The sequence below is a fragment of the Paenibacillus tritici genome (assembly GCF_018207515.1).
GTDB lineage: Bacteria > Bacillota > Bacilli > Paenibacillales > Paenibacillaceae > Paenibacillus_AQ > Paenibacillus_AQ tritici.
In genome coordinates, this window is record NZ_CP073365.1 from 3,916,935 (window position 1) to 3,974,605 (window position 57,671).

Annotated in this window: 51 protein-coding genes (2 of these 51 cut by a window edge); 42 read left to right on the forward strand and 9 right to left on the reverse strand. The window is 49.9% G+C overall.

Features of this window, described 5'->3' with window-relative positions; genetic code table 11:
* The 3 genes in view from KDC22_RS16760 to KDC22_RS16770 are tightly spaced (at most 32 nt apart) and all read left to right on the forward strand, a layout consistent with a single transcriptional unit that may run on beyond the window.
* Nucleotides 1–1,347, forward strand: partial view of a heavy metal translocating P-type ATPase gene (locus KDC22_RS16760; RefSeq protein WP_211724081.1) — the 3' portion only. The gene continues 1,083 nt to the left of window position 1, outside the view; 1,347 of the gene's 2,430 nt are visible here — the last part of the coding sequence; its start codon lies beyond the left edge, outside the window; it ends in the stop codon at nt 1,345–1,347.
* Between the two features lie 28 nt (nt 1,348–1,375).
* The gene (locus KDC22_RS16765; protein WP_211719713.1) at nt 1,376–2,182 is read left to right on the forward strand and encodes a hypothetical protein; all 807 of its coding nucleotides are present in this window, start codon (nt 1,376–1,378) and stop codon (nt 2,180–2,182) included.
* Nucleotides 2,183–2,214: 32 nt separating this feature from the next.
* A complete protein-coding gene (locus KDC22_RS16770; RefSeq protein WP_173137349.1) occupies nt 2,215–2,832 on the forward strand; it encodes an NAD(P)/FAD-dependent oxidoreductase in 618 nt (205 codons plus the stop codon).
* A 100-nt stretch (nt 2,833–2,932) separates the two neighbouring features.
* On the opposite strand, the gene KDC22_RS16775 is transcribed toward KDC22_RS16770, so the two are convergent.
* Complete coding sequence (locus tag KDC22_RS16775) at nt 2,933–5,224, reverse strand: helix-turn-helix domain-containing protein (RefSeq protein ID WP_211719714.1); 2,292 nt, start codon at nt 5,222–5,224, stop codon at nt 2,933–2,935.
* Nucleotides 5,225–5,481: 257 nt separating this feature from the next.
* Here KDC22_RS16775 and KDC22_RS16780 point away from each other — a divergent pair, with 257 nt between their 5' ends.
* From KDC22_RS16780 to pgsA, 9 genes are all read left to right on the forward strand, one after another.
* Nucleotides 5,482–6,450 carry an ABC transporter permease gene (locus tag KDC22_RS16780; protein ID WP_425516944.1) on the forward strand — a complete coding sequence of 323 codons (969 nt, stop codon included), beginning with the start codon at nt 5,482–5,484 and terminating at the stop codon, nt 6,448–6,450.
* 15 nt (nt 6,451–6,465) lie between these two features.
* The gene (locus tag KDC22_RS16785; RefSeq protein WP_173137343.1) at nt 6,466–7,335 is read left to right on the forward strand and encodes a carbohydrate ABC transporter permease; all 870 of its coding nucleotides are present in this window, start codon (nt 6,466–6,468) and stop codon (nt 7,333–7,335) included.
* Nucleotides 7,336–7,375: 40 nt separating this feature from the next.
* Complete coding sequence (locus KDC22_RS16790; protein ID WP_211719716.1) at nt 7,376–8,941, forward strand: extracellular solute-binding protein; 1,566 nt, start codon at nt 7,376–7,378, stop codon at nt 8,939–8,941.
* Between the two features lie 74 nt (nt 8,942–9,015).
* Nucleotides 9,016–11,259, forward strand: a complete 2,244-nt coding sequence (locus KDC22_RS16795) for an Ig-like domain-containing protein (protein ID WP_211719717.1) — start codon at nt 9,016–9,018, stop codon at nt 11,257–11,259.
* 98 nt (nt 11,260–11,357) lie between these two features.
* Nucleotides 11,358–12,134: a glucosamine-6-phosphate deaminase gene (locus KDC22_RS16800; protein WP_211719718.1), complete on the forward strand. Its 777-nt coding sequence runs from the start codon at nt 11,358–11,360 to the stop codon at nt 12,132–12,134.
* Nucleotides 12,131–13,294 (forward strand): N-acetylglucosamine-6-phosphate deacetylase, encoded by a 1,164-nt coding sequence (locus tag KDC22_RS16805; protein WP_211719719.1) that lies wholly within the window; start codon nt 12,131–12,133, stop codon nt 13,292–13,294. The genes KDC22_RS16800 and KDC22_RS16805 overlap by 4 nt, the downstream gene beginning before the upstream one ends.
* A gap of 12 nt (nt 13,295–13,306) precedes the next feature.
* Entirely contained in the window at nt 13,307–15,148 is a 1,842-nt protein-coding gene (locus tag KDC22_RS16810) for a family 20 glycosylhydrolase (RefSeq protein ID WP_211719720.1), read from the forward strand.
* Between the two features lie 27 nt (nt 15,149–15,175).
* Entirely contained in the window at nt 15,176–16,753 is a 1,578-nt protein-coding gene (locus KDC22_RS16815) for a glycoside hydrolase family 3 protein (protein ID WP_211719721.1), read from the forward strand.
* Between the two features lie 599 nt (nt 16,754–17,352).
* Nucleotides 17,353–17,940: a CDP-diacylglycerol--glycerol-3-phosphate 3-phosphatidyltransferase gene (gene pgsA, locus KDC22_RS16820; RefSeq protein WP_211719722.1), complete on the forward strand. Its 588-nt coding sequence runs from the start codon at nt 17,353–17,355 to the stop codon at nt 17,938–17,940.
* Between the two features lie 233 nt (nt 17,941–18,173).
* On the opposite strand, the gene KDC22_RS16825 is transcribed toward pgsA, so the two are convergent.
* Nucleotides 18,174–18,725, reverse strand: a complete 552-nt coding sequence (locus tag KDC22_RS16825) for a glutathione peroxidase (RefSeq protein ID WP_211719723.1) — start codon at nt 18,723–18,725, stop codon at nt 18,174–18,176.
* 399 nt (nt 18,726–19,124) lie between these two features.
* Between KDC22_RS16825 and KDC22_RS16830 the strand changes: the two genes are divergently transcribed.
* From KDC22_RS16830 to KDC22_RS16840, 3 genes are all read left to right on the forward strand, one after another.
* A complete protein-coding gene (locus KDC22_RS16830; protein ID WP_211719724.1) occupies nt 19,125–20,987 on the forward strand; it encodes a beta-L-arabinofuranosidase domain-containing protein in 1,863 nt (620 codons plus the stop codon).
* Between the two features lie 139 nt (nt 20,988–21,126).
* Nucleotides 21,127–21,756: a TetR/AcrR family transcriptional regulator gene (locus tag KDC22_RS33775; RefSeq protein ID WP_281424853.1), complete on the forward strand. Its 630-nt coding sequence runs from the start codon at nt 21,127–21,129 to the stop codon at nt 21,754–21,756.
* 19 nt (nt 21,757–21,775) lie between these two features.
* A complete protein-coding gene (locus tag KDC22_RS16840) occupies nt 21,776–22,528 on the forward strand; it encodes a (S)-benzoin forming benzil reductase (RefSeq protein WP_211719725.1) in 753 nt (250 codons plus the stop codon).
* A 105-nt stretch (nt 22,529–22,633) separates the two neighbouring features.
* Here KDC22_RS16840 and KDC22_RS16845 read toward each other — a convergent pair whose 3' ends face one another.
* Entirely contained in the window at nt 22,634–22,870 is a 237-nt protein-coding gene (locus KDC22_RS16845; RefSeq protein WP_173137324.1) for a helix-turn-helix transcriptional regulator, read from the reverse strand.
* A 278-nt stretch (nt 22,871–23,148) separates the two neighbouring features.
* On the opposite strand from KDC22_RS16845, the gene KDC22_RS16850 reads away from it, so the two are divergent.
* The 12 genes from KDC22_RS16850 (at nt 23,149) to KDC22_RS16905 (ending at nt 38,240) form a co-directional block, all read left to right on the forward strand.
* Entirely contained in the window at nt 23,149–24,516 is a 1,368-nt protein-coding gene (locus KDC22_RS16850; RefSeq protein WP_211719726.1) for a helix-turn-helix domain-containing protein, read from the forward strand.
* Nucleotides 24,517–24,704: 188 nt separating this feature from the next.
* Nucleotides 24,705–24,896: an aspartyl-phosphate phosphatase Spo0E family protein gene (locus tag KDC22_RS16855; RefSeq protein ID WP_173137320.1), complete on the forward strand. Its 192-nt coding sequence runs from the start codon at nt 24,705–24,707 to the stop codon at nt 24,894–24,896.
* Entirely contained in the window at nt 24,893–25,570 is a 678-nt protein-coding gene (locus KDC22_RS16860) for a response regulator transcription factor (RefSeq protein ID WP_211719727.1), read from the forward strand. Before KDC22_RS16855 ends, KDC22_RS16860 begins: the two co-directional genes overlap by 4 nt.
* A gap of 173 nt (nt 25,571–25,743) precedes the next feature.
* Complete coding sequence (locus KDC22_RS16865; protein WP_246552685.1) at nt 25,744–26,574, forward strand: sensor histidine kinase; 831 nt, start codon at nt 25,744–25,746, stop codon at nt 26,572–26,574.
* A 92-nt stretch (nt 26,575–26,666) separates the two neighbouring features.
* Entirely contained in the window at nt 26,667–27,380 is a 714-nt protein-coding gene (locus KDC22_RS16870) for an ABC transporter ATP-binding protein (RefSeq protein ID WP_211719729.1), read from the forward strand.
* A complete protein-coding gene (locus KDC22_RS16875; protein WP_211719730.1) occupies nt 27,377–28,162 on the forward strand; it encodes an ABC transporter permease in 786 nt (261 codons plus the stop codon). The genes KDC22_RS16870 and KDC22_RS16875 overlap by 4 nt, the downstream gene beginning before the upstream one ends.
* 332 nt (nt 28,163–28,494) lie before the next feature.
* Entirely contained in the window at nt 28,495–28,908 is a 414-nt protein-coding gene (locus KDC22_RS33450) for a hypothetical protein (RefSeq protein ID WP_246552686.1), read from the forward strand.
* Between the two features lie 162 nt (nt 28,909–29,070).
* Nucleotides 29,071–31,317 carry a hypothetical protein gene (locus KDC22_RS16885; protein ID WP_211719732.1) on the forward strand — a complete coding sequence of 749 codons (2,247 nt, stop codon included), beginning with the start codon at nt 29,071–29,073 and terminating at the stop codon, nt 31,315–31,317.
* A gap of 278 nt (nt 31,318–31,595) precedes the next feature.
* Entirely contained in the window at nt 31,596–33,320 is a 1,725-nt protein-coding gene (locus tag KDC22_RS16890) for an ABC transporter permease (protein WP_211719733.1), read from the forward strand.
* Between the two features lie 8 nt (nt 33,321–33,328).
* Nucleotides 33,329–34,630, forward strand: a complete 1,302-nt coding sequence (locus KDC22_RS16895; RefSeq protein ID WP_246552688.1) for an ABC transporter ATP-binding protein — start codon at nt 33,329–33,331, stop codon at nt 34,628–34,630.
* 94 nt (nt 34,631–34,724) lie between these two features.
* A complete protein-coding gene (locus KDC22_RS16900; protein ID WP_211719734.1) occupies nt 34,725–36,311 on the forward strand; it encodes a peptide ABC transporter substrate-binding protein in 1,587 nt (528 codons plus the stop codon).
* A gap of 189 nt (nt 36,312–36,500) precedes the next feature.
* Nucleotides 36,501–38,240: an ABC transporter ATP-binding protein gene (locus tag KDC22_RS16905; protein WP_211719735.1), complete on the forward strand. Its 1,740-nt coding sequence runs from the start codon at nt 36,501–36,503 to the stop codon at nt 38,238–38,240.
* 102 nt (nt 38,241–38,342) lie between these two features.
* On the opposite strand, the gene KDC22_RS16910 is transcribed toward KDC22_RS16905, so the two are convergent.
* Complete coding sequence (locus tag KDC22_RS16910; protein WP_211719736.1) at nt 38,343–38,651, reverse strand: spore coat protein; 309 nt, start codon at nt 38,649–38,651, stop codon at nt 38,343–38,345.
* Between the two features lie 12 nt (nt 38,652–38,663).
* A complete protein-coding gene (locus KDC22_RS16915; protein ID WP_211719737.1) occupies nt 38,664–38,852 on the reverse strand; it encodes a spore coat protein in 189 nt (62 codons plus the stop codon).
* Nucleotides 38,853–39,012: 160 nt separating this feature from the next.
* Here KDC22_RS16915 and ku point away from each other — a divergent pair, with 160 nt between their 5' ends.
* On the forward strand, nt 39,013–39,858 hold the full coding sequence (ku, locus tag KDC22_RS16920; protein ID WP_211719738.1) for a non-homologous end joining protein Ku: 846 nt from the start codon (nt 39,013–39,015) through the stop codon (nt 39,856–39,858).
* Nucleotides 39,859–39,971: 113 nt separating this feature from the next.
* On the opposite strand, the gene KDC22_RS16925 is transcribed toward ku, so the two are convergent.
* Nucleotides 39,972–40,826 (reverse strand): manganese catalase family protein, encoded by an 855-nt coding sequence (locus tag KDC22_RS16925; protein WP_211719739.1) that lies wholly within the window; start codon nt 40,824–40,826, stop codon nt 39,972–39,974.
* Between the two features lie 201 nt (nt 40,827–41,027).
* Nucleotides 41,028–41,528 (reverse strand): spore coat protein, encoded by a 501-nt coding sequence (locus KDC22_RS16930; protein WP_246552690.1) that lies wholly within the window; start codon nt 41,526–41,528, stop codon nt 41,028–41,030.
* Between the two features lie 166 nt (nt 41,529–41,694).
* Between KDC22_RS16930 and KDC22_RS16935 the strand changes: the two genes are divergently transcribed.
* From KDC22_RS16935 to KDC22_RS16950, 4 genes are all read left to right on the forward strand, one after another.
* The gene (locus tag KDC22_RS16935; RefSeq protein ID WP_211719740.1) at nt 41,695–41,883 is read left to right on the forward strand and encodes a hypothetical protein; all 189 of its coding nucleotides are present in this window, start codon (nt 41,695–41,697) and stop codon (nt 41,881–41,883) included.
* Between the two features lie 176 nt (nt 41,884–42,059).
* Nucleotides 42,060–43,499 carry an MDR family MFS transporter gene (locus KDC22_RS16940; RefSeq protein ID WP_211719741.1) on the forward strand — a complete coding sequence of 480 codons (1,440 nt, stop codon included), beginning with the start codon at nt 42,060–42,062 and terminating at the stop codon, nt 43,497–43,499.
* A complete protein-coding gene (locus KDC22_RS16945; protein ID WP_211719742.1) occupies nt 43,486–44,658 on the forward strand; it encodes an FAD-dependent oxidoreductase in 1,173 nt (390 codons plus the stop codon). The genes KDC22_RS16940 and KDC22_RS16945 overlap by 14 nt, the downstream gene beginning before the upstream one ends.
* Nucleotides 44,659–44,713: 55 nt before the next feature.
* Nucleotides 44,714–45,406, forward strand: coding sequence for a TetR/AcrR family transcriptional regulator (locus KDC22_RS16950; RefSeq protein ID WP_211719743.1), 693 nt, complete (start codon nt 44,714–44,716; stop codon nt 45,404–45,406).
* 73 nt (nt 45,407–45,479) lie between these two features.
* On the opposite strand, the gene KDC22_RS16955 is transcribed toward KDC22_RS16950, so the two are convergent.
* Together KDC22_RS16955 and KDC22_RS16960 are read right to left on the reverse strand one after the other, a co-directional pair.
* Complete coding sequence (locus KDC22_RS16955) at nt 45,480–47,249, reverse strand: sensor histidine kinase (RefSeq protein WP_211719744.1); 1,770 nt, start codon at nt 47,247–47,249, stop codon at nt 45,480–45,482.
* A complete protein-coding gene (locus KDC22_RS16960) occupies nt 47,246–47,971 on the reverse strand; it encodes a response regulator transcription factor (RefSeq protein WP_211719745.1) in 726 nt (241 codons plus the stop codon). Before KDC22_RS16960 ends, KDC22_RS16955 begins: the two co-directional genes overlap by 4 nt.
* Nucleotides 47,972–48,179: 208 nt before the next feature.
* On the opposite strand from KDC22_RS16960, the gene KDC22_RS16965 reads away from it, so the two are divergent.
* The 10 genes from KDC22_RS16965 to KDC22_RS17010 form a co-directional block, all read left to right on the forward strand.
* Nucleotides 48,180–49,184, forward strand: a complete 1,005-nt coding sequence (locus tag KDC22_RS16965) for a M23 family metallopeptidase (RefSeq protein ID WP_211719746.1) — start codon at nt 48,180–48,182, stop codon at nt 49,182–49,184.
* A gap of 196 nt (nt 49,185–49,380) precedes the next feature.
* On the forward strand, nt 49,381–50,388 hold the full coding sequence (locus KDC22_RS16970; protein ID WP_211719747.1) for a LacI family DNA-binding transcriptional regulator: 1,008 nt from the start codon (nt 49,381–49,383) through the stop codon (nt 50,386–50,388).
* Nucleotides 50,389–50,797: 409 nt separating this feature from the next.
* Complete coding sequence (locus tag KDC22_RS33455) at nt 50,798–51,061, forward strand: hypothetical protein (protein ID WP_246552692.1); 264 nt, start codon at nt 50,798–50,800, stop codon at nt 51,059–51,061.
* Nucleotides 51,058–52,071, forward strand: coding sequence for a CehA/McbA family metallohydrolase (locus KDC22_RS16980; protein ID WP_211719749.1), 1,014 nt, complete (start codon nt 51,058–51,060; stop codon nt 52,069–52,071). The genes KDC22_RS33455 and KDC22_RS16980 overlap by 4 nt, the downstream gene beginning before the upstream one ends.
* 19 nt (nt 52,072–52,090) lie before the next feature.
* Nucleotides 52,091–52,792 (forward strand): glycerophosphodiester phosphodiesterase, encoded by a 702-nt coding sequence (locus tag KDC22_RS16985; RefSeq protein ID WP_211719750.1) that lies wholly within the window; start codon nt 52,091–52,093, stop codon nt 52,790–52,792.
* The gene (locus KDC22_RS16990; RefSeq protein WP_211719751.1) at nt 52,789–53,706 is read left to right on the forward strand and encodes a carbohydrate ABC transporter permease; all 918 of its coding nucleotides are present in this window, start codon (nt 52,789–52,791) and stop codon (nt 53,704–53,706) included. Before KDC22_RS16985 ends, KDC22_RS16990 begins: the two co-directional genes overlap by 4 nt.
* Before the next feature lie 16 nt (nt 53,707–53,722).
* Nucleotides 53,723–54,568 (forward strand): carbohydrate ABC transporter permease, encoded by an 846-nt coding sequence (locus tag KDC22_RS16995; RefSeq protein WP_211719752.1) that lies wholly within the window; start codon nt 53,723–53,725, stop codon nt 54,566–54,568.
* A 68-nt stretch (nt 54,569–54,636) separates the two neighbouring features.
* Nucleotides 54,637–56,043 (forward strand): extracellular solute-binding protein, encoded by a 1,407-nt coding sequence (locus tag KDC22_RS17000; RefSeq protein ID WP_211719753.1) that lies wholly within the window; start codon nt 54,637–54,639, stop codon nt 56,041–56,043.
* Nucleotides 56,044–56,238: 195 nt separating this feature from the next.
* Nucleotides 56,239–56,859, forward strand: a complete 621-nt coding sequence (locus KDC22_RS17005; RefSeq protein ID WP_246553735.1) for an MBL fold metallo-hydrolase — start codon at nt 56,239–56,241, stop codon at nt 56,857–56,859.
* A gap of 470 nt (nt 56,860–57,329) precedes the next feature.
* Nucleotides 57,330–57,671, forward strand: partial view of a helix-turn-helix transcriptional regulator gene (locus tag KDC22_RS17010; protein WP_211719754.1) — the 5' end (the start) only. The gene runs 522 nt beyond the window's last position; only the first 342 of its 864 coding nucleotides appear in the window; its start codon is at nt 57,330–57,332; its stop codon lies off the right edge, out of view.

Consider the following 57,671-nt stretch of genomic DNA (forward strand, 5'->3'; position numbering starts at 1 on the left):
CCTGTGGAGAAGAAAGCCGGAGATAACGTCATAGGTGCAACCATCAACAAAAACGGCAGATTAAAAGTGAAAGCAACCAAGGTTGGCAAAGAAACTGCACTTGCTCAAATCATAAAGGTTGTGGAAGAAGCACAAGGCTCGAAAGCACCGATTCAACGAGTAGCGGATGTCATTTCCGGCATCTTCGTACCGATCGTCGTCGGCATTGCGATTGCTGCCTTCCTGGTCTGGTACTTCTGGGTTACGCCTGGCGATTTCGCGGGTGCACTGGAGAAGGCGATTGCGATTCTGGTTATTGCATGCCCATGTGCGCTTGGACTTGCAACACCAACATCAATTATGGCGGGATCAGGACGCGCCGCGGAGCTCGGTGTGCTGTTTAAAGGCGGCGAGCATCTGGAATCTACTCATAAAATTGATGCTATTATTCTTGACAAAACCGGTACCGTAACGAAAGGCAAGCCGGAACTCACGGATGTTGCCGTCCAGCATATGAATGAACAAGATTTCCTTCGCTTGGTTGGTGCTGCTGAGAAGGACTCTGAGCATCCGCTTGCAGAAGCGATCGTATCCGGTATCACAGCCAAAGGCATTGAGCTTCCGGGTACAGAACAATTCGAGGCGATTCCGGGATATGGTATCCGTGCGATGGTCGAAGGCAAGGAAATTCTGGCCGGCACGCGCAAATTGATGGCCAAATATAAGATCTCTGTCGAACATGCCTTTGATCATATGACACAGCTCGAGGAGGAAGGCAAGACAGCCATGCTGATCGCGATCGATGGTAAGTACACAGGTCTGGTCGCGGTGGCAGATACCATTAAAGAAACCTCAAAAGCAGCTGTAGCCCGGCTGAAGGACATGGGTATTGAGGTTATCATGATTACTGGTGATAACGAACGTACAGCTCAGGCGATCGCCAAGCAAGTCGGTATTGATCAAGTCCGTGCGGAAGTCCTGCCGGAAGGCAAGGCGGAAGAAGTGAAGAAACTGCAGGCGCAGGGCAAGAAAGTAGCGATGGTCGGCGATGGCATCAATGACGCTCCTGCACTGGCGATGGCGGATATCGGCATGGCGATCGGAACAGGAACAGATGTCGCAATGGAAGCGGCTGATGTAACCTTGATGCGCGGCGATTTGAACAGCATTCCGGATGCTATCTACATGAGCCGCAAAACGATGAGCAACATTCGTCAAAACCTGTTCTGGGCGCTTGGCTATAATACGCTCGGTATCCCGATTGCGGCACTCGGATTGTTAGCACCTTGGGTGGCAGGAGCAGCCATGGCACTCAGCTCCGTCTCTGTAGTACTGAATGCATTGAGGCTTCAACGGATGAAAGTTTAACGAGCGAATCAAAGAAAGGGGATCAACCATGATGGATAAAAATCACGGAGGACATCAAACAGATCACAAAGCGAAGGAGCCGGCAGGTCACGAACATAGAGGTCATGGAGGTCATGGTAAGGAAGGCGGGGATATCATTAAAGCCGATAAGGTGAAGGCGGTATGGACGCTTGCAGGCGGTCAAAAGGCGCAGGCTAAGCAGGATACGATCATTCATCTGGAAGTTCGAAATGATGGAAAACCGCTTGATAAATTCGATATCAGCCATGAACAGAAGCTGCACATGATGATAGTCAGCAAAGATTTATCGTATTTTAATCACATACACCCGGCATTTAAAGGAAACGGACTATTTGAAATTAAGACTCAGTTTCCAGCTGGCGGGGATTACAAGCTGATTGCCGATTTTATTCCAACTGGCGGCAGCGCGATGAGTAAAATGGAGTGGGTGCATGTCGAAGGAGACACTGCAACAGCACAACCGGTCCAGCCCGAGAAGGAGCTTACCAAAGCCGTAGACGGGAAACTGGTAACCCTGCAATTTGATTCATTAGCGGCAAACAAAGAATTGATGCTTACCTATACCTTTAAACAAGAAAAAACGAAGACGCCCATTACAAACCTTCAACCCTATCTGGGAGCTGTTGGGCATGTTGTGATCTTGACGGAGAGTACAGAAGAGTATCTGCATGTGCATCCGATGGAAGAGACAGCTTCAGGACCGGATGCCCAGTTTATGACGACATTTCCGAAGAGCGGCCTCTATAAAATATGGGGACAATTCAAGCATAACGACCAGGTGTTTACGGTGCCTTTTGTCATAAATGTTCCTTAATACAGCCTAATCATAGGGAGAGTGAGCTAAGAGTGGCCGTAAAGAAGTTTGCCGTCACACCCGGCTTTGAAGTTGGCGGTACGGTATTTAAACCGGAACAGTTGGCAATTCTGGGCCGCATTGTTGGTGACAATGCTAAAATTGAATTGACCACATTTAAGCAGTTGTATGTTGCGATGGAGGAGGACCGGCTGGAAGAGGTACAGGATGAACTCCAAAAATCCGGTTTGCAGATCCATCCTTCCGGTTATTTCACCAAAAGCTTGATCGCCTGCAATTTCTGCAAAGGTGCCGAGGATGCCGGATTGGATGTAGCCAAGGCGCTGGATGAGATGATTGCCGGTCATGAGGTCCCAAGTCCCTTAAAGATCGGATACGCCGGATGCGCGTTAGGGACCAGTGAACCTTTGCTAAAAGATATTGCTGTTGTGAAGATGAGAGATACATTTGATATCTATATCGGAGGAGAAGCTAAAGGCTTGAAAGCGAAACTTGCCCGGCTCTTTATATCCGGGGTCAAAGAGGAACGGCTAATTCCAATCGTTACCGGATTGATTTCAATCTTTCAGGAGCATGGGAAAAAGAAAGAGAAATACAGCAAATTCATTGAACGCATAACGGTGGAAGCACTCCGGGAAACCGTATCCTAATGGTTTCAACCAGGGCTAACAGGAACATAGAGGACAGGCGTTTGCCGTCCTCTTTTTTCGCATATGTGCCTTTATTTAGCGAATGGTTGCTGTCGTACTTCTATTCGTGGTCGTACGTGCCCGTATTTGTTGAATGCTTTTGATCGTACCGCTTGCGGTATTCACCCGGCGTTAAGCCGGAGCTGCGCTTGAACGTGCGGATGAACGAATTCACATTCTGGTAGCCGACCTGAAGCGCAATATCCTGAATCCGCAGGTCGATATTCAGCAGCAGCTCCTTGGCCCGCTCGATCCGCAGCGTGTTCAGATATTCGCTGAAGTTGATCCCGGTTTTCTCTTTGAATATGCTCGACAAATACCCCGAGGTCAGATTCAGCTTGTCGGCTACAACGCTCAGATTAATATCCTCCCCGTAATGCTTGTCCAGATACTCTAGTACGAAGCTGATGACCGGATCACGAATCTCCGAGCCATTGCGGATGGCCGCAAGCACAGGAGTGAGCAGCCCGCTCAGCCATTCGCGGTATTGAACGGTGGAATAGAGGGCGGCGAACGGCTCACCGGACAGCGCAGAGAGAAGCCCCGCTTCAAGCTCCGGCAGGTTCTGCTTCATGACCGTTTTGCCTGTCTGCTCTACAACCCCGCGGGCAAATGTCCGGAAATCCTCAGCGGTGGCATCCTTATTCCGGAGCTGCTCCAGCTGACGCTCCACCCAGCCGAAGACTGCTTCTTCGCTGCCGGATTGCAGCAGGTTATGCAGCTCATCCCCGTTCGTTACCTTCCTATGGAACGCTTTGGCTGACGAGGCCCGCGGCTCCACAATAATCTGGGTCTCCCGATTTAATCTGCGTTCCTTCAGCAGTACCGTCAGGTTATGGTAAGCATCGGTAAACGGGGTTTCCCCGGAGTATACCGGACTGACTGCAATGGTGAGGTAGAGGGAAGGCTCCTCGGCCAGCAGCTCCTGCAAGGTGCCCAGCACCTGAAGAATTCCGCTCTGCGGACCCGGATTGAAGAGCAGCAAGAGCAGCAGGTCCTGCTCCGGCTGCAGGACGACACTCTCGCCCTCCCCTCCGGTGAATAGACGCTGAACCAGCTGCCATAGAGCCAGTGTGTGCTTCTCAGGCTCCTCCGGTATGCCAGTGAAGCTAAGCTTGAACAGGATAGACGCGTAAGGCTGTTCCGAATGCAGCGCCTCCTCCAGATCACCGAGCTTAGCGTTCAGCGGAATATTCTTCACTTTATGGGTATATGCATACTGGCGGACCAGCGAATTCTTGTGATCCAGATCGTTCTGGATGAATTGATTGTTCTCCAGGATGGAGCTCAGCCGGTCGCCGATAATGGCGAATTCCTTCACGCTGCTCCGCTTGCCGGGGCCGCTGCCTGCTGTGCGGTCAAGCGCGGCGACCAGGCGCTGAAGCGGCTGGTTGAGCCGGAAGCTGAACAAGAAGGAGAATAGCAGGCTGACCAGCACCGACGCAGTGAGCAGTACAGCCAGCAGCAGCCTCATGCCGCGCAGCCCGGTTGCGATGGCGGCAACCTCGGTCACCCTGACGTAGGTGAAGCCGGTTTGCGCCCCTTTTTCATAGAAATAATACTGATCCCCGATCCGCTCATGGGCACTTGTATTACCCGCATACTTCAGAGCCGGCAGTTTCGTCTCCGCTGTGGTGAAGAGCAGACGGTCCTGCGCATCCATTATATAGAAGGGATTCTTGCCGGCATCCCCATAAGCCTTCTCCAGCCGCTGCGGATTCAGCATCACCAGGCCGTATACCTCTTCGTAAGGAATCGCTTTGATCAGCACCGGCATCAGCCGTCCGAGCGGGCGCGTGGAGCTCATCGTTGTCTCTGTGAAGGAGGCGGCAGGCATGACCTTCAGATACTGGTTGTCCATGGTCTGGTTGCGCCAGAAGTCCGCCGTATATTCCTGACTGGAATAATATTTGCCGAACATGTCGCTGGTGCTGCTAAGCCCTTCTTTTTCGAGCACATAATCCTCCGTCTTGAAATACAGAATGAAATTCTCAATATGCAAAAAAGGATTGCCGTACAGCGTCATTAAATCCGACTTCACCTCGTTCACAACATCGTAACGCCGGTTCTCGTTCAGATGGCTGAGAATGCCCAGATTGGCGGTCCACGTATCCGACTGGGTGAGCGCCAGAATCATATTCTGGGTCAGCCGGAAGTGATTCTCATACCCCTCCACCGTCTGCTTGAGCGCCTGCTCATTCTGCCGGACGACCTCCTGATACACCTTGCCGCTAAGATATAGATGTGAGAACAGATTGAAGGAAGCCAGCAGCAGGATGATGCTCAGGAAGCTGAGCATGAGCTTGACAAACAAGCCGCTAAGGGCAAATTGGCTGGTCAGCAGTCTCTTCATAGGTAGTCCCCCTTCTGGTGCAGCCGCTTTATACATAGTTTTATCCTATCATAGCGGCATAAAGCTGACACGCACAATATGCACTTTTAACGATTTATACGCAGGTATCGGGAAATATGCAGATAAGGCGAAAAGTTATATAACATGCTGATAGCGCTTACCAAACCATTGCGGCTATACTTCGGAGACAAACCCGGGAATCAGCGGGGAAGTAAGCTGACATCCAAGCCATCATTAAGAACGTGAGGGGAATGCCTATGGCTCAACCGAGTGCAGTACAAGACAACTTGCGAAAGGAACTGAAGAATCCCTACCGGCGGCAGGGGCGGCTGCTGCGGACCTGGCACCATAACAAAGCGCTATGGCTGCTGTTCCTGCCGTGCCTGCTGTATTATCTGATTTTCCGGTATGCGCCGATGTTTGGCCTCGTCATTACGTTTAAGGATTATAATCTGTTCAAAGGGATCTGGGCCAGCGACTGGGTGGGGCTGAAATACTACCGGATGTTTGTGGAGAATCCCGAATTTTGGCCGCTGATGAAGAACACCTTACTGCTGGGCCTGTACAAGCTTGTATTCGGGTTCCCGGCTCCCATCATCCTGGCTATTCTGCTGAACGAGGTGCGCAAGGCAACATTCAAAAAGTTCGTACAGACCGTCAGCTATCTGCCGCATTTCATCTCCAATGTCATTGTGGCGAGCATGGTCATTATGTTCCTGTCACCCACCGGAGGCCTGATTAACAATCTGCTGGGCACGTTCGGAATTGGACCGATTAACTTCATGAACGAGCCCGGGTTATTCCGGGGGATCTATGTCCTGTCGGAGATCTGGCAGCATATCGGCTGGGAGACCATCATCTATCTGGCTGCTCTGACGGCGATTGACCCGCAGCTCTATGAAGCGGCAGATATGGACGGGGCCAGCCGGATGCGCAAAATATGGCATGTCACGCTGCCCGGCATCTCACCGGCGATTGTCATCACCCTGATTCTGAATATCGGCAAGGTGCTGGAGATCGGCTTCGAGAAGGTCTTCCTCATGCAGAACCCGGCGATCTACGATACGGCAGATATCATCAGTACCTATGTCTACCGGGTCGGAATGGAGCAGGGTAATTTCAGCTACGGCGCTTCCATTGACCTGTTCATGGGCATCATCAGCCTGATCTTCATCTATAGTGCCAATTACATCAGCCGCCGTGTCAGCGAGACAAGTCTATGGTAGAAAAGAGGTGTGGTGATGAGATCACCGAAGTTTTCCTGGTTTAACGTGGTCAGCACGGTCTTCCTGCTGGGGGTTGTAGTGATTACGCTCTATCCGTTTCTGCACATGCTTGCGGTATCCCTGAGCAGTGATGTCAATGTCATCAAGAACAACATCTCGTTCTGGCCCAAGGGCTTCAATGTGAATATGTATGAGCTGGTGCTTGGAGACCCGAAGATCTGGACGGCCTATAAAAACACGCTGATCTACACCGTGCTAGGCACCCTGATCTCGCTGGTAGTTACTTCGACAGGAGCCTATGCGCTCTCCCGCCGGGATATGGCGCTGCGGGGTACCTTCACCCTGCTGATCGTCATCACGATGTTCTTCAGCGGTGGAATGATCCCGACCTTCCTCGTCGTCCGCTCCCTGGATATGGTGGACACCGTATGGGGCATGGTGCTGCCGGGCGCGGTCAGTACCTGGAATCTGATTCTGATGCGGACCTTCTTCTCCGGTATTCCCAAGGAGCTGGAGGAATCAGGCCGCATCGACGGATTGAATGATATCGGGATCTTCATGCGGATCATTGTTCCGCTGTCGAAGGCTTCCTTCGCCACGATTGCTTTGTTTTACGCCGTGGGCATGTGGAACAACTTCATCTACCCGCTGCTGTATCTGCGCACCCCGGATCTGTTCCCGCTCCAGGTGCTGCTCCGCAATCTGGTGCTGGCGGGAAGTGCCAGCTCGGGGGATGTGACCGGGATCGGGGGAGATAATCAGGTCGTTGAAGAATCGCTCAAATATGCGACGATTATGGTCTCTACGCTGCCGATACTCACGGTATATCCGTTTGTTCAGAAGTATTTTGTCAAAGGCGCCATGATTGGTGCGGTGAAAGGCTGATCACCCTGCGCCATAATTACAATTAAGGGAGAGATGATGAATGAACAAATGGAAGTCTGTAATGCTGCCCCTCGTAACTGCCGCCATGCTGGTGACGGGCTGTAGCGGAGGCAACAACACTAGCACCCCGCCTGCTGCTACTGGTACATCCGGCGGAGATGCCGCTGCCACTGCCGGGGCGAAGCAGGAGCACACCTTCACCGCACTGCTGGACAACAACGCCACTTTCCCCTATTCCAAGGATTGGCCGGTCTGGGGCTGGATCAAGGACAAGACCGGCGTAACGCTGGAGGTGCAGACGCCTTCCGGGAAGCTGGCCGAAGCGCTGAACCTGGCGGTGGCCTCCAATGTCCTGCCGGACCTGATGTATATGCCCAACCGCAAGGAATCGAACAAGTTCGGGCAGCAGGGTGCACTCGTCGATCTGATGGAATACATGGATAAGCTGCCGAATTTGACCGCATGGATGAAGCAATATCCGGATGAGGCGAAGGCGGCGCTCTCGGCCGACGGCAAAATGTATATGTTCCCGAACCAGGGCTTCGGGGAGACGAACCGCATGATCTGGATGTACCGCCAGGATGTTTTTGAGAAGGAAGGCATCAAGGCTCCGGCCACCTATGAAGAGCTGCATACAGCCCTCAAGACGCTCAAGGCGAAATACCCGGACAGTTATCCGCTATCGGTCCGTTACGGCCAGATCCCCGATGAGATGAATATGAGCATGACCGTTAACTATGAGACAGGGGAAGGGGCGTACTATGATTTTGACAAAAAGGAATGGCGTTATGGTCCGACAGAGGAGAGCTACAAGGAGATGGTCGGCAGATGGAAGCAGTTCTATGATGAAGGGCTGATTCCGCCGGACTTCCTCTCCTTACAAACCAAGCAGTGGCAGGATATGGTCTCCACCGGCAAGTCATTCGTGACAGTTGATTACATCAGCCGGGTGGACTTCTTCAATAATGCGATGCGCAAGGAGAATCCTGAGTTCAATATGCAGTTCATGGCTCCTCCTGCCGGGCTTCCCGGCGGTAAACAGCTGAATCCTTACTTCCATTATATGGAAGGCGGACTGACGGTCGCTTCCACCTCTAAGAATATCGAAGACATCATGAGTTATATGGACTTTTTCTATTCGGAAGACGGACGGACGCTCAGCAGCTGGGGAGTGGAAGGCGAGACGTATGTGAAGGAAGGCGACGCGATCAAGTTCAAGCCGGAATTCACCGATGTCATTGAGATGCGGAAGCAGACGGGACTGCAGACCAGCGGAACGTATACCTGGATTGACTTCGACGCCCATCTGTCCCTGTTCTCGGAGGACCTGAAGCACGCCTATGAAGAAGCCGTCAACTACGATCCGGCCAATATGCAGCCGCGTCCGGCCTTCACGGAGAAGGAGAATGAAGTCATCTCGATCACCGGGCAGGCGATCAAGAAGCACCGCGATGAGAGCTTCGCGAAGTTCGTCACCGGCTCCCGCAAGCTGGCGGACTGGGATAAATATGTGGAGGAAATGAACAATCTGGGCGTAGACAAGCTGCTGGAGACGTATAAGGAAGCGTATGACCGCGTGCAGAATATTCAATTAGGCAGTAAATAATTGCAGGGCAGAACCGCAGAAGCACAGGCAAGGCATTCAGGGTAATCGCTTGACCATTAAAGGAGGCGCCGCTTATGAAGCAATGGCTGCAAGGCTTTGGCAAACGGTATGGATGGATATGGTCTGTGATGTTGCTGGTTGTAATCTTGGGAACGGCGGTTCCGGGCACTGCCCGGGCCGCAGGCACCATTACGCTGGACGAACCGCCCGGAGGATATGTATCCTCCGGCGGGCTGGTGGAAGTCAACGGAACCTATACTGGACTGTACGATGTCCGGTTGTATGTAGACGGAACAGCCCAATTCGAGGTGCTGCTGGACGACCCGGACGGAGATGACAGCGGCACCTGGTCTTACACGCTGGACACTGCCCGTTACAACGGTTCAGTGGAGCTGGTGGCACGAGGGCTGGATACCACCACCCGCTACGGGGTGTGGAGTCCGTCTGTCACCCTTGAGGTGAACAATCCCGCAGGCGTTGCGCCCGTGGTGACGATTACGGGGCCGGACGAAGGGATCGCTGTGACCGGACAAGTGGCGGTCACCGTCCAGGCAGAATCGGCTACGCCGGTCTCGGCCGTACAGGTCCGGGTGAACCGGGGACCCTGGCAGCAGGCAGCCTATAATGGCACGGACTATGTATATGCCTGGAACACGGCCGGAACCGGCGACCGGACCGTCAGCCTTGAAGCACGGGCAACCAATGCGCCCGGACGTTACGGCTATAGTCCGACCGTCTACGCTCAGGTCGGTGCGGGCACCCATGAGCCGGCACTTCCGTTGCCGGAGCAGGACCGGGCGATGTGGATCTGGGAGCCGGAGAGCTACAAGCTGCTGCTGAATCCGGGCTCGCGGGAGGTGCTGGAAGCCTTCGTTACGGACACCGCAACCTTCGGATCAGAGCCGGTCACGACGCTGTATCTGGCTGTAGGCAGTTATGCCGGGTACCGGGCGCTGGAGGAGCAGGAAGATGAGCTGCGCTCCTTCATGCGCTGGGCGCATGAGCGGAACTTAAGTGTCCATGCCCTGGTGGCGGGCGGAACCTCCCCGGCTTATATGGGAGCCTATGAGCGCTACCACGATCATGCGGTGCGGGAGATCGAGCAGATTATCAACTACAATCTCACCGTTGCCGGGAATGAGCAGTTCGACGGGATCAATGTGGACATCGAGCCGTATATTTCCCCGGATTTCAAAAACCCAACCAAGTTCCTGCAGAAGGAGTACCTGGACGGCCTGCAGAAGATGATTGACCGCCGCGATACAGCGGGCATCCGGCTGCCCTTCGGCCCGGCTGTGCCCAAGTGGTACGATTCCTCGGAGCAGGGAGCTAATATCTTGTGGAACGGCACGACGAAATGGCTGTCTGAGCATATCCAGGATATCTCCGACTACATCTCGATCATGGATTACCGGGATTCTGCCGACGGGACTGCAGGTATCATTGCCGGTGCAGCCGGGGAGCTGGCCTACGCCGAAGCAATCGGCAAGCCGAATTCTGTAGTCATCGGGGTGGAGACTCTGGACATTGCGAACAGCGGCGACCCGGAGACCATCTCCTTTCAGGAGGAGGGCCGCAGCCACATGGAAGCTGAGCTGGACAAGGTGTATGCCGCTTCCGGGCAGAGCAGCGCCTTCGGCGGCATAGCTGTACATCATTATGATTCGTACCGGGCGCTGCCTTCCTATTGGGGGCCGGGAGGGGTATTCTGGACGGCGCCGGAAGACGATGAAGCACCGTCTGCACCTGCGGGCACACCGTCCGCTGTTGCCAGTGACTATCAGAGTATAAGGCTGACTTACGGCATGGCCAGCGACAATTCGGAGGTAGACCGCTATATCGTCTACCGCAGCACGGTGCCCGGCTTCACGCCTACCGCTGCGGACATTGCCGGTCTGGCCCGGGGCCTGAATTACCAGGACAAGGGACTGCTGCCGGAGACCACCTACTACTACCGTGTAGCGGCCCGCGATCTGGCGGGCAATATCGGTCCGTTCTCCAGTATTGTATCTGCGGTCACCGGCAGCACGGCGCTTAAGCCAATGATCGCGACAGATATGCTGTTATCGTATAACGGTACAGCGGCGGCAGCTTCCATGAAGGTGCGTGATTACGCTACCGGCCAAGTGCTTGCCGGTGCCGCCGTGGAAGGGCGGTTCACGTATTCCGCAGGCCGTTACTCGGCGGCTGTTACGGGAGCGGACGGGCGTGTAGCTTTTACTTCAGAAGCCATTCCCCCGGGCCGACAGGCCGGGTTCGAGCCCAGAAGAATTCAGGCAGCCGGTTATTACTATGCCAGCGCCCATAACCAGCCGTAAGCCATGACGCTACTCCGTATGGTGTAGACTTGGCGCATCAACGTTAGTGCAATAGACAGGGGCGAGAGCTTCGCCCCAATAAGGAGGGAAGCATAACCATGACAGACATTATTAACCCGGCAGCGGAGCATCAGGTGGAACGTATGCTTGTGCTGGTCTATAACCACCGCAGTCACATGGGTACGGCGGCAGCCGGACAGGTCGGGCAGAGGATCAGAGACTTGCAGGAGCATTCCTCAGCTCCGGTCCGCATGATATTTGCAGCAGCCCCGTCACAGCAGGAGCTGTATGAGGGACTGGTGCAGGAGCAGGGGATCGACTGGTCCCGGGTCTGTGCTTTTCATATGGATGAATATATCGGCCTGCCGGCTGACGCTCCCCAGCGCTTCGGGAACTACTTGCAGGAGCGGCTGTTCCGCAGAGTGAATCCGGGTCGGATGGAGCTGCTCGGGAGAACAGGCAATATCGAAGAGGAGTGCCGGAGATACGCAGCTCTGCTGAATGAAGCGCCTATTGATATCGTCTGCCTCGGCATCGGGGAGAACGGGCATATTGCGTTCAATGACCCGCCTGTGGCGGACTTTGCAGATCCCTATCCCGTGAAAAGCGTTCTGCTGGACGAAGCCTGCCGTCAGCAGCAGGTGAACGACGGCTGCTTCGCCAGCCTGGACGAGGTACCCGCCCATGCGCTGACCCTGACGGTGCCTGCCCTGATGGCAGGGCGCCATCTGTTCGCCATGGTTCCCGGCAAGGCCAAGCATGACGCTCTTCAGGCGGCTCTCTATGATCCGGTCAGCACCGCGTGTCCGGCCAGCATTCTCCGTACACATCCAGGTATTACGCTATTCACCGACCGGGATGCCTACGGCTCATGAGCGGCGTCATCGCCGGACGACATTACAGAAGCGGCCTTCCGGTTGAGGTGAGTATAACCGACGGCGTCATTGCCAAGATCGTTACCCTGGAGGAGAATCCTCTCACATTAGACTGGCCCTGGCTGGCGCCGGGTCTGGTCGATTTACAGGTGAACGGTGGCTGGGGCTTGGATCTTAACACGCTGCCGCTGCGGCCGGAGACGGTATCTGAACTCTCACGCCGCCTGCTGGCGCGGGGAGTCACGGCTTATTGCCCGACCCTGATTACGAACAGGGCAGAGGCACTTGCCCAGGCGTTGTCCGTCATTGCGGAAGCCATGCGGACACAGCCGAATGCCGCTGGTCTGATTGCAGGGATTCATCTGGAGGGGCCCTTTCTGTCACCGGAGGACGGACCGCGCGGGGCCCATCCAAGGGAGCATATCTGCCCGCCGGACTGGGAATCCTTCTGCCGCTGGCAGGAGGCGGCGGAAGGGCAGATCCGGATCATTACGGTGTCCCCTGAATGGCCGGACGCCGCAGCCTTCATCTCCAGATGCAGCGCCTCCGGTGTCCGGGTCTCGATCGGACACACGGCGGCTTCGCCGGAGCAGATCCGGGAAGCGGTTGCCGCAGGCGCGGTGATGTCTACTCATCTGGGCAACGGCACACATCTTACGCTTCCGCGGCATCCCCACTATCTGTGGGAGCAATTGGCCGCCGATGAGCTGTACGGCTGTATGATTGCGGACGGCTGCCATCTGCCGGATTCACTGCTGAAGGTCATTCTGCGGATGAAGCGCAGCCGGGCGATCCTGGTCAGCGATGCCGTATCGCTGAGCGGCATGGCGCCGGGCGCCTACCGGCTGCATATCGGCGGCGACGTTGTTCTGACGGCAGAAGGGCGGCTGCATCTGGCGGGCAATCCGCAGCTGCTGGCAGGCTCGGCCATGATGCTGGCCGATCAGGTGGCCTATCTGGCGGAAGCCGGACTGGCACCGCTGGAGGAGGCCCTTGATTGCGCCTCGGTTCACCCCGCCCGGCTGCTGGGACTTTCGCAGGCAGGAGGGCTTACCGCCGGTGCGCCTGCGGATCTGATCAGCTTCCGCAGGAACGGCGGGGCCATGGATATTCAGACGGTATGGAAGAATGGCCGGATTCACGCGGCCGATAAGGATTAGGAGGAGAGAGCGATGCTGAGCTTGATACCCGAGCCGAAGCAGGTGAGGATTAGAGAAGAGAAGCCTTTACAGATCCGCGAAGGGGTACATCTTCATCTAACAATGGAACAGGAAGATCCCCGGCTGGAGCTGCATTGCCGGCGGGCATTCCCGGATCAGGAAGTTACCAGCGCTGTATCAGGGCAGGGCTATTCGCTGCATATTCAGCAGACCCTGCCGCAACAGACAGGATCTGAAGAGAATGGGCGGGATACAGCACCAGTCAAGGCTGTTGAAGTGGCAGACCTGTCTGTGCTGAACGGCAAGGCGGAAGGGTACCTGCTGGAGGCGGGCGCAAGGGGGGCTATGATCCGCGCGCTGGATGCGCCCGGACTCTACTACGGCTTGCAGACGCTGCTGCAATTGCAGAGCCTGTATGGCGGCGATATTCCTGCCGTGTCCATAACAGACTGGCCCGATACCGCCCTGCGGGTGATGAATTTCGATCTGCGCCAGACGTTCTCGAAGCCGGAGCGGCTAATGGACTATTTGGCGGAATTCTCCCGCTTCAAGACGAACGCCGTACTCATTGAATACGAGGACAAATTCCTGTTCAAGGCGCACCGGGAATTCGCTCATCCACAGCACGCGCTTAGCCGGGAGCAGCTGGAGGCACTCCAGACTGCGGCTCATGAGCATTATATCGAGATTATTCCATTGCAGCAGAGCTTCGGTCATCTGGAGTATGTGCTGCGGCATGACGCCTGGAAGCATCTGCGGGAGACCGAGGAATCTACCGGGGAGATCTGCCCTTCACATCCAGAGACCTATGACTTGATCACCGGTCTGCTTGAAGAGATGATGGATGCTCATCCAGAGTCGCACTATATCCATCTCGGCGGTGACGAGGTGTACAGCCTGTGTGAATGTGAAGCGTGCCGGAAGCAATTCGGCGGCGTGCGGGAGCGGGCGTTCATCTCCTTCCTGAACCGCTTGATTGAATTCACGGCAAGCCGGGGCAGACAGCCCGTCTTCTGGCATGACATGCTGGATAAGTGCCCGCCGGAGGAGCTGGCGAAGCTTGATCCGCGCAGTGCAGCGATGATCTGGATCTATAACGGGCGCAACATAGAAGCAGAGGTTACTGCCTTAACGAATAAGTTCAGGGCACTCGGGATCGAGGTGATGGGTGCACCGGCAGTCCGCAGCTTCGACTGGGCGGAGCATCAGAATTATCCGGTTCTGGACAACCGGACCGACAACCTCTTGCAGTGGGCAGAGACCGCAGAGCGGCTGAACATTAGTTGCATGGTGGCAACGAACTGGACCGGTCCGTTCAGCCTTGGCGTTCCTTATGGCATCTTCGAAACGACCTGGTACCCGATGCTGCTGCATGCCGATCTGGCCTGGAACCGGAGGGCCGATGCTTCCACCTTCATTGACCGTTTCCTGGAGCTGTTCCACGGGATTACTCCCCAGGCTGGTCATGCGCGGCTCGGCAATTACCGGCTGGAGGATTACTACAATATCATCTGGAAGCTGCTGGATGAGGTGCAGAAGAATAAGGATTACGCCGAGCTAATTTCGATCATGCATGAGTTCGAGGTGGCGACAGACCGCTCCAGGGCGATCCACAAGTATGTCTACCGCTGGGAGCTGTACCCGGGCGACAGCGCGGAATGGCGCTCGCTGCGGAATAATTACACGCGCAACCACAACGGGCGGGAAGCAGTCCGGCCCCGGATGCTGAAGGCTCTAATGGAGTATCAGCCCCGCGATATGGCCGAGCATTTCGTGAGTTCCCGGTTCTATCTGCACGATTATCTGGAGCGGACGCTCTATCAGGAGCTGGGGCTTGTCCACAGCGAGAGTTAAACAAACCGACAGGAGGATGGAGCAGTTATGCAGCAGAACGAAGTGAATTCGCTACAAGATCCGGCACCGGCAGCCATGAGCCTGGAGGACAAAATATCCCTGATGTGTGTGGTCGGAACCCCCTCCACGGCAGCAGAGCCGGAATTCCGCGGGCGGATGTCCCGGAACCGGTTCGGAGGGATCGGGCTTTTCCCCCATAACGTGAAGAATGAGAAGCAGACGCTGGAGCTCATGGAGGAAGTGCAGTCGATTACTGGTGATTATGGCCTTCCGCAGCCTTACTATGTCTCGATTGATGAGGAGGGAGGTACGCTCTCCAAGTTCAAATCCTTCTATCCCTACATCCCCGGCAACCGGGCGGCAGGACTAAGCCAAGATCCAGACACCGCCTATCTCCAGGGAAAAATCATCGGCAGCCAGCTACACTCGCTGGGCATCCCGATGAACTGGGCTCCGGTGCTGGATGTGAATACGAACCTTGACAATCCGGTCGTCGGAGTACGTTCCTTCGGCGAAGACCCTGAATCGGTGGCTGCCTTCGGCAAGGCATATATTCAGGGGATGCATGAGGCAGGTGTGGCTGTGACGGCCAAACATTTCCCGGGCCACGGACAGGTCAGCGGCGATTCCCATGTCGTCCTTCCTGAATGCGGACTGACCATGGAGGAATTATTGAACGGGCCGCTGCTACCCTTCATAGCCGCCATAGAAGCCGGGGCGGATTCGATCATGATGGGACATCTCGTATTTCCTAACATTCCCGAGTCGGCAGGACTGCCTGCTTCACTAAGCCCCTTCTTTGCCGGAGACTTACTGCGCAGCAGACTGGGCTTCGAGGGTATCATCTGCACGGATGATATTGAGATGGGAGCGATCCGCAAGCATTTCAGTCCGGATGAGGTGGGCGTACTGGCCGTGCTGGCCGGTAACGATATGATTCTGATGTGCCATACCCCGGAATACCAGGAGCGGGTGATCGCCGGAATCCGCAAAGCCGTTCTGGATGGCGTAATTGACGAATCCAGAATCGACGAATCAGTCATTCGTATCCAACACCTGTATACGAAATTCCGGCAATACCAGGCCGGGGCCCGGCCCATTCCACGGGAGGGCTGGAACGAGGCGGCTCTCCAGCTTGCACGCAGAACGGTCAAGGTCAGCCGCGATCCGCTGCAACTGCTGCCGCTGTCTGCCTCACACCAATATATGCTGATCTTGCCGCAGCAGGAGCAGCTTACCATTGCCGACAACTCCGGCGGCAATGACATCGGTTTGGCCGCGCTGCTGGAAGCCGTGGGCTTGTCCGTGCAGGTGCAATACTGCAGCATGAAGCCCGAAGCCGCTGAAATCGCGGCCTTGTGTGCACAGGCTGCCGGCCGCGTAGTGATTCAGGGAACGCTGAACGCCCATCTGTTCAGCGGGCAGCTCCAGCTTGCCCGTCAGCTCGCAGCCGCCGGACCGCTGCTGAACCTTGTGCTTCGCAACCCGTATGACGATGCGTACCTGCCGCAGAATGCCGGAAGCATTCTGTTATGCTCCACCTCTGATTATTCACTTAAGGCGCTAGTAGAGGTGCTTATGCAGGGAACGGAAGCAGGCGTTTAAGACTATTACGCATCAGATTTAAATCTGTTTATAGAGTCAGACCCTCAGAGGTTCCGTGAAACGAAAATAGATCAACCGGCAAAGGGAATCAACGATAGCTGTAGAATGTACAATTAAAAACAGCGATAGGGCATACGAGCATCGTATACCTGTAGTCTGTACAACTAAATCAGCCCAAAGGGGTGAGAACCAGAAGAAAATGGAGTTTTAAATGTACGAAATACATCTAAACGAATAATTGGTTTGAAATCAGACGTTTTGCTGTACGAAGTGCAATTAAGTCTGCCGCAAGTGCTAAGGGAGCGGTCAGTAGAACTACACATCTGGCACAACCATCACAATAAATAGTCATGCTGTTCAGTGAAAATAAAGAATTAGACTAATCCATTTAAAAAAGCAGCGACAGAACAAGACTTGAAAAATAAAGTCTTAGACTGCCGCTGTTGTCGTTCAACTAACGTTTCCCATGCAACAATCACTATAACTATCGACTCGATGAAAAAGCTTCTTTAAGATAACTCGCAATAAAGCGCATGTATCCTTAACTCATCGTTCCAATATATGGTACAATAAGTGAAGTGCTGTTAAGGAGGAAATCCATGAATTTAGCGAATAAAATTACTATTGCAAGAATATTGTTAATCCCTATTTTCATTTTACTTTTCCCCATATATCCAGATTGGCTGATTTACAAATCTGATGTCATACAGCACATAGATTCCTATGGGATTTATTATGCTACAGCAGTATTTATACTTGCCTCAGTCACTGATAAATTAGATGGACATATCGCAAGAAAATACAATCAGATAACGAACTTGGGAAAACTCTTGGATCCATTAGCGGATAAATTGCTCATTTCAGCGGCGTTGATTTTAATGGTAAATCAACAGTTAATATACTCCTGGATCGCTTTTGCTATTATAGCAAGGGAGATTATTATTACTGGAATTAGAATAGTAGCCTCATCTCAAAAAATCGCTTTACAAGCTGATCAATATGGAAAAATAAAAATGGTATTTCAAGTTGTAGCAATTTCTGCTGTTTTGTTAAATAACGGGCCGTTCAGTTTCATCACAATATTTCCTGTCGACCAAATACTTTTGTATATTGCGTTAATCTTGACTATATATTCTGGTTATAACTACATAAAGAACAACTACCACACGCTAAAACTTGATTCTTAATCCAAAAGTAACATAATTATGTTAAGCAACCGGGTAACGTTAGTTCAATAAACCAACAGTAGTCTAGGACTTTATTTCTCAGTTCAAAACAGCTGTTGGTTTTTATATTGGAGCCCTCAAAACCAGCTCTTATGGGATTCTCTACTGAGAAGTTTGCATCAAATGCGACATAAAACCTCCACTGATCTTGTTCAACTAACCTGCCCATTAACTTAATCGCCGAAACAATTCAATTACTTTAAAAGCAGTCTTTCAATCGCTGGCTGTATTTCAAATGGTTCCGTGGTTGTTTCGTATCTATTACGCACTTGTCCGTTCCGATCAATCAAAAACTTTGTGAAATTCCATTTGACCCCATCCCCAGCGTGAAGGTCAGGATACTTTTCTTGCAGGAAATTCTGCATCCTTTCACCGTTCGAAGACCGGGTATCGAAGCCTTGAAATGGTGCTTGCTTCGTTAAAAATTTAAATAATGGATGAGCAGTCTGACCTCTAACCTCCACTTTCTCAAATAGCGGAAACGTCACTCCAAAGTTGCTTTTATAGTATTCCTGCACTTCTGAGTTGTTCCTGGGCTCTTTCTCATTGAACTGGTTACAAGGAAAACCGAGTATTTCAAATCCCTGTTTACTGTGGCTTTCATAAAGCTTCTGAAGATCAGAGAACTGGCGAGAATAACTACACATGCTGGCAGTGTTAACAATAAGGAGTACTTTTCCGAGGTATATTGACAATTCAATGGTCTTACCACTGATCGTGTTTACTTGAAAATCATAAATTGCCATCAGATTATTCCCCCAACGTTAGTATTATATAAAAACATCTTATGGTGTATTATCTTATTCGTCTAATATATAAATGTAATTAAATCTATAGGAAAAACAAATATATTAACTCACTCAAAAAGTAATTACAAATGGATATTCAGCCATTATTGCTACAGTATCCTGCCTAATGAAGCGGTCGCCTTTGTCCCCGGATTTTCACCGCTAAGGAGAATCAATAAAATCTGAGGAAACAGCGACCCAAACAACGGTCCATTCGCGCAGCGTCCGCTTAAAGTGTCCACGTTGATCTTAGCAGTATGGATCAACTTTATATGAGTATTAATCATTGGATTGATGGAAGCGCTGCTATATACTTTCATTGTGAAATTAATGTCACTAGATTAAGGGGCTGCAGCAATGAGAGAACTTAAGGGCAAGAATGTTGTACTTCAAGATAATGATCTGAAACGCAGGGAAGAAGCAAACCGGCGTTATCTAATGAAACTAACGAATGATAATCTCCTGTTCAACTATAAAGTAGAAGCAGGCAGATATGACGGCAGAGATATTCCAGCGGATGCACACGGGGGCTGGGAGACGCCGGTCTGTCAGATCCGGGGGCATTTCCTTGGACACTGGCTGTCTGCCGCAGCTATGCGGTTTCATGAGACCGGTGATCTGGAGCTCAAGCTCAAAGCGGATCTCATCCTGGACGAGCTGGCGGAATGCCAGAAGGATAACGGCGGACAATGGGCTGCGCCTATTCCTGAGAAATACCTGCACTGGGTCGCCCAAGGCAAAGCGATCTGGGCCCCGCAGTATAATATCCATAAGTTATTCATGGGGCTGGTGGATATGTACCAGTTCACCAGCAGTAAGAAGGCACTAGAGATAGCCGATCGCTTCGCAGACTGGTTCGTGGAGTGGAGCAGTACCTTCAGCAGAGAGAAATTCGATGATATTCTCGACATGGAGACAGGCGGGATGCTGGAAGCGTGGGCGGACCTGCTTCATATTACAGGGAATGATAAATACAAGACCTTGCTGGAGCGTTATTACCGCAGCAGACTGTTCCGCCCGTTACTGGAGAACAAGGACCCGCTGACCAACATGCACGCCAACACTACCATTCCTGAGGTACTCGGCTGTGCCAGAGCTTACGAGGTTACCGGGGAGCAGAGATGGATGGACATTGTCACAGCCTACTGGACATGTGCGGTCACAGAGCGGGGAACGCTGGCCACTGGCGGGAATACGGCCGGTGAAGTGTGGATGCCGAAGATGAAGATCAAGGCCCGCCTCGGTGATAAGAATCAGGAACACTGCACGGTGTATAACATGATTCGTCTGGCAGAGTTTCTGTTCCGGCATACCTCTCATCCGGCCTATGCACAGTATATTGAATATAATTTGTACAACGGAATTATGGCTCAGGCCTACTACCAGGAGTATCACCTGACCGGCAATAAGCATAATAATCCTGCCACCGGGCTGCTTACTTACTTCCTGCCTATGAAGGCTGGGCTGCGGAAGGATTGGAGTACAGAGACCGACAGCTTTTTCTGCTGCCACGGAACGATGGTACAAGCCAATGCGGCATTGAACCGAGGGATTTATTATCAGGATCAGAAGGATGTCTATGTATGCCAGTATTTCCGCTCGGAGCTGACAACTGAGATCAATGGAGAGAACGTGCGCATTCAGCAATCGCAGGATTACATGAGCGGAAGCATGCTGGACTCCTCGAACACCGCCGGACAGCAGGAATTGAATGAGATTACCGCGCTTCACGAGAACCTGCCTGATTATAAAAAATATGATTTTGTAGTCCATACCGGCTCTGCCCAAGCGTTTGGCATCCATTTACGCATACCGGACTGGATCATGTCGGAAGCCGTCATCTATGTGAATGATCAGCTTCACGGAAAATCTGTGGATCACAATGCCTTCTATAGCATCATGCGGAGTTGGAAGGACGGAGACCGGATCAGCATCATTCTGCCGGTCGGCATCCGTTTCATTCCTCTGCCTGACGACGAACAGACCGGAGCCTTCCGGTTTGGTCCTGAAGTGCTGGCCGGAATTAGCGAGCACGAACGGATTCTGTTCACACCGTCAGAGGATGTGACCGCTGAGATCGTCATGGAGAATGAACGGGAGTGGGGCAGCTGGCGCTATTTCTTCAAGACGGCCAATCAGGACCCGGGCATTCAGCTCCGAAGAATCCGCGACATCGGGTATGAACCCTATCAAGTATACTTCACAGTGAAAAAATCATAGGCGCCTTTTCATGGCGTTGTCCTAAAGAGCGATTCTCCATTATTGGAGGGTCGCTTTTGCGTTTGTGGTTTTCGTTTCCCGCTTTTTTTTGAACGATCGGTCGTTAAATTATTGACATTCTAGCTGACTAATTCTTATAATGGAATTAATTCATATCGAAGGGAGGCTGAGGGCGATCAAGAAAAGAGAGATTACATCCAGTCAGATCATCCAGGCAGCCTTTGAGCTGTTTGCTGAGTATGGAATAGACAAGACGAGTCTGGGCATGATTGCCAAAAAAGTGGGGATCACTAAATCCTCCATTTACTATCACTTTGCTACCAAAGAAGAGTTGATCAGCCGGACCTTTCAGCATATTTTTAGAGATCATCATTTCGCAGCGTACTTTGATACTATCTCTGTTAATGAAGACAATTTCACAGAGACGTTAATTCGCGGCGGTCTAAACATGCTGCCAAGCGATGATGAAGAGTATCGTTCAACTTTAAGGGTGCTGAGTGAGTTTGCGATACTGGCCGAGCGGGATGAGCAATTTAGAGCGCCGCTATTGAAAGTTCAACAGGATTTTGTTAACGGTTTTGTTCAACTTTTATCGAAGGGTGCTGAATTCGGGCTTATTGTCCCTTCCACAACCGGGGTTAGCGCTCAGATTCTGGCCCTCCTGATTGATAATTTGTCCAGATGTAAGATGATGAAGATAGAGCTGGACTATCAGCTCATTTGGGAAGAGACGATTCATAGACTGATTATCCGGGAAGATCACAGATAACTTGCGGGGAGCGATAATCTTGAAACATATTATTATTACAGGTACGTCCAGAGGGATCGGCGAAGCATTGGCTCATCAATTAATCAATAAGTCCCACCATCTGATATGCATATCCAGAACGGCTAACCAAGGGATCATCGACCGGGCGAAGGAAATGGATTGCCCCTTGGATTATTTGAAGGCTGATTTAACCGATATTAGGGAGATTGATCCGCTTATCAAAGATATCTTCGGTCCAATAGATCTTGATGCCAGCAATGAAGCCGTGTATCTGATCAATAATGCCGCCATGCTGACTCCTGTAAGCCCAATAGAAATGCTGGAAACGGAGAAAATAATCGAGAATATCCACTTAAATCTGTTAGCGCCGATGGTAATTACCTCCAACTATCTAAAGCTGACTAAGCATATGAATGTGGACAAAAGAATCCTGAATATCTCCTCAGCTTCTGCGAAATACATCTTACCCTCGCAAAGCTGTTACAGTACTTCAAAAACTGGTTTAGACTCTTTTACAAAGAGTATAGACATCGAGCAGAAGCTGGCTACATATCCGGCCAAAGTCGCGGCGGTGTATCCGGGCATGATTGATACTGCTTTACAATCGGATATACGATCCGTAAGCAAAGAGCTTTTCCCGTATGTGGACGAATTCATTCAACTCTCTGAGGAAGGCAAGCTGCAAACGCCGGAATACACCGCATCTAAATTAATTGAAATTCTTGTAAGTGATGATTTCGGAGAGAATGTTATTATTGAGAGCATCGGTTAACGTGGAGAGAAAAGAAAAACCACCAGTGAAGGTTCAGAACCTTCACTGGTGGTTTTTTGCGTATAAAATGAACCTCTTGCCGTGAAAAAAATTGACAATGGACATTCAATTGCCATTTTTTTGCGCATCTGCACTGTGATTTGAGTATTTCCATTCATCTACTTCACGGGGATCAACGCCAAACAAGTGACTGATTAGAAGCGCCAATGTAACATTCGGGAGTACCACACCGTACTCAATATTCTGGTAGTTGCGCAAGGTGCATTTCATGGTGTCATTAATCTGATGTACGATGGATTCTTGGGTATACCCTGCGGCTTTTCGTGCATCCTTTATCCTCAAAATGCAATATCTCCCTCAACTTTTCGGTATGTTTTTATGATAGGGGAGGAAACCAGTTAATTTAACGCTTTATAATACACGAAATATATTGCGTTATAATTTTTTCAGTATATAATATTAGATGTAAACGGATTAAATAGTAAAATATCCCTTTATATTGACCGCCGTTTGATTCAACCTTAGTATCAACTATACGTATGCTTTTAATCCTATTTTATGGAAGGAGGTGTAATGGTTTGGGATCGGTAAATTCTATCCGGGAAGAACTGCTCGCGTACATGAACAGAAATCAAATGATACATTCACATTTTGCCGAGTTATCGGGTATCAATTCAGGTACGCTCAGCCGGATTTTAAAAGGCAACCATCCAATCTCTATGGCACAACTTGTTGCAATTACCGCTGGAATGAAGCTGCCGGAAGACTATTTTTTTGAAGACTACATAGATGAATGCTTCTCTTTTGTAGTCTCCATGAGGCGGATACGACCCTTTATTTTCCGCTCTGCAGAATTAGAACGTTTGGATTGTCTTGAACAGGTTGTGAACCGTCTGCTGGAGGATTTGTCTTATGCATCTGTACTGTTTGAATTCGCTGAACATTTTTATTGGGACAATAAACGCCAAGCTGCAAGGATACTGTATCAAGGTGTGAGCGAAGCCGAGAAGTATCAGCATTCCGAACGGTTAGCGTTATGTCAGTACCGGATATTTCGGATTGAAATAGAAGAACAAGAGGATCTGGAGGAGAAATTATGCGCAGCTGCTCAATTTGAGTTGTATGTAAACCGCTTAGACGCAGCCGATCAGCTCGATGCATTGAAACAGCTAATGCATATTTATGGTCTGGTGCACAAGTGGACAAAAGTAGACGAACTTGCTAAGGAAATGCACAGCATTGCATCCGTTCAATATGAGCTGGAAGGCCGCCGATCTGACACAATAGAAGAAGGGTTGAAGTGTCCTGAACAACCTTTCTACTATTATATCCTGTACGCATACTTAGCCAGATCTAAAACCAGCGAAGCGTGTGGCGATTACGAACGGGCCTTATCCTTTGTACAATTGTATGCAAATGCCGAGCACTGGGTACAGGAGAACGATGAACAATCCCGGCAGATCATTGCACAATTTACGGATTGGGCGGTTGCTAACACTTATCTGTACCGGTTAATGTCCGGAGAATTGGATGTAATACATGAGTATGCAGACTATATAGCGCTTCAAGAGAATGAAATATTTGTGGCAGTGCGTTATATCCTTCAAGCGGCAAATGTATTTAAGCTTAATGTTGACAGCATCTTAGAGCGGTTCGCGCCATACATACCTTATCAATCCAACAAGAGAGAGTTCGGCGATTACAAGCAGGCCATTCTGCAAGAGAGCTATGCGCAATTCCTCATTGATCTGGCGATCTATCTTTTCAATCATAGCAAGAGTAAGGAGCAGGCGTTGAACACTTTATTGAAAGGCTTGGAAATATCCATTACGATCAATAGCAGCAAAAATATCCTTGTCTGTATGACTCTATATGAGCAATATAGGGAATTTGCGGATCAGGAACTGCAGGAAAGATTCAAAAATCTATCAAGTGAGGTGTATCAGCTCAATGCGAAAAAAAGTCTTATTCTTCTTGACGCTCTGTAGTGTTTCAATTGTTATTTCAACGACGTTAACCTTGGTGACTACACTGACGCATGGCTGGGGAACTTAATCATTTTCGCGAAAATATACAAGGGTGCTCTTGAAGTTTCGGGGGCACCTTTTTTTGTGCAATCAAACAGATATCCTATTATCTGTCATAAAATCCTAAGATAGCGTAAAGGGAGGATTCTATGGTGAACAGAAATATGCTCGTACAAGTCCGTATCGAACGTGCCCGTAACCGGCTTCACCTTCTGGCGGAGAAACATCATGATCTTCAGCATCCTGCTGTACTTAAGCAATCCAGGGTATTGGATGAGTTAATTAATCAGTATAATAAGAAGGGAGAGTCACAGATCCATAGAGAGCAGGAAATCACTTGAGAAAAAACGTACTCTATATTGAAGATAATGAGAAAATAGGCCGCTGGGTGAAAGATGAACTGGAACAGCGCGGATTCTCCGTCCGGTGGCTGCTGTCCGGCGAAGGCGCCGAACAAGAAGTCAATGAGCATGACCTCGTTATTCTGGATATTATGCTGCCCGGCTTAGACGGATTCACTGTGGGCAGACGGTTAAAAAAGGCAGCGCCTTCCGTTCCTATTCTGCTGTTAACTGCTAGAACCGCAATCGACGATAAGGTAGAAGGCTTACAATTTGCTGATGATTATCTGACCAAGCCCTTCCATACGGATGAACTGGTTGCAAGATTAGAGGTATTAATCCGCCGGAGCGGCGGAATCACTTCGGACCGTATTAGGCTGGGTACTCATATTGAAGTAGATACGAAGCTTCAGACAGTCTATGACAAGCGCACAGGAGAAGAGATCCTATTGACAGGGAAGCAGCATCAGATCCTAATGTATTTCTTGCGCCATCCTAATCAAGTGCTGCCGAAGGAACAAATCTATGAAGCCGTCTGGGAGGAAGCCTATATCCCTGGCGACAAGACCTTGCTGGTACATCTCCACCGGCTGCGGCACAAGCTGGAGCGTGACCCGGAAGCGCCGGAGATCATTGAGACGCTGAAGGGAATCGGCTACCGGGTGAAGCTATGAAGCAGCCAAGATCCTTATTTCGCCATTTTCTAGAGCTGCACTTTCTGTTTATCCTTCTTCCACCGCTTGTGCTGTTGGTCTTCTCATCATTCTTTGGGTCTTCTGAGCACGAGCCACGGCTCAATACGCTGAACCTATTTTACGTTACAGTGCTATTGTTCACTTGTATTATCGTGGCATTCGTTGTGCTATCCTGGCTGTTCTTCTGGAGACTACGCAGACGTCTGACCCGCTTACAAGAAGCTATGTCCGCTACTCCCGCTGCTGATTCGTGGACAGAGCCTGTCCTAATTCAAAAGGATCGCATGGATGAAATAGACCAGTTGGGCGGTTCTTTCAACCGGATGATCAAGCAGCTTGAAGACAGCCGCAAGCGGGAGCATGAAGAGGAAGGTCTGCGGCACCGGCTTATTGCGAATTTGTCTCACGACTTGCGGACGCCTCTTACCATTCTGCGGGGACATATCACCAGATTAAATAAAGAATCCATAAGTGAAGAAGGACAAGACTCTTTAACAGAGATGAACGATACGATTACAAGAGTCGGAGAGCTGATGGATGATCTGCTGTCCTATACATTGCTTACCTCAGGAAAACATCCTTTTAAGCCCGTCTCCACAGATATTGGACGTTTAGTCAGAGCGTCTGTCGCTGCGTGGTATCCGGTATTTGAAGAACATGACATTCAGCTGGATGTTGATATACCGGCAGAGGAGACCTTTTATTGGGAAGCAGATCCTGGGTGGATGACACGGGTGCTGGATAATGTATTCCAGAATATTGTCCGCCATGCCGCAGAGGGGAAATATGCAAGCATTGTCGTAGATGTAGAACAAGAATTGATCATTGTTGCCGACCGGGGCCCGGGGATGGAACGCTCATCCTATGAACGGGGGGCAGGGATGGGGTTATCCATATCCCAATATATGCTGAACACCATGAAGCTGAAGGCTGACTATACATCCAGTGAAAATGGCACCAGAGTAGCTATTGGCAGAGCTTAACCTAAAAGTAACCCGGAATTAAACAACGTGATCACCGCGATGTAACCTTGCTTCTTTATAATTAGGGCCATAACCGAAAGGAAGTGTTATGGTTGCTAACAATCAATAGCTTAGTCAAACGTCGCGGATCTCAACAAATTCTGTCGGGGATCAGCTTTGAAGCCCGTCCGGGGAGAGTAACAGGCTTCTTGGGGCCAAACGGGGCGGGTAAAAGCTCTACCCTGCGTATCCTGCTTGGACTAGACCGGGCCACCTCCGGCAGCGCGCTCATTCAAGGCAAGCCATACGCAGAATTACATCATCCTCTGGCCACAGTAGGTGCGGCCCTGGACGGCTCCGGCGCTCACCCTATGCGGACAGGACGGGCACATTTGCGCTGGATCGCACGCGCCGCAGGCTTGCCCCGCTCACGGGTCGAGGAAGTTCTGGAACTAACAGGCCTGTCTGACGCCGCCGGCAAAAGGGTCCGGAATTATTCCCTGGGGATGGGAAAAAGACTTGGCATGGCAGCCGCAGTGCTTGGCGATCCCGACATATTGATTTTAGATGAACCTGTCAACGGTCTTGACCCGGAAGGAATCCGCTGGATTCGGACTTTTTTGCGTAAACGGGCAGAGTCTGGACATACAGTGTTATTATCCAGCCATCTAATGGGCGAGCTTGCAGAGACCGTGGATGATGTGGTGATTATTAAGCAGGGAACCATCGTTGCAGCTGGAACCTTGCAGGAAGTAATAGGCCGCCATTCCTCGCTGGAGGAAGCCTTTTTTGCCCTGACAACGGAAAAGGCTGGTGACGGTGTATGAGAGCATTCCAGGCGGAACTATCCAAATTGTTCTCCCTGCCGGGCATTTGGCTGGCCGTGGTTATTGGCGCAGTGGCCCCGGCGGTCATTGCTGCCTTGGACGCTATAGCAGAAAAAGAGGCGATTATAGCTGGAGTCAGCACACGGCTGCCCGAAATGGGCTATAGCGGATTGGGCCTTGGTGTACAAGGCGTTATTATTCTTGGCGTGCTGGCAGTCAGCAGTGAATATGCGGCAGAGAGCAGTGAGACTGGCGGAGGACAACAGATGACCACAAGCTTAACGGCTGTTTCCTCCCGGCTTCATTTCCTGCTGGCCAAAGCAGGCGCTGTGACAGTGATCAGCATCCTGCTTAGTATGGTGGCTATTCTAACCACGGTGTCAGCAACACATCTTATTCTGGGTGAATATACCCCTGCATTTGAAGGATCCAGACTTGCCGGGGCAGTATGTTACTGGACCTTCACGGCACTGTTGGCATTTGGGATGACTTTGCTGACCAGGAATGGCATTATCCCGCTTGCTGTGCTCATTATCAATTCATCCGTTGTATCCTTCAGTGTCCTGCTGCACAAGGTTACCAAGCTTGCTTTTTACTTGCCAGACCGGGCCGGCTTTGAGATGTTTATGTTTACAAGCGGCAGCGCTCACACCCCGGGTACAGGCAGTTTATTTGAAAGTTATCTCACCCCGCTCACAGGCGGCTTAGTCATGTTTGCCTGGGTAGCCGTTATTGTCATTGCTGCAGCTATTGTGTTCCGTAGGAGGGACGTTGCAGCATGAGAGTCTCATCTGGAAGAAGGATCACACCCATCCTTGGTGCTGAGCTGGATAAATTTCGTACATTGCCGTTGATACGGCTCACTCTTATGGGTACATTCATTCTTAATATAGCGCTAACCGCAGCTTTTACTTCTGTGAGTTTACAAGAGACAACAGGAACGCAAAACACTCTAAACACAGGACTTGCTTCAATGGGATATCTTCAGGCAGGGTTTATCATTCTTGGGATCTTGGCCACTTGTTCGGAGTATACCGGCGGGCAGATTCGAACGACTCTAACTGCGATGCCCTGGCGGGGTGTTCAAATATCCGTGAAAATGTTGGCACTAGCGATGATTACCATTCCTGCGGCGTTTATTACTGCTGCTTCCGGCGTGCTATATGCTTTTATCATGCTGGGAGACACTGCATTAATGACGGAAATAGGCACAGTGATACAGACCTTAGCAGGTGCAACTGGCTATCTTACCTTAACCGCACTGCTCAGTGCAGCGGTAGGTGCTATATTAAGACGCACCACCCCTGCCGTAGTGGTGCTGCTCGGTTATTATTTCATTGTCAGTCCATTGTCGAGAGATTGGCTGCGCGGCTATTTGCCGGATAAGGCGGGATATTATATGTATACGCCGCCTTCCCCGGATGCTATAAATGTCCTTACACCTATGCAAGGGACCGGAATTACCATAGCATGGGCATTGATCTTTATTGCAGCAGCGGTGGTAGTATACCGCAGACGGGATGCCTGAGTATCGTTAAATTCCAAGCCTCTGGCCGATTCATACTATAACCTTCAGGTGAAGGTTATAGTATGCATGTAGCCAAGGGCTTATTTGCGCCAATCACCCTACATACATTGCAGTTTATGACGTATATACGCAGCTTGTAACGTGCAGAGGAGCGAGAAGGCGATGAGAAAATCATTATTTTCCTTATTTATTCTAATATTCTGGATTCCTGCTGTCATCCTTAGCATCCTGGTCTGGAACGATTATTCCGGTTACGTCCGCAGTGCAGAGGATCGCCTGCTCCCGGTCAAAGCGCTGTACTATCTGGACCAGGGCAAGAAGGTGCTTGCGCTCACGGACAGCAGCAACGGCTTCACGGGAACGCTGTATGACACTGGAACCCATAAGGCTGAGCAGGAGGTGGAGCTGCGCTCGGACATCCACCGGCAGCGGCTGGTCTCTTATCAGGCTGGTAAGCTGGTGGTTGCAACCAAGGATACAACGGGGCTTCAGGTAAATGTTATTGATCCGGCGGATGGCGCGAAAGAGCTGGTGCAGGGAAGCTTTAATATTCCGACCTTTCTGAGCTCGGACGGTCATGAGTGGCGGGGTAGATTACTGTTCGCCGGGGCGGATAAAAGCGCAGCGGTCCATGTGGCGGAAGTCAGCCAGGCTCAGCTCCATTACGCGAATCTGAACGGATCATCCGATCTTCCTGCACGGCCAGTCTCAATCCGCGAAGCCTCCTTCAGCTTCCAGGACGGTTATTCCTTCCCTGTCTATGAAGTGGGCCTCAAGGATGGGCGCACCGCCTACGCTTCGTCCCTCTTCGGCAAGGCCGGAACACCGCTCCTTGCGCTGAAGGGGGAGCAAGACAGTACGCCCGAAGCTCTGAATCGGATAGGGCAGGAGTTCGCCGCACAGTTCGGACTGGACATTACCCGGCTTCTGCGGGTAAGCACCGAATATCCCGGGCAGGTGCAATATTATAACGGGGCTACGGGCGATTGGGGAGATACCGTCAAGACCCCGGAGCCGGTCTATCAGGCCAGGCTCTTCCCGCTGAACGACCAGGAGACGCTGATTGCCGGGTCCACCACGGAAGATGAAATCAATGGTGCCGTACATGGTTATTTGTATCAGGGGCAGACCGGGGAATTTACGAATGTCAATGCCGCGCTTAAGACGTTATCCTACGATCAGCTGCAAGATCCGAAGCTGAGCTTCTATAAAGAAGCGAATAATGATACACTGTACTATTCAAGTCCTGATTCATTGGGAGGCTGGCTGCTTGTCAAGGAGGGGCTTAGCGGACAGATCAGCAACGGGGAGCTGCAGCAATGGCAGATGGCTGCCGGGGAGGATCAATTATCTGCAGCGACCTTCAAGAGCTATGTGCTGACATGGAATGCCCTGGTTGTGAACTGGGTGATCTGGCTCGTTATTCCTTTACTGACGGTGGTGGGACTACTCTGGCTGCCACAGCTTCTCATCCGCAAGCGGTGGCAGAAGCTGGCCGAGGGGGTTCTGATTCAAGGCACGGTTATGAATCTGGCCGAGACGGGGATGCTGGTCAACGAACAACCACAGGTCCGGCTTACCGTCCGTTTCACGGACCAGGGCCAAAGTAAGGAAGTCCAGATCAAGCAGGTCATCTCTTATCTTAACCCGATCCGTCCAGGCGATCAGGTGATGATTAGCTATAACCGGAGCAAGCATAAGGCGATCCTGGTACGGGAGAGCGAGCTTAAGAACCAGGCGCCGCCCCGGATCATTCATGATGCGGTCTTAAGACAGATAGAAGCCTGCGGACCTGTAAACCGCGGGCAAGCACTGCTGCTGCACTTTGAGGCAGCAGGCCAAAGCTACAGTGTGCCTGTGGTGCAGCCTTCCGGCTTCGTCTACCGTACCGGAGAACGGGCAGACCTGATCGTTACAGGCGGCAACGCCCGTTTGCTGAGATATGGTCCTTCGGAGCTGAGGGATCAGGCGACCCAGCTCACTTTAGAAGCTGAAATTACAAGGATTGAGAAGTTTCCGGTGAAGATTGCCGGCCAGAAGCTGCTGTTATTGGAGATTGTGATATTGAACGGAGAGGAACGTCTGCGCAAGGTGAACAGCCAGTTCGTTCCGGAGCATCTGGAAGTCTCCGTGGGCGCGGTAGTTCCCGTGACTGCGAAGCCGGAGGAGGTCGCAGTGCAGTCGCGGCTTCTGCAAGGCAAGCAAGGCAGTGCCAGCGTTCTCTCGGTTGATTACCGGGGAACGACCGGCGACCGGCCGCTCGCCAGTATCACCGTGGAACGTCACGGAAAGACCTACCGGGTGAAGCAATCCATTGAACCGGTATATGGGGTTGAAGCCGGGGATGAGCTATGGATTGCCTACGATGAACGTACCGGAGAAGCCATTATTGTTAATTACGCCACGTGACATGTAGTTCATACTAGACCATTATGTGAAGGGGGGTGACTGGAAATGGACAGTAGTAGTCGAAGAATATGCAGTCTTATGAACCTAATGTTCTGTTCAAGCAGGAAGCACAACCTTTCCTATTGCAGTATAGGTCTGTCTTATTCAGTCTGTTTTCAGGGCCCTCTGGATGACTGAATCGGACAGCCCTATATTTCTCATGAATGAAGGAATGTGCAACTCTCCCTGCTGATGCAGTGGAGAGTTTTTTTATTTCGCTCAGATTGGAGTTGTTCTCTATGCAATTGAATTATTTCCATAAGGGTAACGAGAAAAGAGCATTCGGCTGGGCAGATATTCTCGTGATTTCCCTGCTGTTATCTATTCTCTATGCCGCAGCAAAGTTAGGCTCGGGTATGCAGGTGCCTTTAGATCCGGATGAACTGTCCTCCCTGAGCCTGGACCCTAAATGGCTTCCTTACTATGCTGGCCGTTCGCTTCTGCGGATGTTTATTGCTTTTGCAGCATCCTTACTATTCACCTTCGTGTACGGCCGCATCGCGGCATATAACCGGACTGCAGAGAAATTTATGATTCCCGCCATTGATATCCTGCAATCCGTGCCGGTGCTGGGGTTTCTGTCGGCCACTGTACTGGCTTTTATGGCCTTGTTTCCGGGAAGCCTGCTGGGCGTGGAATTTGCTTCGATCTTCGCTATCTTCACCAGTCAGGTCTGGAATATGACACTTAGCTACTATCATTCCCTTAAGACGATCCCGCGCGAATTGAATGTGGCTGCCGCAATGAACCAGCTGGGCGGATGGCATCGTTTCACGAAGCTGGAAGCGCCTTTTTCGATGATTGGCTTGGTCTGGAACAGCATGATGTCGTTTGGCGGGGGATGGTTTTTCCTGGCGGCCAGCGAGTCGATCAGCGTGCTGAACCAGGATCTCCATTTGCCCGGAATCGGGACATACATGGCCTTGGCCGCAGATGACGGCAATATTAAGGCTCTGATCTATGCGATCCTGACGATGGTTGTGCTGATTGTGCTGGTAGACCAATTCTTCTGGCGTCCGATTGTGGCCTGGAGTCAGAAATTCAAGAATGAACAGACGGAAGCAGGAGAGGTTCCAACCTCATGGGTATTGAACCTTCTGAAGCGGGCCAGCTTTGTTCATTATCTTAACCGTAAGCTGCGCCGAGGGGTTCATGACGGATTCTTACGGCTCTCAGCCACAAGCTCGCAGGTGAAATTGCCACAGGTCCCGCCAGGTATAAAGAAAATCTTCAAATGGCTGATTCTGCTTACTGCTGCTGCACTAATGCTGAGATATTTGTATTCGGGTATTCTTGAGATTGCCCAATTAAGCTGGAGCGAGCTGATCCATGTGGTGTACCTCGGTCTGCTGACCGGGTTAAGGGTTGTCGTTTCGACTCTTCTGGCAGTGATCTGGACCCTGCCCGTCGGAGTATTCATTGGAACGAATCCGCGGCTGTCCCGGATGGTTCAGCCTGTTGTGCAGGTATTGTCTTCTTTTCCGGCGAACATGGCATTCCCGATATTCACGATTCTGTACTTGAAGTTCGGGATCCCGATGGAGATCGGGGCAATTCCGCTGATGATGCTGGGTACCCAATGGTATGTATTATTTAATGTCATTGCCGGAGCGATGGCCATTCCTTCCGATCTTAAGGAAGTCACGGTGACTTTGAAATTGACACGCTGGCAGACCTGGAAGAAGCTGATTCTTCCGGCTGTCTTTCCATTTCTCGTAACCGGCTGCATCACGGCAAGCGGAGGCGCCTGGAATGCCAGCATTGTCTCCGAAATCGTATCCTGGAAGGATCAAGATCTTCAGGCAGCCGGACTAGGTACGTTCATCGCTGAGGCCACTACTAACGGCAACTGGCCGGAGATTATCTGGGGAATACTTGTCATGTGCCTGCTCGTTGTAATTGTGAACCGCCTGGTGTGGCGCAGGCTGTATGTTTTAGCCGAAAATAAATATCACATGGACTAGAGGTGCCGATGATGAGAAAAACACTGATTGAATTACAGCAGATCAGCAAACGTTATGATCAGCCGAAGCAGGCAAGTGTGAGCATTATGGAGGATATTAATATCAAGATTAAGGAGGGCGAGCTGGTCTCCATACTGGGACCTTCAGGTTCAGGGAAATCGACTCTCCTGCGCATCATTGCAGGTCTTGTCCCTCCTTCACAAGGCACGGTTCTCTATAATGGACAAGAGATTGCCGGAACCAATCCGGGCGTCGGGATGGTCTTCCAATCGTTTGCGTTGTTTCCTTGGCTTACAGTCCTGGAGAATGTGAAGCTGGGACTGGAGAATAAACCGTTACGTGAAGCCGACAAAATGCGTAAAGCCCTCTCAGTCATTGATATGATCGGCCTTGACGGATTCGAAGGAGCCTACCCCAAAGAATTGTCCGGCGGGATGCGGCAGCGCGTGGGTATAGGCCGGGCTTTGGTCATGGAACCGGATATCCTTTTGATGGATGAACCATTCTCGGCTCTTGACGTATTGACTGCAGAAAACCTGAAGCGCGACTTGCTGGAATTGTGGACGGAGCGCAAAATCCCTACCCAATGCATCATTATGGTTACACATAGTATTGAAGAAGCCGTCTACATGTCGGACCGGGCCATCGTCTTGTCTAGAGACCCTGCCCGTGTAATCTCCGATATTCCCATTCCCATGGCGCACTGGAGGGATAAACAAGATCCGCAGTTCACCTCGCTTGTGGACCGCATCTATTCCATACTGACCCAAAGGGAAGTGAAATCTGCCGGTCCGGCGGAAAAAAAGGACAATACCATTGAGAAAATTCCACCAGTTCCGGCAGGTGCCCTCACAGGCTTCATTGAACTGATTGACGACCTGGGGCAGCAAGTGGACTTGTACAAACTAGCGGATCAATTAAGTCTGAAGCTGGAGGATTTCCTGCCCATCGTCGAGGCGGTGGAAATGCTGCAATTTGCTACAGTGGTGCATGGAGATATCGGGTTGACAGAGGCAGGATGCCAGTTTGCCAATGCCAGTGTTCTCTTCCGGAAGGAAATTTTTAAAGACCAGGTGCTGGAGCATGTTCCAATCATGGAGAAAATCATCTGGATTCTGCAATCGAAATCAAATAACAAAATGGAAGGGGCCTTTTTCGTGGAGATTTTTGAAAAGCATTTTGGAGCAGAAGAAGCCGCTCTTCAACTGGATATTGTGATCGACTGGGGCAGATATGCGGAGCTGATCGCCTATGACAAGAAGGCAAAGGTGCTTTACCTGGAGAATGAAGCTGCGGCAGCAGGGAAATAGAGCCCCGATGGCTGATATTGTTCACAAGGTAAAGTTTACCGTATGTGTTAAGATGGGAGGGATGCGACAAATACATCGTTAAGGGGAAGTTAGAATGAAGAAATGTTGGATAACCATGCTGATTGTTCTGCTGACGGTGCTGGGGGCCGTGCCTGGCGGCGTCTCGTCAGAAGCAGCAGAGAAGCAGGTGCTGCGAATCGGTATGGATGAGTTGCCGATCCTGCTGATCCCGCCGAGTATCGACAGCGCAGATAGGGACAAGGCAACCGTCATCAAAGCGTTGTATGAAGGCCTGGTTCGGCTGGACAAGAACGGCAAGCCGGTTCCCGGTGTAGCCCAGTCCTGGACGGTCGGCGCAGACGGAAAGACTTACACGTTCAAGCTGCGGGCGGATGCAAAGTGGAGCAACGGTAAGAAGTTGACGGCCTACGATTTCGTATATGCCTGGAAGAAGGCCCTTACTCCGGGGTTAGAGGCAGGGAATCTGTACAAAATGTTCTATGTGGCCGGGGCAGAGAGCTATCATACCGGTAAGCAGAAGGATTTTGCCAAGGTAGGGGTAAAGGCAGTTAATAATAACACTCTTCAGGTTACACTGAAGGGCAAATATGCTTATTTCCCGTCGCTTCTGGCCGAGCCGGTATACTACCCGGTGTCACAGGAGGAAAAGGAGATTGCAAGTATTTCCAATGGGCCTTTTCAGTTACAATCCCGGAGTATCATGGAGATCAAGCTGGTCAAAAATCCCTATTATTACGATGCTTCGTCCATTCGTCTGAGCGAGGTTCTTCTGCTGTCCCCGCTGGGTCTGGAGTCAGAAAATGCGACAGAGGCCTTCGTCAATCAAGAGGTGGATTGGACCGGCGGCGGCAATACAGAGCTTGATTATAAATACAAGGATACGGTAGCGGAGAATTACTATACGTACGCACCTTATGCCTCCACTTACTATTATCAGTTCAATCTGAAGCAGAAGCCCTTCACCAACCTCAATATCCGTAAAGCGCTGGCCTTGGCTGTGGACCGGAAAGTTATGTCAATGAGCATTCCCGCCTATGGCTTCGTGCCTTGGACTCTCTTCGGCTCCAAAGCACAATACCGTTCAGAGATCAGTGATGCCGCGTACAATGGGGCAAATTTGAGCAAGGCCAAGGAATTGCTGGCTAAAGGACTCAAGCAAGAGAATCTGACAAAGCTGCCGCCATTCACCGTTATTGTCAATGAGGGGGACGACCATGCGGCAATAGCAAAAAAGCTTGTGAAGCAATGGAATGAAAAGCTCGGCGTAACCGCCACCATCAAAGCGCAGAGCTGGCAGACTGTCCTGGCCAACCGGCAAAGCGGCACCTTCCAGGTTGCCCGCGCAGGCTGGTCCGCGGATTACAATGATCCGTCCACATTCCTGAATTACTTCCGTTCGGACAGCGCCGACAACGATTCAGGCTGGTCTAACAAGACGTACGACCAGTACGTGAAGCAGGCAGAGCAGACCTTCGATGCCGCGAAGCGGGTGGAGCTGTATGCCAAGGCGGAGCAATTGCTTATGAACCAAGCAGTCATGCTGCCGCTTCATAATTATGTGGTCGGTATTCTCCGTAATCCCCTGATTGCCGGTGTGTACATTGATTATGACGGCACAATCGCCTTCAGCCGGGGGTACTGGACGCAGGTTCCGCATTAATTCTTGTAAATAGCTGTTCACAGTCACAAGCCAGCGAATCCTAAAGGACGCTGGCTTTTTGGCGACCGTAAACCGACATTAATCCTATAATCTGACAGGTGATTGTCTATGATTAGTCAGGTTAAATTCATATTTCCGATCCGTTATGATTACATAAGCTGCGCCCTTTGAAGGAGGTTCTGCGGACTTATGAATCCAACCCGGACATTGATTAAGGAGATATTGTCTAAAAGCAAGGGAACCCTTTTTTTGATTCTGCTCTTCAACATCTCAGCCGCATTCGTCTCAACTCTTCAGCCCCTCCTGTTCAAAGACTTATTTGACGATATCCTGCCTGGTAAGCAGATCGGTACGGCTGCATTCTATATGCTGCTGCTCATTCTAATTCCTGTTATTTACGCCGCCTTAAACAGTGTCACCTCTTATTACAATAATGAGCTCGGCAACCATTTATCCAAGAATCTTCGCCTCCGGCTATTTTCTGATCTACTCCAGACCCGGCCACGAAAGGTAGACAGCATCGGCAGGGGGGAAATCATTAACCGGATCACCTTACAGGTGGGGATGCTGTGTGAAATTTTCGTGGTAGATACCCTCATGTCCATCGTATCGAATGCTATTCTGCTGATCGCTACCCTGTGGATCGTGTTCTCGATGAGTGCAGAGCTTACTCTCGCGGCCATGCTCTCATTTCCGCTATGTATGTATGGGTTCAGGCGCTTCAGGAGCAAAACAGAGAGGCTGGATAAACAGTATCATGGCATTTTGGACAAGGGACTTTGTTATTTAAATGATTTCTTCACAAATCTGAAGGCGGTACACAGGTGTAACGGACATCAGGCAGAGCAGAAACGATGGAGTGAATGGAATGACGAAGTGTGGAAGATATCCAGGCAGTCCCGGTTGTTTCATCATGTGGTGTTGAACCTTGTTGCGGATACGGTCATATCCTTAATTACAGGTATCATTTACGGCTATAGTCTGTACCTGATCCTGAAAGGCCGAATCTCACCTGGCACGTTGCTGGCCTTCATTGTTATTCTTCCAAGGTTATATAACATTTTCAAGTCGCTGTTTACGCTGAATATGGATAGGAGCCGTATGACGGTTATTATAAATAACCTGAATGACATCCTTGAACTGGAGAAAATCGAATCGGGAGCTAGAGCTCCTGATTATAGCCGTGTCACCCTTCTGCAGATGAGAAATGTATCCTACCGGTACGCTCCTGATGATTCTTTTGGGATCACAGACTTCAATCTGGACATTCAGCCAGGAGCCTTCGTGGGAATTATTGGTTTAAGCGGCTCAGGGAAATCTACGATGTTCGAGCTCATCCACAGGTACATAGAGCCTGATGAAGGAGAGATATGCCTGGACGGCGTACCGATCAAGGAGCTGGATATTCATGAACTCAGACAATATGTCGGCTATTCCCCGCAAAAGGGAGTGCTATGGAATAAGTCCATTCTGGACAACATTATTTACCCGCTGCAAAAGGAAGATATGAATGAAGAGACATGGCTCAAATTCAATGCTGCTGTTGATCTTGCCCAGGTGAACTCATTCGTACAAGCCATGCCTGAGCAATATGATAAGAAGGTCGAGGGCCACGGAGACAATCTCTCTGGTGGCGAAATCCAGCGGATTCTATTAGCCAGGGCATTTATGAATGAACCCCGGATTCTCATGCTGGATGAGTATACCTCAGCTCTGGATGCCATTACGGAGAGTGACCTAAATGATACCTTACTGAACCTGAAGGGGAAGCAGACTATACTGGTGATCGCACACCGGCTGTCCACTGTGAAGAGTGCGGATATCATCCTGGTTGTTGAGAAGGGACAAATTGTAGAGCAGGGCAGTCCGGCTGAACTGTACGCCCGAAAAGGGATTTATTACACAATGGCAGAGAAACAGAAAATATGACCTTCACCTTATGGTGAATATCACATAACATTCCCACCATACTATCGTAATAGAACACACCGCTAAGGAGATTGGCGGTGTGTTCTGATGTGTCTTAGTCTATTATTTTAACAGCTCAAGCGCAGTTTCTGCTTTCTTCACATCATGCTCCACTTGTCCCGTGAAATCGTAAGGGTGGTACATTTCATTCTCAATCATATAGGCGGCAATGCTCTGATGCGTCTTAATCGCGGTATCCAACTGGGCCTTGAGGACTTTGTGCACTTTGGGCGTTGCGGTTTCGGTAAGTGCAATAGCGTAGCTGCGGACAGCGGCTTTGGCAGACAGCAGCATGTCGGTAGCGATCGCAAGATCATCCATAGGGGCAATGGCTTTGACCAGCATTTCTTTTGTTTTGGTTGTTGTTGGCATAAGTTGAACCTCCTATTTTAGTAGTGATGTCAATTCTTCAATTGCTTTTGACGAGTTTTTAAGATCATCTTCAATTAGTGCTTTGAGCTTATCGTCTTTGACGAGCTCCAGCATCGTAACAGCTTTGGTGGCACAAGAGGTTTTCAGGGTCAGAAGCTCATGTACTTCGAGTTGCTCATGCAATGCCAATTCTTTAGCCATAATAACTTCTCCTCCATGTTGGTTTAATAATTTTTGTCAATACATTAGTACACTTGTCTGGTAGAAAATAAACATAAAAAACAAATTATTCTCTTGATTGCGGATTGTCCTATAAGGTTAATGAATGGCAACAATGATCACATGAAGGAGGTTGCTATTTATGCAGGCCATCTGGAAAGGGGCAGTCAGCTTCGGTCTGGTACATGTTCCTGTCAAGATGTATTCGTCTACTGAGGACAAGGATATTCCACTGCGGATGCTCCACCGGGAGCATAAGGAACCCATCCACTATAAACGTACCTGTGCCAAATGTGAGCAAGAGGTTCCCTGGAACGACATTGTGAAGGGCTATGAATATAAGGAAGGGCATTATGTTACGTTTGAGCATCAGGAATTAGAGGACTTGGCTTCGGAAACCTCGCGTGAGATTCGTATTGTGGATTTTGTAGATCTGACTGAAATTGATCCCGTCTACTATCAAAAAACCTATTACCTGTCTCCGGAGGAGACGGGTCAGCATGTGTATAAGCTGCTTGTAAGTGCACTTGAGTCCACACATAAAATTGGCGTAGCCCATGTAACGATCCGGCAGAAAAGCAGCTTGGCCGCAGTACGGGTGATCGACGGGGTACTCTGTCTGGCTACGATGTTCTATAAGGAAGAACTGCGCGAACCTGGCCAAATTCCGGACTTGCCGGATAAGGAGAAGGTAGACCGCAGAGAACTGGACATGGCCAAAATGCTTATTGAAGGGCTAACGGGGTATTTTGAACCCGAGAAATACAGGAATGAATATAAAGAACGTTTGCGTACAGCGATTAAGGATAAGATGGACGGCAAGGAAGTGCAAGCCGCTCCTGAAGATAAGGCAACCAATGTACTAGATCTGGTGGATGCCCTTCAGGCCAGCCTGAAGCAGCTAAGGCCTCTTGAAGAACCGGACAAGGGGAGCAGCAAATCCTCCAAGAGCCGTTCAGCGGCCCGGTCTAAACGTACCGGAGCGTAATCCGAACAGCAGCTCACCGGTAAAAGGATGAAGTAAAAGGCCCGCGATCTTTCGCGGGCCTTTTACGCAGGAATAAAGGACAGAGCGTTTGCTCATTTTCTCCAGTATCCAGCTCAGGCATTCATGTCGTGCAGACCAGGACTATGTTCATTCGGCATCTCCGGCATAACAGGTACAGGGAAGCCTGGTGGAGGCGGAACTACCTCCAGATTGCCTTTATTACGGCTTGGAGAAGTGCCTTGGAATATTTCTGCCATCCTTGTCGGGTCCAGGCTGAAATTGAATTGGGCATTATGGTAGCCCATATCTACAAATTTGCGGCACTCGGGATACTTGTTAATGTCATAGTTCGGAACAGGGAAGACATTTCCCCAATTCACGCCCAGAGTCTCCAGAGCCTTGGCAAAAGCATTTTGGTGGGCATTATCGCGAACAATCAGGAAGGCGAGTGTCTCGCGGAAGGTTTGATTGGAGCTCATCTCGTAAATCCGGGTCTTCTGCAGCACACCTGTCGATTCAAGTACAACATTATCCAAGAGGTCACTGATCAGATTCCCATGGCTATAGACATAATTTCCGAGCCACGGATTCCCCATCGCATCCACAGGCAATGAGGCTTGTGCTCCCATAATATAATGATGGGGATTCGCATGTTTCGCAGCTACTTCGAGAGGGGCGCCATCCCCGCCTCCATTTCCGACCTGATCTTCACCGGAACCGTTCAACAGCTGGTTAATGGTATGCTGTACCAGATCAACGTGGGCGATCTCTTCCAGGAATACCCCCCGCATTAAATCACGGAACTGGGTTTCTTTGCCGCGAAAGTTACTGCTTTGGAAAAAATACTGCATCATGGTGCGCATCTCACCGTAATGACCGCCTAAGATTTCCTGAAGCACTTTGGCAGCAGCCGGATCGGGTTTGTCCACCACAATATTATTGATCAAGCCTTCTTTGTAGAAATACAAGCGAACGTCCTCCTTAAAAGTCTGGTTTGCTTTTCCTAAGTAGTGTCTTCTGCAAAATGCCTGATTATACGATCAAAATAAACTTGCATAAGAAAGGCCGCTGGCGATGTGAGAACTTTTAATTAGCGGAATATGTAAAACAGGGGCTTCCCGATAAGCCATAATTAAGCTTACGGGAAACCCCTTTTTATAGGCTGTCAGTTACAGGGATAATGCCTTGTTCGCATTAGCAACGTCGTTGGAGAGCAGCTTGGGGAGATCATAAGCGGGATAGAGTCCGCGTTCCAGCATAAAGTAGAAGATTTTACCGTGCAGGAGGATTGCACCGTTTAATTGCTTTTGCAGTGTTTCCCGAAGTTTCTGTGTGGCTGTTTCCGTAATGCCGATAGCATAACTACGCACCGCAGTCTTGGCGAAGCCTAAGAGCAGTCCGGCATAGAAGCCTGTCATATCGGAAGTTTTAGAACTATTCCGCGTTCCTTCGGGAGCAAGCGGGAAATATTGCAGCAGCTCTTGCAGGTTCATCTCCACAGCACTAATGGTCTCTAAATACAGCGCATATAGCTGCGGATCTTTCACATCCTCCAGCACCATTTTAAACAACGTGAGCTGATTGCTCTGGTAAGCCGTCAATTCATGCAGTTCAAGTGTTTCGTGCCAGGCCAGATGCGGGTACTGCTGTCGTGATTCATAAGTATACAATGACAATCCCTCCTAAACGGTATGCGTTAGCCTATTCCCAAAAGAGGTAAAATGTGCTTGATCATTGTGGTAGCGGAGAATTTTTTGCATAAGTACTGCGCTTTAATGGAGAAACTTCTGTAGTACAAACAAACAGCATGATTTGATCCCTTAGGAGGTTAACCGCATGACAACCCAAGATCCGCAGGAGCTTTTAAAGCTTAAACACCAGCAGGATGAGGAGAAGAGACAGTTCACCAACTTCGCCCGGGCGGTATCCGCCGATGGGGAAGTAGAAGCAGGTCAGGAATTCAGTAATGACCGGCTGCCTGACGATCAGAACCGTATGAAATCGGTGGAGAACCGACGTAACTGACCAGGTCCACGAAGGAATATTACAATGGATGAACCCTCAGGAAGCCTTTATGCGTTCCTGAGGGTTTTTTGTAATTCAATAACGAACATCATTCTTGACGAACGGTGTTCGTTATGTTATAAATGTATCAACTTAACTATTTCATACGCTTATTTAAGGAAAGGAGGAGAGCGTTTATGTCAGAGACAAATAATAGCCGCAGTATGCAAGCAGACTTTTCCTTAAAACAGATTTTGCCCACACTTCTCGCTGTTGCTTCAGGGATGTTCCTGGTGATATTAGACAGCACCATCATGAATGTAGCTGTTCCGAAATTAGTAAGTGCCTTCGATACCAATCTTAGTACGATTCAGTGGGTCATTACGGCGTACACCTTGTCTTTATCGGCAGTCATTCCGCTCGCGGGCTGGTTCTCTGACCGTTTCTCGCCCAAACGGATGTTTATGACCAGCATTGTATTATTTGTTCTCGCTTCTGTGCTGTGTGCAATGGCAACCACTCCGGAGCAGCTTATCTTTTTCCGTATTGTTCAAGGTTTGGGCGGAGGCATGGTTGCTCCCATCGGAATTGCTACTGTATTCATGGTCGCTCCTCCGGACAAAAGAGGATCTGTCATGGGCATCCTCGGGATCCCGATGCTGCTTGCTCCCATTCTAGGCCCGTTATTGTCGGGCTGGCTAATCGAATACATCAACTGGCACTGGATCTTTTTCATCAACGTACCGGTTGGCGTTTTAGCTTTACTGATGGCCTGGAGGTACTTACCTGCATCGGGTGCAAAATTGAGTAACAAGCTGGATGTGACCGGCGCACTTTTGGCCCCGGTTGCCTTTACCTCAATTGTGTTTGCCGTCCATCAAGCAGGTGAGAAAGGGTGGTCCAATCTATGGACGTTAGCTCCACTGGCAGGGGGCCTGGTTATACTGGCCGTCTTTATCTGGAATGAGCTCAGGCAAAAGCACCCGCTGCTGGAGCTAAGAGTATTCCGTTCGCCTACCTTTGTACATGGCATTTCTGTCGCCTGGCTGAATCAAATTGCTTTATTCGGGAGTATTCTGTTATTCCCGCTGTATTTACAGCAAGTGAGGGGGCTAACTCCTCTTGAGGCTGGATTATATGTGATCCCGCAAGCCTTGTTATCTACTGTCGGGATTAACGTAGGGGGCCGGTTATTTGACCGTTTCGGTGTTCGCCCGGTCGCCATCATGGGCATTCTGTCGCTCTGCGGGTCCTTACTTGCACTGACGCAGATTGATGCCCAGACGAGTTCTCTATATATCATTTGCAGCTTCGCTTTTGCAGGGCTTGGTCAAGGATTAACGATGATGCAGATTAATACACATGTCCTCAGATCAGCTCCGAAGGAATTAATAAGCCGTGTTACCCCCATAACCACTTCAGCACAGCAAATCATGTCCTCCTTCGGTGTTACCATCACGATGGCTTTTCTGGCCAAACAAATGAGGGGACTTCCAGCACAGCATTCACCCGATCAATTAGGTCATGCCTTCGGCTCAACATTCTGGATTACTTTGAGCTTTGCAATAGGTGCATTGGTTTTATCTTTGTTTTTTAACTTTCAAACGAAGGAGATGTCTATACATGACAACAAATAATTCTACAGAACAACGCCGGATCGCCATTATTGGAGGTGGACCCGGGGGGTTAACGCTGGCACTGATTCTGCAACAGCATGGTATTTCCTCGACGATTTACGAACGTGAACATGAGGACCTTAGCCATGAACGTGGAGGCTCCTTAGATATCCATGAAGAGTCCGGGCAGCTCGCTTTGAAGGAAGCCGGATTATATGAAGCTTTTCTGCAGGCAGCACGGTTTGAGGGTGAAGACTTCAGGCTCATGGATAAGACGGGAACCCTATACCTGGATGAAGTGGCTGATGAAGAGATCTCGGAAGGGCAGAGACGCCCGGAGATTGACCGCGGTGTGCTTTGTGACATGCTTTTAAAAAGACTAGATCCGTCTACTATACAGTATGGCTATAAACTGGAGAAGGTTGTGCCTCTGGGCGAGGGGACGACGGAGCTTCATTTTGAGAATGGACATATCGCTGTGGCCGATCTTGTAATTGGGGCGGATGGCGCCTTTTCCCGCGTTCGCCCTCTGCTTACGGATACAGATGTGGAATATTCAGGTCTGACTATGCTGGAGCTTAACGTTATTGCAGACAAACACCCGGATCTAGCAGCATTCAATGCACGCGGCAAGATGTTTGCACTGGATGATCACAAAGGGATTCTGGGCCAGCTGAACGGCAACGGACGGATCAAAGTATATGCGAGTTTCAATGCCAGCCGGGACTGGTTAGACGAGATCCGCAACGATAACCTGCAAGAGATGAAAGCAACGCTGCTTGAGCTATTTCACGATTGGAGTGAACCGCTGAAGAACTATATCCGGTATGCGGAAGATGCTGTTGTACCCAGACGGATTTACATGCTGCCTGTCGGCTTTCGCTGGGAACGGAACTCAGGTGTCACGTTGATCGGAGATGCCGCTCATGTCATGTCTCCTTTTGCCGGAGAAGGGGTGAATCTCGCGATGCTGGATGCGCTGGAGCTGGCTCTTGCCATAGTAAGGAACAAGAAGACACCTGTGGCCATTGAAGAATATGAGGAGAAAATGTTCCAGTATGCTTCAGAGAAAGCAGATGTATCTAACGAGAATCTCATCCTCAGCTTCTCAGAGAACGCCGCTCCAAAGTTTGCAGCACTCATGCAATCTTATCAAGACCTGTATGAGCAGCAAGGCTGATGTTATCTTCCGCGGGTGTATTTACTATTGGCTTCCGGCATGTTATAAGGAAAGTATGATGAAACCTAAACGTGAAATTGTGAGCCGCCGTAATCGGCCAGCCAAAGAACCCCTAAGTCATGAATTAATTGTGAAGACCGCGTATGAGCTGCTGAAGCAGGAAGGAACCTCCGGCATGAGCATGAGGAAGGTAGCCAAGCAACTGGACACTGGACCTTCCTCCCTGTATGTTTACGTCAAAAATCTGCAGGAATTGAGTTCTTATGTGCTTGACCTTGGTCTTGGTGAGTTGAACCTGCCGGATCTGACAGACAATGACTGGAAGGACCAGTTATTCCAAGCACTGCATGCTTATGCGGAGCTGCTTATCGAGCAGCCCGGATTAGCGGAGCTGTCCCTGCAGACGATTCCTATTGGAAATCATGCCTTTCGTCTGAATGAGTATTTACTTACCGTTCTGCAGAAGGGCGGAATCACCTCTACAGCCGCTGCCTGGGGAACGGACCTGTTGCTCCTGTACGTGTCTTCCATTGCCTTGGAGAAGGCAAAGAGAGCAAGCGAACTGATGGAAACTGCCCAAAGTTACTATAACGAAGCAGATCCGTTACGGTTTCCGTTGATGAACAGTCTGAAGACGGATTTATTCTCGGGGGATACCGCCTCCAAGGAGAGGTTCTTCTGGGCCATTGAAGTGATACTCCAGGGGATACTGCACAAGCAGTTAGGAGAGAATACCGAACACAACTGACTATCGAAGAAGACGCCGGGGAAGATGCCCGGCGTCTTTCTTTTGAAGCCCTAATGTGTACATGCACTCTGGATTATTTTGTTCCAGTCCTCGAATGAACATCCCATATCAAACGTATTTGTGTTCCCTCTTTGGGATTAGAACAGACCTCTATTCGCCCTTGCATGGCTTCGATCAGCCCTTTGGTTACCGCCATGCCCAGGCCTGAGCCGACATCTGGCGCCCCTGTATCTGTGCCGCGATAGTATCGTTCGAACAGCTTCCACACGGTCTCCTGATCCATTCCGCGTCCATTATCGGTAAATTGAACGATGAAATCGCCTGCCTCTTCACCTGACTGCACACTGACAATCAGCTTCGTGTCCGGCGGATTATGCAGCAGGGCGTTAGCTGTCAGATTATCAACGATCCGTTCAAAGGATGGAATGTGTACATGCCCTTGTACCTCAATCTGGGCAGGCTGGAAAGTAATGCGGCCCTCGCCATAAGCCGGATTACGTTCAGCACGATGTACCAAATCCTGAAGCAGAGTATTGATATCCGTTAGCTCAATAGGGGGCTGGTATCCGCCACTGCGCAGACGGTATGTCATGGCCAGGTCGTTCACCAGCCTGTCCATGTACATGGACTTGTCCAGCATAATGCCTGCGAATTCGCGGACTTCTTCTGAAGTCCACTGGTATTTCTCTGCTTCAAGCATATGTGCATAGCCCTGGATGGAGGATAGAGGTGTCTTTAGATCATGGGTGATTCCAGCAATCCATTCCTCACGCAAAGAGTCGGTCTGTCTGCGGAGTTCTTTATCCTGTCTCAGGGTATTGGATAACGTCTGGATGGAATGTAACACTTCCGTATATACCCGATAGTTCCGCCGCCATTTCCCGTTCTTCTTCTGGCTAAGCGGCCTGCCGCGGGGGCCTGCTGGCTCCTCATATTGTCCGCGTTCAAGCCGCTGCAGCCATTGGAGCATATGAAGCATGGGATAACCGAACAGGTTGGCATACCAAACCGCAAGCAGGATAAGCAAGCTGATAATAGATACCAGAAGTGCAATCAGGGCAGGACCCAAAATAAACCCGAAGGGATTCTCATTGCTACCCGCCGGATTACTTCCAAGAGGAACACTCAGCATCCAGGTAGAATGATTCTGCTCATCATAGCTGGTCACTGTAGTCACTCCATACCTGGCAGGATAACGTGTACGTAGAATGAGATCCTGGATGCTGTAGCTGTCCGGGATACCTGTTGCGGGCTTATTGAAAGAAGTAATCACCCGTCCCTGTTCATCCAAAATTTGAAGATAGGCATCCGCCGTGCGAATAATGTCCTGCTGCATGGGTGCCAGTTCAAGCTTGTTATTGGCATAACGCCCCCCGTTATAGGTTTGCTCCAGCATGCTTACAGCCTGGTTGCTCTCCCCATACAGCAGGGTGAAATTAATCCCTTTACGTTCCCGGATAAGCAGATATAGCTGGTAGGGAAAGGGCTTTTGTCCTTGCCAATAGGATATGAGCTCTCCAGGTTTATAGTGATTCGGCACATCGGGAGGGGTATGAAAAGCATCCAGCACACGGCCTTGCTCATCGAGAATCTGAAGCCAGCCTTTGTTCTCCTCGATTCGCTTCAGCAGCCCGGGATCATACTTAACACTACCGTCCGGCAGTATCTCTGCTGTACTGATTAGCTGATCGAGCCCCACAGTGGCAAAATCTTCAACCAGGCTGGCCTCATTCAGCTGCTGAATGACCCAGTAAGCTATACTTCCGCCGATGACCAGGATCAGAATCACCGTACCCGCAAGCAGGCCAATGAACCGCGTCATCAATCTCCGTCGTACACTCATCGTGCATGCCCCAGGTCGGACTGAATGAGCTTATAGCCCAATCCACGAACGTTCACCAATAGTTCAGGGTTGGAGGGATCAGCCTCAATACGCTCACGAATCCGGTGAATATGAACCATGACAGTGTTGTCATCCCGAAGGGCCTCCGATCCCCAGACCCGTTCATACAATTCTGACTTGGTGAAGATACGATTGGGATGTTTGCAAAAGAATAGCAGCAACTGGTATACCAGCGCAGGGCAGTTCACGAGTTGACCTTCTACTCTGAGTTCACCGGCTGGCTCCATGACCTGAAAGCGTCCATAATCATAGATACCTTCCTGCGGCAGTTTTTCTGCTTCCGTCTGTCTGGGCAAATATCGTCTCAGCAGGGATTTGATCCGTGCGACTACTTCCAGCGGGTTAAAGGGTTTAACGACATAATCGTCTCCTCCCACCGCGAAGCCGGTCAGCTTGTCATAATCGGTTGTTTTCGCAGTCAGAAAGAGAATAGGGGCATCTGTAATTTGACGCAGAAATGGACAGATTTCAAGCCCGCTTCGGCCTGGGAGCATCACGTCCAGCACGATGCAGTGATAGGTTTTCTTTTTACATGCAGCAATTGCTTCTTCACCGGTAGTGACCGTATCAATATCCAGGAATTGCTCTTTGAGCAATACCGTTCGGAGCATATGCAGAATCGCCTGTTCATCATCAACAAGCAGGATTGAAACTTCTTCCATGACGAATTAGAGCCTCCCAGCTTTTTATATAAGTATCATACCATTCTGAAACGCTGTGTTGCGTACCGGTAACCTTAACGGATGCTTAATTTTGGAGAAGTAGCTCGCCTCAAAGTTAAGATAGACGTAAGAGTAGGTTAGACGGCAGATAAGATTGATGTCGTACACTGGACTGGAAAGATATCGTTCTAACAAAGGAGTGCAGGGAATGACTAGAAAATGTTCGGAAGGCTGGAAGCTGCTTACCGCAGTGCTTGGCATGTGTGTGATGTTGTCTGCCTGCGGCACTTCGGAAGCATCTGAACCACAAGAGCAATTACCGGTAGAACAGACAGCCAAGGAGGACGCAATGATTACACCTGACAATTTCATGGATACCTTAATGAAGGGATCGAAGGAGGACATCTACAAGCAGATGAGTCCGGAACTACAGGAAATCATATCGCTGGACGAATTCAAGACGTCTGTCGATAGCTTTATGGAAGGCGTTACTTCATGGAACAAGGTTACGGAAGTTAAACTGAACCATCTGGTTGATCGTTCGTGGAAGGATCAGACGGGAACTAAGGGGATTCAAGCCTCTTTTGCCGAAGATCACCAGATTGAGGGGCTGCTTATTCAGCCGCTTGAGACGCATGAAGCAACGGACAAGGCATTGACCAAGACAGAATTCCAGTTTCCGTTGAAGGGCGAATGGTATGTGTTCTGGGGCGGAAACGATGTCTTGTCCAACTATCATTATGCTCATGAAACACAGCGTTACGCACTCGACATTATCCGCACACAGGATGATTCCAGCTATCAAGGGGAGGGAAAGGACAACGAGGACTATTATGCTTTTGGCGAACCGCTCTATGCAGCAGCAGAGGGCAAGGTGGTTGAAGTCAAAAATGACATACCGGATAACACTCCGGGCGTAATGAACGCCGAAGAACCGGAAGGAAATGTTGTGGTCATTGATCATGGAAACGGGGAGCACAGCATAACAGCACATCTCAAAAAAGGCAGTGTAGCCGTCAAAAAAGGGGATAACGTCCAGCAGGGAGATCTCATCGGACATCTCGGTAATTCAGGGAACTCCAGTGAAGCACACTTGCATTTTCAAGTATCAGACGGACCCGACATATTCACTTCCCGTTCGCTTCAGATCCGCTGGGCCGATCAGAGTCAGAGCCTGACACGGGGGAATTCTTTTGAGGGACTGCCCAAATAATTATCAACTGATTAATTACGTGCATCCTTACTTTAAGGCAAGCGTTATTTATCATCTAATCAAGTTTTAATCTTTCAAGCAATCGTTAACACAGGCCTTACACTTCGCCATGCAACAGTCTGTATAATGGGTGATATGAAATCTCTAGGTAGTTGTATGAATCATCCGTACCGACCTTGCTAAGGAGTGAAACCGCATGAGCGCAAGAATTAAAGATGTAGCTGAACGGGCCGGTGTGTCTGTTACTAGTGTGTCCCGGGTTCTGAATAGCGAGAAATATATTAGCCAGCAGATTCTGGATAAAGTGAATCAGGCGATCAAGGAATTGAACTACACCCCAAGCCAGATTGCCCGCAGTTTAAAAAAGCAGAAAACCGATACCATTGGTGTCATCGTTCCCGATCTCACAAATTATTTCTGCTCTACGATATTAAGCATCATTGAGGAAAGTGCCAGTGAGTATGGCTATAATCTGATTGTCTGCAATATTGCCGAGAATCTGGATAAGGAATTGAAGTATCTGCACGCCCTGCAGGAGATGAGGGTAGACGGGATCATCATCATGCATCAGAAGGTTGACGAACGGATTCTGTCTTTTATTGAATGCGCTACTATGCCAATCTTATTTTCTTGTGTCCGCTCTCCGCTGCAGGGCAGGTTCTCTGTGCTAATTAATGACTATCAGGCAGCTCTGGATGCCACGGAATATCTCATCGGATTAGGTCATCGCCGGATTGCCTTCCTGGGCGGAGATCTGGAGGATGTAACGGCTGGCTACAGCCGGTATCAAGGATATTTGGACGCAATGAGCAAATCCGCTATTCCGCTTATTCCCGATTTTATCAGGTTCGGCAACTATAAGCAGGAGAGCGGACGATTAATGATGCAGGAACTGTTAGAGCAGCAAGAGCGGCCTACTGTTGTTTTTGCTGTCAGTGACGATATGGCAGTAGGTGCGATGAACTGTATACTTGATTACGGGCTTCGCATTCCTGAAGATATATCTGTCATGGGATTTGACGACAGTCTTTTCGCCGAAGCCGTGAGGCCCATGCTTACATCAATGCAGCAGCCTGTCCAGGAGCTCGGAAGAACTTCACTTGAATATCTGCACAACTTAATTCAAAACGGGAGTCAAAATGGCTGTAAAGAAGTATTCCTTCCGCACCGGATCATGGAGCGGGCCAGTTGCCGCAGAATATAATCTGAAACAAATGTACAAACAGGCTTCCCGGATAGGGAACCTGTTTTTTTTGTGTAAATTCTCAATTAAGCCTCCAACTTACTTTTAATATAAATAGGCTGAAAATAAGAATTTCTTTTAACAAGCAGTGATTATGCTAGTGAAAGATTAATTTCAGGTATCGATACCATATAGGTGATTAAAGGGGAAAGAGGTACAGGCCATGCATAAAGATATCATCACTGTTCAGGGGAAAATCATTCCGAGCAGCTCTAAAACGCATATTGTGTACCAGTTTCACTTGGAGCATTCTATGTCTTCCTTGGAGATTGACTTCAGTTATGCCCCCAAACCATTCTTGGATCGGGAAGCATCAAAGCCGTTGATATTGGAGGCGATTGAGAGGTACTCTGATCCGGCTTCTGCCGAGTTGCATAAGAAGAAGTGGGAGAATTACTATCCTCTGCAGAATCTGCTTACCTTATCGCTGGACAGCCCCTCGGGCTTCCGCGGTTCTGCACACCGGCATGCTCCAGAGCAGAAGCATATCATCTGCCCGGATTGGAGCAAGACTTCTCCCGGCTTCATCGCCGGAGATGTCCCCGCTGGCGTATGGAAGGTAACGATCAGCGTACATTGTGTAATTACACCGGATTGCAGCTATGAATTAACCGTGAGGGGGACCGGCAGATGAAATGGCTTCCATTCGAGCTTCACACCCACACGCCGCACAGTGACGGGACACATTCTCTGCTGGAGATGTGCCGGACAGCCTCAGAGCTGGGACTTGCAGGTATTGCGCTTACAGATCATAACACTGTATCGGGGCTGGCAGATGCCGAAGCCGTTAACAGGCAGACAGGTATCACGATCATTCCCGGCATGGAATGGACGACGTTCTACGGCCATATGCTGACCCTTGGGGCTCCATACTGTGAATGGAGAGATCTCGGCCTGCATGATATTCATAAGGGCATATCGCGTGTTCATGAGCAGGGAGGCATTGTGGGCATTGCTCATCCTTACAGCTTAGGCAGTCCGATCTGTACAGGCTGCCACTGGGATTACACAGTAAGTGATTGGAATCAGATTGATTATATCGAGGTATGGCATGAGATGATGCCTTCTATGAAAAATCATAATGTACCGGCATTTAAACAATGGACCGATTTGTTAAACGAAGGATACAGGATATCCGCTACTGCCGGCCGGGATTGGCACAGATCTGAGCCTGCGGACAAGCTGGCAGCATATACGTATATTGGTCTTCCTGATAGACCCATGCAACGATCGATCGCTGACATTATTGCGGCAATCAAGCAGGGGCAGCTCTGTCTGAGCATGGGCCCGTTACTGGAGGTCAGCCTCTCTCTTGGACATGAGCGATACGGGCTTGGAGATCAAGTTCCCTTAGCTATCGTTGATACCTCTGCCATTGCCGGACTAACTGTACAGATTACACGTTCAACCCAGCCGGAGCGTCCTTGGGGAGCAGAGGAGGGGAACTGGATCATCGTAGATTCCAATCAGGGGGAACTCGCCAGATTACCAGCCTCTGCACATAATGGACTGCCTATTATGCTGCCTACAGAAGGGTTAGTGTGGCTGCGGGTACGGCTTTTTGGCATCATCGACGGTATTCTGACAACAATAGCCTGCACAAATCCGATTTATTTCTCAAACGGACTTTTGATAGAAGAATAATACAAGGGGAGGGAATGCTGTGCAGAACCCGAAACTGATTGCCCATACAGGCTGCGAGAGCACAAGCTACAATTCGCTTGCCTCCTGTGAAGCCGGAGTGAAGGCGGGGGCACCGATTATAGAAGTGGATGTGCGTGCAACCAAAGATAATGTTGCTGTTCTCCTGCATGATGATCAGCCCCCTGTCAGCCGCTTGAATTATGAGCAGCTATTGGGGACTGGCGAGGAGCCGGAGACACTGAACCGGATATTGACAAGGTTCAGCCAGCTTCCTGTCGCTTTCAATCTGGATCTTAAAACAGAACAGGCGGCGCAAGCCGCCATAGCCGAAGTAACAGCCACCTCTACCTGGAGTAAGGTATGGTTCACCGGAGCTACAAGGCTGATAGCAGAATCCGGTTATCCGGGACACGTAATCTGGAATTTACCTGATAAGCTCTCTGAGCTGGACGAAGCAACCTATCGGGAGCAAGCGGTAGAGCTGTGCCGTCGGGCAGCTGAATCGAAGTTCGGGGGGCTAAACCTTCAATATGAAGGCTGCCGGCCTCATCTGGTGCAGCAGGCGCATCTTCACGGGCTCCAGGTCTGGATTTATACCTTACCCTATGATCAGGAATTGTTCTATGCCTATGTGAACATGGGAGTAGATGCCATTACTGTTTATGAGGTCACAAAGTATGTTCATGCAGGGAGGGATAAGAACCCTTGTCCGACCATATGACAAAAGCTACAACACTGGGAGTCTTAGACCGGAAGCTTTTGCGTAACCGCAACAAAAGAATCCGGAGGCAGCCTGCACTGGCCTGGTACCTGTTTCTCCTGCCCACCTTAATAGGCATTGCGGTGTTTATGATCTACCCGCTGGCAGAGTCACTGCGGCTTAGTTTTACGAAGGGGGCAGACCAGCATTACGTTGGACTTGAGAATTACACCAGTGTACTGGAGTCAGGCACCTTCTGGTATTCCGTGTATAACACCCTTTACATTACCGTCTTCCAGCTTCTGATTGCCATACCGGCTGGTTTCATCATTGCTTGTCTGATCAATAATTTACGCCGTGGCGCCAACTTCTTTAAAGTATTGTTTTATCTGCCCAATGTCACTTCTATTGTTGCAGCAGCCACCGTTTTTCTGGCCGTTCTTCATCCTGATGGGCCGCTCAATTATGTGGTGCAATTGCTGGGATTCGAGAAAGTAGTCTGGCTGTCACAGCCTCTCTCTGCCAAGTGGGGGGCGATCATTCTTTCGGTCTGGCATTGGTTAGGCTTTGTTATCATCATTAATCTGGCTAACCTGCAGGCCATATCAAGCGACTACTATGAAGCAGCCTCCATAGACGGGGCTTCGCGATTCAAACAATGGTTGTACATCACCCTGCCGAATATGCTTGGAAGTCTGACTATCCTGTTCATTATTGGCTGGATCGGCGGCCTGCAGCGGTTCTCTGACGCTTATATGCTTGGTGGACTGCAGGGTAGTCCGGCCCGGTCGCTGCACACTGTAGTCGGTTTTATCTTCGAGCGGGGGTTCGGCGGTAACGAATACGGCCTGGCCTCTGCGGCATCCTATATTTTGTTTTTCTTTATTCTTGTGTTCACTTATATCAATACCAAGGTCACGAAAATGAAAATCTAGGAGGGAAACCTTTGAGATGTTGAGTGCAACAGGAAAAAGCAAACTGTTGAGCGGACTGCTGTTCCTGCTCCTGCTTGGATTGGGCGCGTTAATGTTGTATCCCTTTCTATGGATGTTAAGCGTCAGCCTGGAAAGAAGCAGCAATATTGCCGTCCCGTTTCCTCCCCGGTTAATTCCAGAGCAGTTCTCCCTATTCAACTATAAGCTGGTATTCGAGAATGGGGTTCTGTTCAAGACCTATGCCAATTCTGCAATTATTTCTTTGTTTAGCGTCATTCTCAGCGTGTCTTCGGCCTTACTGGCCGGTTACGCCTTTTCCAGAGGGGAATTCAGAGGGAAAAAGCTTTTATATTTCGCAGTACTGGCTACCATGATGGTTCCATTTGAAGCGAGACTGATTCCAATGTTCACGATGTTCAATGATCTTGGAATGATCAATACGAAATACCCCCTGATCTTCCCGGCAATTATTAATGCGCTCGGCATTGTGCTGGTGAAGCAGTATTTTGACCGTCTTCCTGAAGGACTGCGCGAATCCGCAAAGATGGATGGGGCCAATGAATTCACCATTTTTGTACGGATATTTGCTCCCCTTACGGGACCGATTACAGCGACACTGGCCATTTTGGCCTTTCAGGATAGCTGGAATTCCTTCCTTTGGCCGCTTGTGGTCATCAACGATCAAGACATGAAGACCGTACCATTGTTTCTATCCAGCTTTTCTTCCGAAAATGGCAGCAGGCTGGTGGGCGTTACGATGGCTACCGCAGCAATGAGTATCCTGCCGATCGTACTGGTTTTTCTATTTTTACAAAAATACATCATTCGCAGCATTGCCCTCAGCGGCTTGAAGGGAGAGTGATCACCGGAGCAGGTAAAGTCCAGTATAATGCAACTTATTAAAATATAACGGAGTAAAGGGAGCTAACAATGTCTAATAAATCGATCGTGAAGTTGACAGGAACGCTGCTGCTGGCGTCCACTATGATTTTGAGTGCATGCGGGAATAACGGGAACTCGAATCAGACAGTGAAGGCAAACACTGAACCGGCTGCAACAGAAGGCGCAGGCAATGCGGTTCCTGCTACTGAGAGACCAACAGGAACACTGAAGGTGCAGCTCGTAGGCGATTTCTCGTTGGAGGACAAGACCGATCCAATCTCAGGCCAAACCTCTAAGGGTGTAAAAATGCTTAAAGAGGAGTTCGAGAAGCAGTATCCTGATACATCCGTCGAGTTTGTACTTATGGGCTGGGATAACTATAACGAGAAAACTCAGACGATGCTTCAGTCTGGAGCAGCTGATGTATATCAAGTCCCGGGGATTACCACTTTTGTTGAACAGGGGTTGCTGGAGCCGCTGCAGCCGTATATTGATAAGGACAGCTATGATTTAGGAAAATACTTGAATGGACAAGTGGAAGGCTGGAAGGTAATGGGACCGGATGATCAGGAGCCGCAGATTTATGGCCTTCCGTTTATCGGCGATGCCCGGGTAATTGTATACGACCGTCAATTGTTTGACGATTGGGGAGTGGACTATCTGTCCGAGTCGCCGACCATTGAGGAAGTCCTGGACAAGGCCTCCAAGATGACAGGCAAGAATCCCAAAACAGGTGAGCAGAATTATGGTCTGACCTTTAAGGGCAGCGATGCTGCCGATTCGGTAATGAACATCAATGAATCGCTCGGCGGGCAATGGGGCACAGGATTTCTGTGGAAGGATATGAAGCTGGAATTCAATAGCGATACCATGGTGAAGTCCCTCGATTTAATGAAGCAAGCGACAAAGTATGCACCAGAGGGTGTAATGGCCGGACAAGGTGCCGAAAATTTCCTGACTGAAAAAAACAATATTGCGATCAACCTGCGTGAATCCCCCGGGTTTATTAACAACCTGGCTAACCTTGGGCTGGAGGACCGATACGAAGCTGCCTTGTTATTCAAAAATCTGAAAACAGGAATGGGTGGTATGTTCGCCGGAAGCCCGTTTGCCATTGGTGCATCCAGCAGCAATAAAGACCTGGCTTGGGAATGGCTGAAATTCAGCGGAAGTGAATTCTTCCAGCAATATATGTGGGATGAACAGCGTTCACAGAGTATGCCTGTTATTAAGGCGGCAGAGAACTGGTCTTCTGTGCAGGAGATTGGACAGATGGACATTATTCTGAAGCAAATGGGCCAGTTGTGGACACCACGTTATCCTTACCGCTCCGGTCAGCCGCGCTATATTCTATCTGAGAATGTGGAACGTGTCCTGTTAGGTGAGCTGAGTTCAGCCGATGCGCTGAAGAAAGCTCAAGAGGAAGCCACTAAGTGGCTGGCAGGTCAGCAGTAATCAACTAATCATCGAAGAAGACGCCGGGGAAGATGCCCGGCGTCTTTCTTTTGAAGCCATGTACGAGCGTACTCTCCGTCTGTAAAAAATGTTGACTTGCGGCTTCCTTTAAGTAATATGAAATGAAATAGGAAAGGATGATAAGGAATGTCCATGTCTCGGCCGGATACCGGAATTAAAGCGATAAAGCTGCAGATGGGATCTTTTATTGTATATCCAACGTTGTTGTGGGATGAAAGGAATCTTGTACTTGTTGATACTGGCATATCTGGGCAAATGGATCAGATCCGTACGTTGCTTGAAACAGAAGGCTTTGGACTGGATCAGCTGACACATATCATCATTACGCATCAAGACAGCGACCACATTGGCAGTCTGCCGGAGCTAGTTCAGGCCAGGGGGAACGAGTTGACGGTGCTCGCACATGAGAAGGCTGTGCCCTATTTAACGGGAGCCATTCCGCTAATTAGAAGTAAATCTTTCGCACCGTCCGTGCACGTTCATACGGCACTTAAGGATAGAGACATTCTGCCCCTGGCCGGCGGTATTCAAGCCGTCTTTACACCAGGACACACACCAGATCACATGTCGCTATATCATATCCCAACGCAAACGTTAATTGCTGGCGATGCATTAAGTTCAAAGAATGGTAAGCTCCTGTCCTTTGACGACTATTACACGTTGGATCATCCTACTGCGTTGAAGTCGATTGCTAAACTGCTAGAGTTAGATATTAAAAAAGTGATCACGTATCATGGTAACGAAGCTACTCATCGAATCAAGGAAAGTCTGCAGAAAATAGTAAATGCCAGATGAAGGATTGAAGTTGAACAGACTGGAGATTGAACTTATTGAAGCCTGCGCAAGTTGCAAAATGGTCTGTAAGGAGTGAAATAGGAGTTGGTGGAACTTGAAGAGTATCATGCAATAATGCGAAATATTTTAGAAGGGGAGTTCAATGATGAAAATTATGAAAAAGAAGCTTTTGTTATTGACAACCGTATTGCTGATTAGCTCATTAACAATCTTGACTGCCGCAAGCGCCGAGGAAATCACTACACTTCAGACCACAACAGTGACAACCAATAGCCACGGCATGGGACACTGATTTGTCTGAGAAGAATGAATTTCTATCTTTATTAAGGAAAGACTCTGTCGTCAAGATAGAGTCTTTTTAATTGTTCAATAGAGCAATTACTGCTGATTAGTATTACAAACACTCCCCCTCTCACAAATCTATGTTCATGCTAAAATATACTTATGTGTTGAACAAAGGGGAGTATACAATGCACAATGATACTAAAAACTTTCTAATCAGCATGGAGCGTTTTATGCCCCATACCTTCCAGGCGGAGAAGGGTGAAGGCCTTTTTATGTCGCATTCCCATGATTACGATGAACTGACTCTTATTTTGGAGGGTGAAGGGTATTACAGCTCGCTTGACCAGAATATCAAGGTGTCCAAAGGGGATCTTATTCTGATACCGTCCCGGCTTCACCACGGTTTTGTCTGTACCGAGCCCTGGCAGGGGATCTCTATACATTTCTATCATGACAAGCTGCCGGCATACTGCCAGTATCTCTTTCATAACGCAGAGCCGGAGCAGGACCGCATCCGCAGCGCTTAT

Excerpts from the sequence above, each read along its gene's own strand:
- KDC22_RS33450 (WP_246552686.1), top strand. The coding sequence starts at position 28,495 with ATGATTACCATTCCTGCGGCGTTTATTACTGCTGCTTCCGGCGTGCTA.
- KDC22_RS16940 (WP_211719741.1), top strand. The coding sequence starts at position 42,060 with ATGTCAGAGACAAATAATAGCCGCAGTATGCAAGCAGACTTTTCCTTA.
- KDC22_RS16965 (WP_211719746.1), top strand. The coding sequence starts at position 48,180 with ATGACTAGAAAATGTTCGGAAGGCTGGAAGCTGCTTACCGCAGTGCTT.
- KDC22_RS16885 (WP_211719732.1), top strand. The coding sequence starts at position 29,071 with ATGAGAAAATCATTATTTTCCTTATTTATTCTAATATTCTGGATTCCT.
- KDC22_RS16785 (WP_173137343.1), top strand. The coding sequence starts at position 6,466 with ATGAGATCACCGAAGTTTTCCTGGTTTAACGTGGTCAGCACGGTCTTC.
- KDC22_RS16795 (WP_211719717.1), top strand. The coding sequence starts at position 9,016 with ATGAAGCAATGGCTGCAAGGCTTTGGCAAACGGTATGGATGGATATGG.
- KDC22_RS16960 (WP_211719745.1), bottom strand. The coding sequence starts at position 47,971 with ATGGAAGAAGTTTCAATCCTGCTTGTTGATGATGAACAGGCGATTCTG.
- KDC22_RS16855 (WP_173137320.1), top strand. The coding sequence starts at position 24,705 with ATGGTGAACAGAAATATGCTCGTACAAGTCCGTATCGAACGTGCCCGT.
- KDC22_RS17005 (WP_246553735.1), top strand. The coding sequence starts at position 56,239 with ATGGGATCTTTTATTGTATATCCAACGTTGTTGTGGGATGAAAGGAAT.
- KDC22_RS16825 (WP_211719723.1), bottom strand. The coding sequence starts at position 18,725 with ATGGCAATTTATGATTTTCAAGTAAACACGATCAGTGGTAAGACCATT.
- KDC22_RS16905 (WP_211719735.1), top strand. The coding sequence starts at position 36,501 with ATGAATCCAACCCGGACATTGATTAAGGAGATATTGTCTAAAAGCAAG.
- KDC22_RS16980 (WP_211719749.1), top strand. The coding sequence starts at position 51,058 with ATGAAATGGCTTCCATTCGAGCTTCACACCCACACGCCGCACAGTGAC.
- KDC22_RS16995 (WP_211719752.1), top strand. The coding sequence starts at position 53,723 with ATGTTGAGTGCAACAGGAAAAAGCAAACTGTTGAGCGGACTGCTGTTC.
- KDC22_RS16910 (WP_211719736.1), bottom strand. The coding sequence starts at position 38,651 with ATGCCAACAACAACCAAAACAAAAGAAATGCTGGTCAAAGCCATTGCC.
- KDC22_RS16955 (WP_211719744.1), bottom strand. The coding sequence starts at position 47,249 with ATGAGTGTACGACGGAGATTGATGACGCGGTTCATTGGCCTGCTTGCG.
- KDC22_RS16800 (WP_211719718.1), top strand. The coding sequence starts at position 11,358 with ATGACAGACATTATTAACCCGGCAGCGGAGCATCAGGTGGAACGTATG.
- KDC22_RS16805 (WP_211719719.1), top strand. The coding sequence starts at position 12,131 with ATGAGCGGCGTCATCGCCGGACGACATTACAGAAGCGGCCTTCCGGTT.
- pgsA (WP_211719722.1), top strand. The coding sequence starts at position 17,353 with ATGAATTTAGCGAATAAAATTACTATTGCAAGAATATTGTTAATCCCT.
- KDC22_RS16790 (WP_211719716.1), top strand. The coding sequence starts at position 7,376 with ATGAACAAATGGAAGTCTGTAATGCTGCCCCTCGTAACTGCCGCCATG.
- KDC22_RS16990 (WP_211719751.1), top strand. The coding sequence starts at position 52,789 with ATGACAAAAGCTACAACACTGGGAGTCTTAGACCGGAAGCTTTTGCGT.
- ku (WP_211719738.1), top strand. The coding sequence starts at position 39,013 with ATGCAGGCCATCTGGAAAGGGGCAGTCAGCTTCGGTCTGGTACATGTT.
- KDC22_RS33775 (WP_281424853.1), top strand. The coding sequence starts at position 21,127 with ATGGAATTAATTCATATCGAAGGGAGGCTGAGGGCGATCAAGAAAAGA.
- KDC22_RS16915 (WP_211719737.1), bottom strand. The coding sequence starts at position 38,852 with ATGGCTAAAGAATTGGCATTGCATGAGCAACTCGAAGTACATGAGCTT.
- KDC22_RS16775 (WP_211719714.1), bottom strand. The coding sequence starts at position 5,224 with ATGAAGAGACTGCTGACCAGCCAATTTGCCCTTAGCGGCTTGTTTGTC.
- KDC22_RS16970 (WP_211719747.1), top strand. The coding sequence starts at position 49,381 with ATGAGCGCAAGAATTAAAGATGTAGCTGAACGGGCCGGTGTGTCTGTT.
- KDC22_RS16890 (WP_211719733.1), top strand. The coding sequence starts at position 31,596 with ATGCAATTGAATTATTTCCATAAGGGTAACGAGAAAAGAGCATTCGGC.
- KDC22_RS16780 (WP_425516944.1), top strand. The coding sequence starts at position 5,482 with ATGGCTCAACCGAGTGCAGTACAAGACAACTTGCGAAAGGAACTGAAG.
- KDC22_RS16875 (WP_211719730.1), top strand. The coding sequence starts at position 27,377 with ATGAGAGCATTCCAGGCGGAACTATCCAAATTGTTCTCCCTGCCGGGC.
- KDC22_RS16895 (WP_246552688.1), top strand. The coding sequence starts at position 33,329 with ATGATGAGAAAAACACTGATTGAATTACAGCAGATCAGCAAACGTTAT.
- KDC22_RS17000 (WP_211719753.1), top strand. The coding sequence starts at position 54,637 with ATGTCTAATAAATCGATCGTGAAGTTGACAGGAACGCTGCTGCTGGCG.
- KDC22_RS16950 (WP_211719743.1), top strand. The coding sequence starts at position 44,714 with ATGATGAAACCTAAACGTGAAATTGTGAGCCGCCGTAATCGGCCAGCC.
- KDC22_RS16850 (WP_211719726.1), top strand. The coding sequence starts at position 23,149 with ATGAACAGAAATCAAATGATACATTCACATTTTGCCGAGTTATCGGGT.
- KDC22_RS16935 (WP_211719740.1), top strand. The coding sequence starts at position 41,695 with ATGACAACCCAAGATCCGCAGGAGCTTTTAAAGCTTAAACACCAGCAG.
- KDC22_RS16810 (WP_211719720.1), top strand. The coding sequence starts at position 13,307 with ATGCTGAGCTTGATACCCGAGCCGAAGCAGGTGAGGATTAGAGAAGAG.
- KDC22_RS16900 (WP_211719734.1), top strand. The coding sequence starts at position 34,725 with ATGAAGAAATGTTGGATAACCATGCTGATTGTTCTGCTGACGGTGCTG.
- KDC22_RS16815 (WP_211719721.1), top strand. The coding sequence starts at position 15,176 with ATGCAGCAGAACGAAGTGAATTCGCTACAAGATCCGGCACCGGCAGCC.
- KDC22_RS16765 (WP_211719713.1), top strand. The coding sequence starts at position 1,376 with ATGATGGATAAAAATCACGGAGGACATCAAACAGATCACAAAGCGAAG.
- KDC22_RS16945 (WP_211719742.1), top strand. The coding sequence starts at position 43,486 with ATGACAACAAATAATTCTACAGAACAACGCCGGATCGCCATTATTGGA.
- KDC22_RS16830 (WP_211719724.1), top strand. The coding sequence starts at position 19,125 with ATGAGAGAACTTAAGGGCAAGAATGTTGTACTTCAAGATAATGATCTG.